This is a genomic window from Photobacterium sp. CCB-ST2H9 (assembly GCF_023151555.2).
Taxonomy (GTDB): domain Bacteria; phylum Pseudomonadota; class Gammaproteobacteria; order Enterobacterales; family Vibrionaceae; genus Photobacterium.
In genome coordinates, this window is sequence record NZ_CP100425.1 from 173,014 (window position 1) to 230,684 (window position 57,671).

The window sequence follows — 57,671 nt, forward strand, 5'->3', positions numbered from 1 at the left end:
AGGCGCTCGTGGCGACAGGACATGCGGCAACAATTGTTCTGGCGGACAGTGAGACATTGCAGGCACAGTCGGGCAGCAATCTGGACAGCGGACCGGCGCCGGAAGATCTGGCGTATGTGATTTACACTTCAGGGACCACAGGTCAACCGAAAGGGGTGATGGTGGCGCATCAGGGCGTGGTGAATCTGGCGTACTTCATGCGGGACAGTCATCAACTGAATCCTCAGGCGAAGGTCTTGTGTTTTGCCAATTATGTGTTTGATGCATCGGTGTATGAGCTGTTTCCGTCCCTGATGTTCGGGTGTGAGTTGCATTTGGCTACATCGGTGATGCAACGTGATGAGCAGGTACTGCTGGATTATCTGGCTGAGCATGAATTGACGAAGACTTTCCTGCCGACTGCGCTGTTCAATTATCTGGGCGATAAGCTTGCCGGGACGTCCCTGAAAGTCTTGCATGTGGGGGGAGAATCGCTCAATCCGCTGGCTCAGTTGCCGGTCGAGACTCTCTTTAATCAGTATGGTCCGACCGAGGCAACGGTCTGTGCGACTCAGAAAGCTGTGCTTCCGAATGACGTGAGTATCGGGAAACCCATCAGCAACACCCAGCTGTATGTGCTGGATGACAATCAGCAGTTGCTGCCGCTGGGTGCGGTGGGAGAGCTGTACATCGGCGGGGCCGGGCTGGCCCGGGGCTACCTCAATCGGCCTGAGTTGACAGCGGAGCGCTTCATTGCCAACCCGTTTGCCACGGAAGCCGACAAAGCGAAGGGCTATACCCGGCTGTACCGCACCGGGGATCTGGTGCGCTGGCTGCCGGACGGCAATCTGGCATATCTGGGCCGGAACGACCAGCAGGTGAAAATCCGGGGTTACCGGATTGAGCTGGGCGAAATCGCCTGTGTGCTCAGCGCTGAGCCAAGTGTCCAGCAGGCGGTGGTGGTCGACCTGGACCGGGAAGGCAGCAAGGTACTGGCGGCCTATGTGGTTCCGGCCGATGGCGATGTGGATACCGAGTCATTGCGCCAGAGTCTGTCTGCACAGCTGCCGGATTACATGGTGCCGGGCAGCATCACGGTTATAGAAAAACTGCCGCTTACCCTCAACGGCAAGTTGGACCGCCGGGCGCTGCCGGGACCGGTGTGGGTGAGCGAAGACAGCTACCGGGCACCGCGCAATGCACTGGAAGCCCAGCTGTGTCAGGTGTGGCAGCAGGTCCTCGGGGTTGAACGGGTTGGCATCGACGACAACTTCTTCCGGTTAGGAGGCGATTCGATTCAGGCCATCAAGCTGACGGCGGCCATGCGTACGCAGCTGAATGTGGACATTCCGCTGGCAACACTCTTCGGTCAGCCCTGTATTGCCATGCTGTCTGAAAATCAGGTTTTTGATTCGCATGATGCGTTAATCACCATGCTGACGCCAAATTCGCAGGCTGAATCCTGTTTGTTCATGATTCATCCCGGGACCGCCAGCAGTGAAGTTTATGCGGCGCTCGCACAGTCGCTCTCTGAGGATTTTCATTGTATTGGCGTGAATAATTACAATTTGGTCATGCCATCTGCTGTGGAGTCATTACCCGCTTTAGCTGATATCTATTTGTCACAGATGACGAAATACAGATTGCTGGAGAAGCCTGTTCGCATTCTTGGTTGGTCATTAGGTGGTTTGCTGGCAATGGAAATCGCGTACCAGTTAGAGCAATACGGTGTGAAGGATATCAAGCTGTACCTGCTGGATACGGTGATTCAGTCGCCGGCGTTGCAAGCATTACTACCGTCAATTTCAGAAAAAATTGCATTGATGACGGAGAAATATCAAAGCACTGCTCTGGATCCTGAATATGTGAATAAGGTCCTGCAATCGGTTCCTGCTGAGGCACGGATCAATCAAATGCCTGTGAGCGGTCAACTCCAACATACGCAGGTGACTTTGTTCAAAGCGATGCTGTCTGATCCTGATCTTCAGAGCGATAACAGTCTGGAATTTCAGCAATTGATTCTGAACACGCCGGACAACAATGTGGCTCAGTATACCAAGCAATCATTAACCACAATGAATATGCATGGTTGCCATCACAGCAACATGCTGGAGGATATCGAGATGTTGAAAACAGTCATCGTTCAATCAAGTTAAACCCGCGGGTGATTTGATGAGTTTGGCTCCCCTATTAAGGATGATGGGGGAGCCTTATTTGTCTTTATCCTTTCCGGCATCCCTTCACAGTGTTTTGAACGGGTGACTCGATGTCCGGCCGCTCAGCATCGTATAATCAAGACATTGAATTACAAAAGAGCACGACTGCATGAGAACCCCTTTGATCACCCGGGAAGGGTATAACCGTCTGAAACAAGAGCTGGATTTTCTGTGGCAGGAAGAGCGCCCGGAAGTGACCAAAAAAGTCACCTGGGCGGCGAGCCTTGGGGATCGTTCGGAAAATGCTGATTATCAGTACAACAAGAAGCGCCTGCGTGAGATCGACCGCCGGGTGCGATATCTGCGAAAGACACTGGAAAACGTCAAGATTGTTGATTATTCACCGGTGCAGGAAGGCAAGATCTTTTTCGGCGCCTGGGTTGAGGTGGAAAACGAAGCCGGTGCCAGCATGACATTCCGCATCGTCGGCTATGACGAGATTTTCGGCCGCAAGGACTACATTTCGATTGATTCGCCGATGGCCCGTGCCCTGCTGAAAAAAGAAGTCGATGACGAAGTGGTGGTGCGTACGCCGGACGGCGATAAAGTCTGGTTCGTCAATACGATAACCTACGTGAAGGACTAATCTGAAAGTGAAGCAGCCAGCACTGATCGTTCAGGCTGACATACTCAGTAACAATTTACTGGCGATCATTTGTGCACCAATTCAGTCAGAAAAGGCAAGGGTCGCGTAAAATACCGCCTCGGCGACATCCAGAGTTCGAAGCATAAGGTGTAACGATGCAAGACAATTTCAAGATTCTAGTAGTTGATGATGATATGCGCCTGCGTGCGTTGCTGGAGCGTTACCTGTCGGAGCAGGGCTTCCAGGTTCGCAGTGTGGCGAACGGTGAGCAGATGGACCGTCTGCTGGCCCGGGAAAATTTCCACCTCATGGTACTGGACCTGATGTTGCCGGGAGAAGATGGTCTGTCGATTTGCCGTCGTCTGCGCAACGCCAACAATATGTTGCCGATCCTGATGCTGACCGCCAAGGGTGACGAAGTCGACCGGATTGTCGGTCTGGAAGTGGGTGCGGATGATTACCTGCCGAAGCCGTTTAACCCGCGTGAACTGCTGGCCCGTATCCGTGCCGTGCTGCGTCGTCAGACGGTGGAAGCGCCGGGTGCGCCGAGTGTGGAAGGCAAAATCATTACCTTTGGCGAATTCAGGCTGAATCTGGGGACCCGTGAAATGTTCCGTGGTGAGGAAGCGATGCCGCTGACTTCCGGTGAGTTTGCCGTGCTGAAAGCGCTGGTGACCAATGCCCGCGAGCCGATGTCCCGCGACAAGCTGATGAATATGGCCCGTGGCCGAGAGTATTCCGCGATGGAACGTTCGATTGACGTGCAGATCTCGCGACTTCGCCGCATGGTTGAGGAAGATCCGAGTCGTCCGCGCTATATCCAGACGGTGTGGGGACTCGGTTACGTGTTTGTCCCTGACGGCAGCGAGGCATAACGATGCCGATGCGCATGTCGCCGCGCTCGACATTTACCCGCACACTGATTCTCCTGGCTGGCCTGCTGATTGCCAGCCAGGTTTTTTCTTATCTGGCAGTGCTGAACTATGCCCTGCTGCCCAGTCTGCAGCAGTTCAACCGCATAATGGCCTATGAAGTCCGGCTGATGCTCAAAGAAGATGTTGAGCTCGCTGATGGTCATACTTTCCATCTCGATACCCCCTTACGCCGCCAGCTTCTTGAACAGCTTGGGGTGACCCTGCTGGCTGATGATGGCCCGGAGTCGCAAGACTACCGCGAGGCGACCCGGATTGATTTTCTGAGTGAAGAAATGAGCCGGGAGCTGGGAACGCCGACTGAGGTCAGGCTGTCACTGGGAGCCGACAGTTACATTCTCTGGCTGAACTGTGATGCCATGCCGGGGTACCTGATGCGGGTCCCGCTGTCGGAATTACAGGAAGAAGATTTTGCCCCGCTGTTTGGTTACAGCCTGTTTATTGCCTTTATGGTGATCGCCGGAGGCTGGATGTTTATCCGGATCCAGAACCGTCCGCTGGTTGCACTGGAGCAGGCGGCTCTGGAAGTTGCCAAAGGGGGATCACCGCCGCATCTGGAAGTGCAGGGCGCTTCAGAGATCCGGGCCGTCACCAAAGCTTTTAATCAGATGGGCGAGGGGATCAAACAGCTGGAAGATGACCGGGCTTTGCTGCTGGCCGGGGTCAGCCATGATTTGCGGACGCCGCTGACCCGAATTCGTCTGGCGACGGAAATGATGTCCCCGGAAGACGCCTATCTGGCTGAGAGCATGATTAAAGACACTGAAGAGTGTAATGCCATCATCAGTCAGTTTATGGAGTACCTGAAGTCGACCCATTTGCAGGAGCAGGAACTGCATGATCTGAATCTGCTGGTGGAAGATGTGGCAGAGGCAGAAGGCGGCATTGAGCGGGGGATTGAGCAGGAACTGGGTCTCATCAATGGCAAAGTGTATGTCAATGGTGTCGCGATTAAGCGTTTGATCAGTAACCTGGTGGTTAATGCGCTGCGTTACGGCAATGGCTGGGTTCGGGTCACCAGTGGGATGACGGCGGATCGCCAGATGGCCTGGTTCTGTGTGGAAGATGACGGTCCCGGGATTGAACCGGATCAGGTGGCGAAGATGCTGCAACCCCTGACCCGCGGTGACAGTGCCCGCGGCAGCGATGCGGAAGGTACCGGACTCGGACTGGCGATTGTGAAGCGGATAGTGGATCAGCACCAGGGTGACATTCAGTTCAGTAACCGCAGCGAAGGGGGGCTGAAAGTCCAGGTGAGTCTGCCGTTGCGTCCGGTAAAACAGAACGGCAAGCGCGCCGTGAAATCCTAGCAGGCACAGCGCCCTCTCATTTGTGATGGGAGGACGCTGTCCGTCAATCAGTCTTTCTTTTCTTCCGGCAGAATCAGGTTCAGCAGAATCGCCGTCAGGCCACCGGCAGCCATGCCGGATGAAAGAATGCTTTTCACAATCTCAGGCATGAACTGGAGGATTTCCGGTTTCTGCGCAATCCCCAGTCCCATCGAGAACGACAGTGCCATGATCAGAATGGCACGACGGTCCAGCTCACAACGGGAAATAATCCGCACCCCGGATGCGGCAATGGTGCCGAACATCACGATGGTGGCACCGCCCAGTACAGGTTCCGGGATCAGTTGAACCAGATTGGCGACAACAGGAAACAGACCCAGCAACACCAGCATCCCTGCGACAAAATAACCGATGTAACGGCTGGCAACGCCGGTCAGCTGGATAATGCCGTTGTTCTGGCTGAAGGTTGAGTTTGGAAAACTGTTCAGCACCGCTGCCAGCGCTGAGTTGATCCCATCTGCCAGCACGCCGCCTTTAATCCGCTTCAGGTACACCGGGCCGCTGACCGGTTGTTCTGAGGTTTCTGAGGTTGCCGTGATATCTCCGATGGCTTCCAGTGACGTAATGGCAAAGACAATCACCAGCGGGATCAGCAGCGACCCGTCAAAACCCAGTCCGTACTGCATCGGGGCAGGAATGGCGATCAGGGTGGTTTCGGCGAGCCGCTCCGTACTGATCATGCCCATCAGCCAGGCGGCCAGCGTTCCGGCGGCCATCGCAATCACAATGGATGAAACACGCAGATACGGGTTCTTCATCCGGTTCATCAGGACAATCAGCCCCAGGACGATCCCGGCCAGCAGCAGTTTATCCAGACTGCCGAAGCTGCCGTCTTCAATGGCGGCATAGCCACCGCCAATTGACGTCAGGCCAATCTGGATCAATGTCAGACCAATCAAAGTCACCACAATGCCGGACACCAGCGGGGTAATGACCCGGCGGGTATGTTGTAAAATTCGCGAAATGGCGACTTCTGTCAGGGAAGCGGCGAGAATGGTGCCGAAAATAGCAGCCATCATGGTCGGCACATCCGCACCGCCGGCTTTCATTGCCAGCCCGGCACCGATAATCGGGCCGAGAAAGTTAAAGCTGGTGCCCTGAATCGACAGCAGGCCGGAACCCACCGGGCCGATGGTCCGGATCTGAATGAACGACGCAACACCTGAGGCCAGCAACGACATACTGACGATGGTGTTGGTGTCGCTGGCCGGCAGTCCCAGAGCCTGACAGATGATCAGCGATGGGGTGACGACGGCCACGAACATGGCCAGCAGGTGCTGCAATGCTGCAAACAGGGTTTGCGGCAGGGGCGGACGATCTTCAAGACGGTAAATCAAATCAGATGAGCGGGGACGTTCAATTTCTTGGTGCTGGCCGGTCATGGTCAATCCTTATTACGTCGACAGGTCGGCTTCTCAAGGGGATCTGAGTGGACAGGTTTGAAGCCGAAAAGGACCCTTGGGTCAAAATTGGCCCCTATTGTAATGACGAACCCAAAATTAGCAAACGTTTGCGTATGTTGTTTTTGGTGTGTGAAAGCAGAAAACAGCGGCATCAGACCGCGATTACACTGGAACGAGCAGGTTTGTCCGGATCAGGCGTTGGAATAGTTTTCCCGGTGACCGAGCCAGCGCTCAATAATGGCCTTGGCATTGGACGGATATTGATCGTGCAGGTATCGCGCCATCTTCTGGACCTGAGGGATCAGGTGCTGGTCGCGGACCAGATCGGCCACTTTGAAATCTGCAATGCCGGTCTGTTTGGTGCCGAGCAGCTCACCGGGACCGCGGATTTCCAGATCGCGCTGGGCTATCACGAAGCCGTCACTGCTTTCCCGCAGCACGCCCAGTCGCTGCTGAGCCGTTTTCGACAACGGGGCATGATAGAGCAGCACACAATGGCTGGCGACGCTGCCCCGGCCAACCCGGCCGCGCAGCTGGTGAAGCTGCGCCAGACCCAGCCGTTCGGGGTTTTCGATGATCATCAGGCTGGCATTGGGAACATCAACACCCACTTCAATCACGGTGGTGGCAACCAGCAGGTGCAGTTCACCGGCTTTGAAACGTTGCATCACGTCCTGCTTTTCAGCCGCTTTCATCCGGCCGTGAACCAGACCAATTTTCAGCTCCGGTAACTGGGCGGTCAGCTCAGTGGCGGTGTCGGATGCCGCCTGGGCTTCCAGCACTTCAGATTCATCAATCAGGGTACAGACCCAGTATGCCTGGCGTCCTTCGTTCAGACAGGCGGCACGGATCCGTTCGATGATATCTGCGCGGCGGGCATCGGAAACCGCGACGGTCTGAATGGGGGTCCGGCCCGGCGGCAGTTCGTCGATCACTGAGGTTTCCAAATCGGCATACGCGGTCATGGCCAGCGTCCGGGGAATGGGCGTGGCCGTCATGATCAGCTGGTGCGGATAACGGCCATCATTTGCGCCTTTTTCCCGCAGTTCCAGCCGCTGGTGCACCCCGAACCGGTGCTGTTCATCGATGATGACCAACGCCAGATTGCTGAAGATCACCTGTTGCTGGAACAGGGCATGGGTGCCGACCACCATCTTCGCTTCACCGCTTTCAATGCGGGCCAGCTCGGTTTCCCGCGCTTTGCCTTTGAGCTTCCCGGCCAGCCAGCCGACCTGAATGCCAAGCGGTTCCAGCCAGTGGGCGAAGTTGAGGGCGTGCTGTTCGGCCAGCAGTTCGGTCGGTGCCATCAGCGCGACCTGATAGCCATGTCCGATAGCGCGAACCGCCGCCAGTGCGGCGACCAGAGTTTTGCCGGAGCCGACATCGCCCTGAACCAGTCGCATCATGGGGACGGACTTTGCCAGATCGGATTCAATATCAGCCACCACGCGCTGCTGGGCGCCGGTCGGGCTGAATGGCAGTCCGGCCAGCAGTTGCTGTTTCAGCGGTTCGCTGGGGGGCAGCGGCCAGGCCTGATGCTGTTGTCCTTTCTGGCGTACGGCCAGCATCGACAGATTCTGTGCCAGCAGTTCCTCAAGGATGAGCCGTTTCTGCGCCGGATGCTGGCCCTTTTCCAACTGGTCCAGCGAGACATCGGGGGTTGGACGATGCATGACATGCAGTGCCTGCGCCAGCGTCATCTGACGGTCGTACAGGCCTTCCGGCAACAGCTCAGTGACCGCGGCTTTATCAAGCAGCTTCAGAGCCTGATCGGTCAGGTTGCGCAAGGTCAGCTGCCGCAGGCCGTCGGTGGTCGGATAAACCGGAGTCAGGGTTTCTTCGACCGCGAGTTGAGTGGGTTCGGAAAAGATTTTGTAATCCGGATGGATGATTTCCGGACCATGCTGGCCGCGCCGGATTTCGCCGTAGGCTTTGACCTGCTTGCCTTCTGACAACGCGTTTTTCATCGCCGCGTTGAAATTAAAGAAGCGCAGGGTTAAGGCACCGCTCTGATCACTGATTCTGACGGTCAGCATCCGGCGTTTGCAAAAGCTGATGGCATTGCTGAGCACTTCGCCCTGCACGGTCAGGTGCTGGCCGGGCCGGATTTCAGCAATGGGCCAGATCCGGGTCCGGTCTTCGTAACGGAGCGGCAGATGGAACAGCAGATCCTGCACCGTGTGAAGGCCAATCTTATGGAGTTTTTCAGCCATTTTGGCGCCCACGCCTGACAGTTCAGTCAGGGTAATGGTGTCTAGCATCTGTCCGCTCATGCGTTTGCTCTCTGTGTTCCGTCAGATGATTGGGTTATTTGTTTCTGGACTGAATGGCACGCCACCAGGCGTCGTCAGCGACGATCTGGCCTTTATCATCCAGCGGCGGGTAAGGCAGTTTTTTCTGCTTTGCCACTTTTGCCAGTACCGGGTGGCCGCGTTCAAACAAAATGCGGTGCACGGTTTCCAGGGGCAGTGGCGTGGTGTCCCGGTCGTACATGCCAGCGATCTGGCGCTGGCGTTGTGCTTCATAGAGGATCAGTGCACTGGCGACGGAGACGTTCAGCGACTGTACCATACCCACCATCGGAATAATGATGTCCTGATCAGCCAGTGCCAGTGCTTCGGGGGTGATCCCGTTTTTCTCGCCGCCCAGAATGACTGCAGTCGGCTTGGTGTAATCAATCTCGCGGAAATCAACGGCGCGATCCGACAGGTGCGTGGCCAGAACCTGCATGCCTTGGGTCCTGAGATGGCTCACCGCATCCGTCATGGTGTCATGGGTTTGCAGCTCAACCCAGTTCCGGGCACCGGCAGAGGTGTGGCTCAGAACCCGCATTTCATTCGGCCAGACGGCATGGACTTTGTGAACGCCGACGGCGTCTGCTGTCCGGATGATGGCGGAGACGTTATTGGGTTTGTGCACTTCTTCCAGGCACAGAGTGAGATCCGGCTGGCGGGTCGCCAGGACTGACTGGATTCGCTGAAAGCGTTCTGGGGTCATAGTCGTGATGTTCTTGATTTCTGGCAGGCTGAGATGTTGTGATTCAGCCGCTGGGAAAGCACAAACGCCCGGTTCGGGCGTTTGTGCGTGACATACTGTGCTGGCGCTGCGGCCATCTCAGTTTTTCTGCCGGGCAACCCGGACCACATTCGGCATCACCCGGATCCGGCGCATGATATTGGCCAGATGGACCCGACCTTTGGTGGTCAGGCGAACGGTGATGGTATACAGGCGGCCGTCCTTCTCCTCGGTCGACAGACCCTGAATGTTGGAACCGGTATTGGCAATGGTGTTGGTCAGATCGGCCAGTGCACCCTGATGGTTCTGCATGTCGACTTTGAGGTTGGTGACAAACTCCTGCTCGAAGTCGCGGCTCCATTCCACCGGCATGTATTTGTCCGGCTCTTTCTGGTAACCGCGGATGTTCGAACATTCCTCGCGGTGGATCACCAGCCCTTTGCCCGGGCTGACGTATGCCATGATCGGGTCACCGTGGATCGGATGACAGCAGTTGGCGAAGGTCAGCAGAATACCGTCGGCACCACGGATTGGCATCCGGCGTTTGTCGTCCGTCTGGTTTTCTTCGTCCAGCGTGCCCAGCAGTCTGCGGGCAATCACCACGCTCATCAGTTCACCCAGGCCAATCGCAGCGAGCAGGGATTCCTGATCTTTCAGACGCAGATCCTGAAGTACCTGATTCAGCGTGTCCGGGTCGATCTGGTCGATATTCAGTTCACCCAGCGCATGGTTCAGCAGGCGACGGCCTAGCGTAATGGATTCGGTCCGGCGCATGGTTTTGAGGACCTGCCGGATCTTGGTCCGTGCGCGGGAAGTCACCACATAGTTGAGCCAGGCCGCATTCGGGCGTGCACCCGGTGCGCTGATGATATCGACGGTCTGACCGTTTTTGAGCGGCTTGCTCAACGGATACGGCTGACGGTCAACTTTGGCACCGACACAGGTATTACCCACGTCCGTATGCACGGCATAGGCAAAGTCAACGGCAGTGGCGCCAACCGGCAGTTCGACAATCCGGCCTTTCGGTGTGAAGACGTAAATCTCATCCGGGAAGAGATCAGATTTCACGTTCTCGATAAATTCGAACGAGTTACCGGCACTCTGCTGCAGCTCCATCAGGCTCTGCATCCAGCGCTGGGCTTTTACCTGCGCGGTGGTGCCAGAGCTTTCGCCATCTTTGTAGGTCCAGTGGGCCGCAACCCCTTTATCCGCCATCTGATCCATGTCGTCGGTCCGGATCTGAACTTCGACCGGAACTCCGTGCGGGCCGACCAGAGAGGTATGCAGTGACTGATAGCCATTGGCTTTCGGGATGGCAATGTAGTCTTTCATCCGGCTCGGACGCGGTTTGTACAGGTTATGCACCTGTCCCAGCACCCGGTAGCAGGTATCCAGATCCCGGACCAAAACCCGGAAGGCATAGATATCCATGATCGAATGGAAGCGCTGTTCCTTGTTCTTCATCTTGTTATAGATGGAGTACAGGTTCTTTTCGCGGCCAACCACTTTGCCGTCGATCCCCGCATCAAACAGGCGGCCTTCAATTTCTGCGTGGATCCGGTTAATCATTTCTTTCCGGTTCCCACGGGCAGCGGCGACCACTTCTTTCAGCACCCGATAGCGGTTCGGATACAGGGCTTCGAAGCCCAGTTCTTCAAGCTCGGTCTTAATATTGTGGATACCCAGACGGTGGGCCAGGGGAGAAAAGATTTCCAGGGTTTCGCGGGCAATACGGCGGCGCTTATCCGGGCGCAGGGCACCCAGGGTCCGCATATTGTGCGTACGGTCGGCCAGCTTGATCAGGATGACCCGGATGTCATTGGCCATCGCCATGATCATCTTGCGGAAGTTCTCTGCCTGGGCTTCTTTCCGATCGCGGAATTTGAGTTTGTCCAGTTTGGACACACCATCCACCAGTTCGGCCACGGTCGATCCGAAACGACTGTCGAGGTCGTCTTTGGTGACATCGGTATCTTCTATGACATCGTGGAGCAGGGCGGCCATCAGGGTTTCGAAATCCAGGCGCATTTCGGCCAGGATCCGGGCGACGGCAATCGGGTGGATAATGTAAGGCTCACCACTGGAACGGGTCTGGCCTTCGTGGGCGTCTCTTGCGACTAAATAGGCCTGCCTGAGCGCCTCAATCTGAGTCTCAGGCAGGTATTCAATTACAACTTCTTTCAGGCTATCAAAGAGATACAAATTGCCCGCTTCCTTGAATTAGCGCTGGTTACCTGCAATGGCACTCACAGCTGCCAGTTCAGCAGCTTCCTGCTCTTGCATTTCCTGACGCTCGCGTGCGTCCAGAATATCTTTGGTGATCAGACCTTCTTCGATCTCGCGCAGGGCGATCACTGTGTACTTGTCGTTCTCTTCAGGAACCAGTGGATCCTTACCGCCAGTTTGCATTTGACGTGCACGGCGAGAAGCAATTTGGATCAGATCGAAACGGTTGCCAATTTTATCAACAGCATCTTGAACAGTTACGCGTGCCATCGAGGACTCCAGTGGTATTAGTAAAAAGATTGAAAATTGTACAAAATTACTTACTGCTGCGCCAGTAGCGCAGAAAGCATGCTGCTATATTTAGCAGCTTGCTTGTCTTGCTTCAATCGCTCCGCACGGATGATTGCTTTAAAATCCATGAGCGCCACATCAAAATCGTCATTCACGATCACGTAATCGTACTCCGTGTAATGCGAGATTTCTGAGCGCGCTTCATCCATCCGGCGGGCAATTACTGCATCGCTGTCCTGTCCGCGGGCGTTGAGACGACGCTCCAGCTCATCTTTGGACGGCGGCAGAATAAAAATGCTTTTGGCCAGCGGCATCTGGAGGCGGATTTGCTGTGCGCCCTGCCAGTCGATATCCAGAAAGACATCAATGCCTTTATCAAGCTGTTGCTCAATCCACAGGCGGGAGGTGCCGTAAAAGTTACCGAACACCTCGGCGTGTTCCAGGAACGCGCCCTGTTCTGCCAGCTCTTTGAATTCTTCCACGCTGACAAAGTTGTAATGCACACCATGTGCTTCACCCGGACGCATGCCGCGTGTGGTGTGGGAAACTGAGACCTTCATGTCATAGGTTGGATTGGTTTCCAGCAGAGCGTTGATCAGGCTGGATTTGCCTGCGCCGCTCGGGGCCGAAACGATGTATAACGTGCCTTTGCTCATGACCAGTGTTACTCAAGTGGAAGAAAGGGCGCGCAGGGTATCACGAACTGCGGTGAAATTGAATCCGGATGTGCAAGTTTCACCCGGAGATTCACAGCCCGGCTCAGGTCTGTCGTCGTCAGTTATTCGGCCGGTGCGTTTTCAGGCGCTTTCTTTAAAAAATAGCACGTTGTGGCCGGGTCATCAGGGCGGGGAAATCAGACGGCAAAAATTGTTCAGCATGGTCTGGAAGCTGTATTCCTGCCTTACCTTCAGCCGGTTGGCCTGGCCAATGGGCTGCCACTGGTCGGGTGCGGCCAGCAGTTGTGTCATCGCACGGCCATAGGAGGCGGGCTGAACGACAAACGGCTGGTTGGCGGCCGAAAGCATGGATTTGACATCACCGACATCGGTTGCCAGAACCGGCAGACCGGCGCCCATGGCTTCCAGTACTGACAGCGGCATCTGTTCCGTATCGGACGACAGGCAGAAGATATCCCCCTGAGCCAGAAAGCCCCAGACATCATCAATCCGGCCTGCCAGCCGGATCTGGTGGTTCAGATGGTGTTTTGAGACATAGCTTTCCAGCTCGGTCAGTAAGGGACCATCACCGCCAATCAGCAGGCGGCTGTCCGGCGCATGCGCTGCGACCGTATCGATCAGGCGCGGCAGGTTTTTCTCTTTGCGCAGGCTGGCGAGCGTGATCAGGGTTGGCTGCTTCACAGAAAATGCTGGGGCAAGGTGCGCCGGAGTCTCGATCCCGTTGGGGAAATAATGCAGCCGGGCCGGGGGAATGCGCCATTGCTGGCTGGCGATCTGCATCAGAATATGAGAAGGAACCACAACTTCGGTGCGCCCTCCCAGTGCCAGACGGCGAAACAGATTCCGCCGCGGATACAGCCGGGTGGCTTCATCCGGATTGAAACCGTCTTCCCAGTGTACGCCGCGGCACAGCCGGCTAAAGCGGTTACACAGGGCCCACTCAATGGCGCCCCAGTTGTAAGTCATCAGGACTTCGGGCTGGTATTCCCGGAGTGTCCGGTGGATGCGTGTCAGCCGCTCCGGCAGAGTGAAGGATTTCAGCTCAGGCAGGGTCAGGCAGGTGACGTGAACATGGGCTGCCAGCCGGGCAGCTGCATCCAGTCGGCCATCCAGCGAAATCACCACATGCTGATGATGCCCCGGCAGGGCGTTCACGAGCTGAGCAAAACGAATTTGCGGCCCGCCGAGGGTAAAGGTGGAAAAAACATGCAGGAGTACCGTCATAACGCAGTTGCCTTTTCAGACGGGCTGTCTTCCGGGTGTATCTGGTTTGGTCTGGCTGCAGAGGGCGACGGTGTCACCGGTGGCTCGCTGCGGTGTACCAGAACGGCACGCTGGTAAAAGACATGCCAGTCATTGACCGGTTGCCAGTTCAGCAGGCGTTTCTCACCGCTGGTGTCAAAACGGGCATTCATGGCCCGGGATTTCAGATCCCGTAAGGAAGGCAGGTTGATGTGACGTCCCCCCAGTCGCTTGATCGCCCACTTGGCTATTTCCTGCAGATACAGCCAGAAAGTCAGCTGGGGGACATAGCGGTAAGGACGGTTCAGCCCTTTGCTGAGCATAGTGACATATTCCCGAGAGGACGGCCTGACATCACCGACCAGATTCAGTGCCTTGCCCCGGGCAGCCGGGTTGGTCATTGCCGCGACAGTGGCCGAGGCAACATCTTCGGCCAGCACGAAGGGCAGCGGATTGTGTCCCAGATTCCAGCCGATGAAGTACTGACTGTTATTGAAGAAACCGACGCCTGTGTGGTGAATCAGGCCGCCTTCGCCGACGACGATGCCGGGGCGCAACACCACCACATCGAGCTCATGCATTTCGTGCATCAGCAGATCATCTGCCATGGCTTTGGCCCGGGCGTAATCTGCCCGCTGACGCGCGCAGGGATCTACGGGGGAGGCGCTGTGAATGACGGTGCGGGCGCTCCCCAGGTATAAGGAAGCAATGGAGCCGACGTGGACCAGCCGGGTAATGCCGTGGGCCAGACAGGCACAGGCAATCGTCCGGGCGGAGTCGACCATTGCATGGTGAATGGCCTGCCAGTCGCCATTGCCGCCGCCGTGGGCCAGATTGATCACGTAGCGGGCCCGGCTGACGGCATGCTCCACGGCTGCCGGATCACAGACATCGCCCTGAATCAGCTGAATGTCCGGCTGGTGGAACAATGCCGGCAGGGACTGAAGATGCCTTGCCATCACACCGACGGTGTATCGTTCAGCCAGTAACTGACTGACGACATGGCGTCCGATGAAGCCGGTTCCGCCAATCACCAGCACATCGAAGGGCTGTTCGGTCGGCGGACTGGCTGGTGTCCGTTCTGTGTCTGAAGGCGGGGGGAGATGCAAAGCATCAGCACCCAGGCTTTTCTCAGCAAGCTGGTGGCAAAGTTCGACCAGTTCGCGACCAAATTCTGCAGCATGGGGGAGTGGCTGCTGTGACTCCCGTGCCTGATGAAATGCACGGATGCTGGACTGCATCGACAGGAAGAATGGATCTCTGGAAGCCCGCAGTCCGGTGATTGCACCGGCGTATTCAGCCAGTTGTCGGATCCCCTGAGCGATCAGGCTGCCAGCCTGGGCACAGGCGGTCACAGCGGTATCCAGTGCGGGCAGAAAGCGGCTGCGGCCGTTGATCAGGACGCGTTGCCGAATGATATCCAGTGTCAGAGAGCCGTCCTCTCCGGTGATATGGAGCTGCCAGATTGGGAAATCATTGCCCATGGCAAACGAAAAATGAAAAGGAACGCTCAGTTCGCCCATTGCGTCCAGCCGGAGAATGCAGGGCTGTTGTCCGCTCAGGACTTTCATCTGGCTGATCCGGCTGGTCAGCGCGCCTTGGGGCGGACCGAATAAGGTCAGCAGTTGTGATAAGGGATGTACCGCCTGCTCCAGCAGCAGATTGACGGGCTGGCGGAACATCCAGTGACTGAACTGCCCGCTGTCCAGCTGACGCAACGGCATTTCGTAATTCAGGGTGACGGAGGTTACCGGACCAATCGTGTTGCTGTCGAGCAGGCGCTTGGCCGCTTCAATGACCGGGTGAAACAGAAAATTCTGGTTGACTGCCAGGGTCAGCTCCTCTTGACGGGCCAGACGGATGAGGGCGTCACACTCTTTTGTGGTTTCCGCCAGCGGCTTTTCGACCAGTACGTGTTTGCCATGGGTCAGCAGATTCCGGACCAGCTCGTAATGCAGATTCGGCGGGGTCAGTACATGAGCGGCGTCAAAGTCGGTTTCGGCCAGTGCCTGATCAAGCTGGCTGAAACAGTGCGGTACCTGATAGCGGCGGGCCAGTGACTGCGCTGCAGACAGATCGGGGTCCACGATGGCGGCAATAGTGATCCCCGGTAAGGCGTGAATGGCTCTGGCATGAACATCGGAAATAAAACCGGCCCCGACCAAGATAACTTTGCTGTCTGTTTTTGCGTTCATACCTGCTCCTTCATGGCTGTCCCTCATGAATCAATCACTAAGCAGTGTGCTTATTGGTATTTTTATGTCATGTGCGCACTGTTCTTATTAAATATAGTCAGCAGAAAGCAGGGGGTAGGTGAAGCTGCAGGTAAAGTCATACAAAAGTAATAAACGGGGAGATGCTGATGCGCTGAAAATGCGGATGTCGCCGGCTCTTCTCGGGAAGCTGAAGAACCGGCGGGTCAGGGTTAGCTTGCCTGATAACGGGAGAGACCGTTGTGGCAGAATGCCAGGCGGTGGTGCTTGGTGCGCATCAGGATTTCGTGGTTGCAGGCCACCATATTCCGCGGACTTTCATCATGGTAGAGATGAAAGGCCACAGCTGAAAAGCGCAGGCGCTTGCGGCGAATGCCGCGATTGATCATCCGAGTGGCAAATTCGTTGTCTTCTTTACCCCAGCCGACGAAGTCCTCGTTGAAGCCGTTAATGGCGACCACATCCTGTTTCCAGAAGGCCATATTGCAGCCTTTCGTGCCTGAAATTGAGGTTGGAGAACCGTAGCTGAGGGAGCGGAGCACGGGCAGTCGCAGTCCGTAGCAACGGTTTTTCAGATCCAGAATCCCTTTCATCCGGCAGTGCGGGATCACACCATGTTCAAACACATGGAAGTTCCCCTGCTCATTCAGCCGGACGCGCCAGCCCTGAATAAAATAGCCGGGCTGAGCGGTCCGGGTATGGTCACGGATAAAATGGCGATCCAGCACCATATCTCCGTCAATCATCACCAGATAGTCACCATTGGCCCGGGCGATGGCTTTGTTACGGCTTGCCGAAAGCCGGTAACCTTCATCTTCCTGCCAGCTGTGAATCACAGGAATACTCAGTTTCTGTTGCCAGTAGGCGACAACTTCCGCGGTCTCTTGACCTGAGCCGTCATCGGCAATGATGACTTCCCGCGGCAGATGGCTCTGTCTTTCAATACTTTCCAGAACTTTATTTAAAGCTTCCGGCCAGTTATAGGTGGTCACAATTAACGAAATATCCATATTGAACTGCATCTATGGTGAAAGTGATAATTTTTAACGCTCTGAATTCCGGGTGCAGCAAACCGCTGGCTGATTGGGATCAACCATGGTGCTATCGGGCTTTACCGGCCAGGCAGGGACTTTCAGAGCGAGGTTTTAACGAGCACAAATTTACCATTATGCAAATGACAAACAAATGAATGGCGGCATTAAAATGCTCATAGAGTGAACCTGGTTCACAGAAGGATTTTTTATTTTATCAGCCGATATTTTTATTTAATTTTTGTAAATGGCATGTGTTCGGGATTTCTCTCTTTTCATTCTTTTCCAGATCCATGTCTTGGCTGAAGTCTGGCGCTGTCACTCTGAATCAAGGGCAATCGGGTTGAAACTTAAAAGCAAGCAGTTGATTCAATGCATGATTTCACTTCTCTCATAATTTCTCCCCGATTTGACCTTGCTCTGAGAGCACAGACAGCTGCGGATCTGGTGAAATTTGGATCATCATGATCGCAATTTGATCTCAAATGATGGTGAAGTGTGATGAAAGTATATTTTTTGTTAATCGAAGGTTACTTATTATTCTCTTTGTGAAATTATGTGCTTAATCATGTTGCGCACTGAGTGTGGTTGCATTTATTTGCTGAGTACTACCACCTGTTTTTGGTTGATTGTACTGACCAGGTCATTGCCATACTGAAACCAGTAAAACCATAAAATCAAACGAGTTAGTTGGGCTTATGAAGGGATCAAGTCGTTGTGAGACGGAAGATGAGGCATTTCTTTATCTGAGAAATAATGTCTTTATTGAGCCATTAGTCGAACATTGGTACGCATGGCACTATTTGCTTTCTCCTGTTGCTCGTTCTTTTTTTATGAGGAAAAACAGGAAGCAATTAAGATCATTTTTAAAATATCCTGAATTTCATAGTGGTATTTCCAGTGGGAAAGTGAGCACGGTCAGATTATCCATGGATGATGTGTTCAGTGTGGAACAATACCTGGATGGCAACCAACAGCAAGAAGCGCAACAAGAACAGCTACTTTCTGCTGTCGAAAAGCTTGATGAATTAGTTTCACAATTTCAAGGTGACAGTTTAGAGCCTCTTTATCAGGAAATTCCATCCGAATTGAAAGGCAGGGCTGAGCTTTACTATGCCCGGAATCAGAGCGGCGCATACCGTCTTTTTGAAAATGCATTTGATGGGGTGTTTGACCGGTGTGAAAGTGTATTATTCACATTAAAAACGGAGCACACCAAACGTCCGCCAGTGTTTAATACACCACGTTTGTCCTGTCATGAAACTCAGTTTTTGATTGATGTTGATTTTAAAGAAAAAATACTGGATAAAATTTTTGAGGCGAGACGAACTCCGGTCGATTTCAATAAGTTTTGCCGGGAAATGAATCTGTCTGACGAAGCGAAGCAGCAGTTCAGAATATTGTTCACCTCAGAGTGTGAACACAAAGAACCGTCAGCACCCAGCCATGAAACGATTCGTTATTTTGGTCATGCGACTTTGCTGATTGAGACTTCGTCTGAATCACTGCTGATTGACCCCTGGATTCAGAGTGAATCCTTTGAAAAAGATGGGAAAACATCATATTCGTTATCTGATTTACCTGAGCATATTGACTATGTTGTGATCACTCATGGGCATGCGGATCACTTTAATGTCGAAACCTTACTGCAAATCAGACATAAAGTGGGGCAGATTATTGTTCCTAAAAGTTCTGGTGACATGATTGAAGACCCGTCACTGGCCAAGATACTCAAGCAAATCGGCTTCGGGAATGTGATCGAAGTGGATCCGTTTGAGAAAATTCAGGGAAATACTTTTCAACTGCATACCCTTCCTTTTCTGGGAGAGCATGGTGACCTTCGGGTAGATGCGAAGTCATCTTATTATATTGAAACAGATTCCGAGCAGCTGCTTATATTATCGGACTCGAAATTTATTCAGGCAGAAATTTATCAATATCTGCTCGATAATACGCTCAAAGTGAGCAAGATGTTTGTCGGGATGGAGTGTGAAGGTGCGCCATATACCTGGCTGTATGAGCCCGTATTAAATCAAGGTCATCAACCGGAGTACGCAAAAAACAGACGCTTAACTGGCTGTGACTGTGATGAAACTGAACAACTGATTCAATTGATCAACCCTGATTCTGTATTTGTATATGCGATGGGCCTTGAACCATGGCTGGAATATTTAATTGGGAAGCCAGCAACCTTTGATGACTATATTGTTAGGGAATATAAACGCTTAGAGGAGAAAATGTCTCTGGAAGACAGGCCGCTTAAGCTTTTATATTGGTCTGAAGAAATTTCAATTTGATATTAAGTTAGCGATGCGTATGGAAAAGTATAAGACATATCAGTTAACGACTGAAGACCTTGAGTTCATCTATCATGCTTGTCATCAGTTGATAGAAAAACATGATTCGGTTGAAACAGACAGTTTCGCCAGAGATTGTGCGGTCTATGCCATGGAACTCAGCCGGAATTTGAGAGAGGACGTATTAGATTTCAAAAATACGGCTCATAGCTATGCAGCATTCTTAATTCATGGCCTTCCGATCGATATTGAAAATATTCAGACACCCAATACATGGGACTGTAACTGGCATCATTCTGAGACGTTTACATATGAAGTCATCCATTCATTAGTCTCCTGCCTGTTCGGCGAAATTTTTGGGTGGTCAACGCAAGAAAATGGCCGCTTTATGCGCTATGTGGTGCCGATCAAAGCAGATGCTTATGAGCAGCTGGGGTCAAGCAGTTCAGCTGAACTGGACTGGCATACGGAAGAAGCTTTCCATCCAACGCCAGCTGATTATGTTTCGTTGATGTGTTATCGCAATACGGAGCAAGCAGCGACATCATTATGCCATGTCGATGAAATTGTCAGTCAGTTAGATGGGAAAACAATTGATATTCTGTTCAGCAAGTCTTTTTGTATTGCGCCGGATACGTCACATCACGTCAAAGAAAATAAAAGTGATCACTGGGATATCGATATTCATAAGTACCATATGAGTGCTGAAGCTAAGTATGTCGATACACCGATCTCAATTTTATACGGGAATCGGGAGCGGCCTTTTATGCGAGCAGATCTGCCTTATATGGCAGTGCTTGGTGAAAATAAAGACGCTGAAATGGCACTTGAAAAATTCAAGTCGGTTGTGAACCAATCTCTGATTGATGTCTGTCTTACTGAGGGACAGATCATGCTGATTGATAACAGAAGGGCTGTGCACGGCAGGCGTCAGTTTTCCGCGAAATATGATCATTATGGCCGATGGTTAAAAAGAATTAATATCATCAGGGATCTGCGTGCTTTAACCTCAGAATTTAACCAGCTGTGCGACAGACGCATTGTATAAGGAATTTGATTATGCATCATGAATATATCATTATTGGCGCTGGACCCGCTGGATTACAGCTCGCTTATTATCTCGAGAAATCAAATGAAGATTATTTGATTCTGGAAAAGGGTGATTGCTCCGGAAATGCATTTAAAACGTTACCGAAGCATGGCAAGCTGATTTCTATTAATAAAGTTTATACAGGCTATAATGATGATGAAATCAATCTTCGTTGGGACTGGAATTCGTTATTAAATGATGAAGGATTTCTTTTTAAACATTACTCTGAGAAATATTTTCCTGATGCAAAAGATTTAGTTCAGTATCTGAATGATTTTAAAGATAAGTTTGGACTGAAGGTGACTTACAATGCCGATATTGTATCCATTGATAAAGATGAACACTTTTCATTAAAGGATGCTGACGGTAAGGTTTACACATGTGAGAAACTCATTATCGCGACTGGATTGGCAAAAGAAAATAAGCCTTGTTTTCCTGGCAGTGAATATGTGAAAACTTACACGAAAGCCTCAATTAATCCTGATGATTATAAAAACAAATCTGTTTTGATCTTAGGAAAAGGCAACTCTGCTTTCGAAACGGCTGATAATTTGGTTGAAACCGCATCTGTCATCCATCTGTTAAGCCCGACACCAGTGAAGCTGGCCTGGAAAACACATTATGTCGGGCATTTGAGAGCAGTGAATAACAATATTTTAGATACCTATCAGTTAAAGTCGCAGAACACCATCCTTGATGCTGAAGTGACAAAAATCACCAAAGACAATGATAAGTATATTGTTGATTTTTCTTATACTCACGCGAATGGACAGCACTGGCAGATTGTTGTCGATGAGATTATTTCTTGCATCGGTTTCTCTTTTGACGACAGTATGTTTCAAGGTGCTGCAGTCCCTCAGATTACAGAGAATAAGAAATATCCGAGAATGACAGAATTCTGGGAATCTACCAATGTTGAGGGGATGTATTTCGCCGGAACGATCATGCATATGCGTGATTATAAGCAGTCGTTTTCTGGTTTCATACATGGATTCAGGTACAACGTGAAAGCATTAGCTGAAATATTAAAAATGAAGCAAGGCAAAGATGCGTTTCACCGTGAGAGATTACATTCATTTGAATCTGTCTATGAAAAAATCATGTACCGGATTCATAGTAACTCTTCGCTATATCAGCAGCCTGGATTTATTAGCGATGTGCTGCTTATCAATGATGGCAATGTTGAATATGTTGTCGATATGCCGGTTGATCTCATTGAAAAGATATATCAGAAATCAAGCCATATCCGATTCACATTTGAATACGGCAAGAAAGAGCATCCCGATCCATTTAATGTTATCCGGATGCCGGATGATGGCGACAGCAGTACATTTATCCATCCTGTGTTCCGGGTCTACCAGGATGGTGTCATCGTAGAGGAGTACCATATCCCTGAAGACTTGCAGAATGAATGGGATAAGGAAATGTATACGACTCCTTTTCAAAGTTTCTTGAAAATGGTTTTGCCATTGGAAAGGAAAAACATGTCTCAAGGTGAGAGACATGAAACGTTAGATAACTATTGTTCATAAGGAAAATATCATGAAAAAGTCAAACGTACAGAAAAAAGCGAAAATCAGCCGTAACAAGAATGGCCAGTACTTAGGCAACCTGATCGGCTAAAACCGGTATGGTCCCCACATCTGTGGGGACCATATGGAGGACTTATGATTGTAATAAGACCAGAAAAATATAAGCAGTTGGGTGAGTCTGAAAACTGTGATTTTGTCCTGCTGACGAATAGTGAATTCTCTGACAAGTTCGAAATATCAACGGAGAATGACTATCTATCAACAAAAATAATTGCTTGTGATACACCAGAAAGCTTTCATGACATTCTGGACCATCAAAAATTAGCTCATCAAACCCATTTCCTTGTCATTTCTCCTCATGTCTTATTCTCTTCGCCACCGGCAGAGAAAATTGCAGAGAAGTGTAAGATTATTTCAATGCCATGTAACTCTACAGAAATATTCTTGGACGATATAAGTTATTTCTTAGAGAAGATGGAATTGACTGATCCTGATGCTCAAAAAGCTTGGGCGGATTATTTCTTTGACCATATCGAAGAATCCGACCACATCCAGTTTGTTGATAAAAAGAATGGTTGCGAAGCCGTTTTTCTTCACGACAGTGACGAATATTGCTGGTTTGAGCAATTGGGCCGTCTCAGCTGGGGAGAGCAGCAATTTGTGCCCTCTGGTGAAATCAGCGTATTGCCGCTGTTTCACGGAAACTACAATGCTGAAAAACGGTTAAATATTCAGGGCGAAATTGCTTTTCGCGGGTATCCCATTGTGAACAGTGGCTCTGTGTCTTTTTTAAGAGAAGACCAGAATAAAATTTTCGATGCATTAGAACCACTGTATGAAGTGCCGGTTATTGCAACCGTCGAGCATGGCGTGATTACTTCACTACGTAGTGACATCGAAAATCATCCCGCGATTGTGATGTTAGAGAAGTTATTTGATATCGACTCGCGCTACAGAATCATTTGGGAGATTGGCTTCGGGACCAATCAGGATATCGATTTCCAGAAAGGAAACCGTTCACCCAATGAATGTTATGGCGGTAGCAATGGCACTGTCCACTGGGGGCTCGGCTTAACGCCGTGGACCCAATATCACATCGATATTATTTGTCCGGACACTGTCGTCTATACGTCAGACGAAGTCATGATTGCCGGTGAAGTGAAAGAGAAAAAGTCGCTGAGACGTGTGAAATCAGCGGGCTGTCCATGTATTAGTTAATACGCGGGAAAATCAGACCTTAAATTGGATTTTGAAGGTAGCACAATGGAATGTAATTCACTGTCACAGTTCGGTACTGTCCTCGAAAAGCTCAAAGACAATGCGGAAAGAACACCAGATAAGCTAGCTTTAAATGGTGATTTAGGGTCTATCTCTTATGCTCTGCTGGAAGCGCAATCTGATCAGCTGGCGTCTCTGCTGATCAGCGATAAAGGGATCCGGGCGGGAGATATTGTACCGCTCGTTGCCGGCCGGACAAATGACAGCCTGATCTGTATGCTGGCGCTGTTAAAGGCGCGGGCTGTCGTTTATCCGATTGAGGTAACCAATTTCAATGCGGATACTCAGAAAGCCTTGATGAATGATTCTGGTCTTTCTTTTTCAGAACCTTTGGTGGCATCTGATCTGGGGATCACACTTGAGAACGCTGCATTTGCTCAACCCGTTCTGGATTCAGATGCGGACGATTTACCTGAGACCGGTGTTGAATCGGGTGGATTTCTTTATTTCACCTCCGGCAGTACGGGTAAGAAAAAGCCTGTTTTTGTCAGTGCTGAAAACATCAGCCAGCGTATTGCCAATACGACCAGAGATTTGGGTTTCGACCATCACCTGAATGCACTCTGGTGTTGCAGCGTTTCATTCGATATCTCTCTTTTTGTCACGCTCTCCACCTTATATTGTGGTGGCACTCTCATCACCCCGCCGCAGGTACACCTGAATGAAATCTCCGGTTATCTGAATACCATTAAGCAATACAGCGTCAACTTTATTAATCAGGTGCCTTCGTTTATTCAGGCGCTGTGTGAGTTTTCCGATTTTGAAGAAAAGGTGAAACTGAAGTATCTGTTTCTGGGCGGCGATGTTTTAACGAAAGATGTGCTGGCGCAGACTCTGTCCTGTTTTGATGCTGATGTTGTCGCGAATATTTATGGTCCGACTGAAACAACCATGCTTGCGACTCACTATGTCATCGATCAGGAAAATTATCACAACCTGAAAAGCTTACCGATTGGCCAACCTTTCAGCGGCACTGTCATTGAAATTCTCGATGAGCATATGCAGCCCATGCCAGACGGCGAGGTCGGTGAAATTTATATTCGCGGGATAGGTATGTGCCGGTATCTGAATCATGATAACAGCAGCTTTATCGCCTGTGACTCAGGAGCTGTGGCCTATCAGTCTGGCGATTTCGGATATATTGATTCCAATGGTGACATTGTTTTCGAAGGGCGACGGGACGATCAGGTCAAGATATCCGGCGTCAGACTCAGTCTTTCGGAAATCGAAAATCAAATATTAAAGACCAATTATGTTGTGGGCAGTGTCCGTATCACCAGTCTTTCAGATGATGTAAAGGCAATTTTAAATACTGACTTACTCGTGTTTTATATTCTTGCTGATTCGGCAGAAGCAGGGCAGGTTCCCGTGTTTACAAATGCCGTGCCTTCTTCTGTCAGACATAAGGCCATTCAGCTGGAGCACTTTACTTACAATGAAAATGGAAAAGTGGCGCTCAAAGAGATGACCACGACTTACGTCCATTTTCTGACTGAGCAAAAAGCGGCTGCTCCTCTGTCTCATGATGATCCCCGTGAACAATCGGTTAAAACCATTCTGGGTATTGATCACTTTGACCATTCGAAATCGTTCAGGGAGTTAGGGGGTTCCAGTTTAGTGGCCCTGAAATTGAGATCCGAGATGAAGAAGCAATTCGGCATCGAGATCAATATCAGAGACCTCCTTACATCGAAGCAGTCGTTAAAAGATCTGATGGATGGAGCAGTATCAGATGCATAACGTTTACGGTTCGTACACACCATGGCAGCAGGCACATCCTCAGCAGGCTGTGCTGTACAAAATGTTTCTGGAGAATGCCGCGAAGTGTGATTTGTACAAAATCAGCCAGCGTTATCAGGTGCGTAATTGCGCCGTGGAACAGCTGAGCAAATCCATTCAGAAGGTCATCTCTGATTTGCCTGTGCTGGGTGCACGATTCAGATGCACAAAGGATGTTGTGGAAGTGTGTTTTGCCCATGGGTATACGCCTTCGGTTCAGCAGAACCAAGACAATGACGTGCTGTCATCACACCAGTTTACCCGCGCAGATCTAGAGCAGGGCGAGCTGGTCAAAGTATCGGTCAGTCCCGGGGAAAACTGCTGTCAGTTTATCCTGTCCATTCATCATATTGTCTGTGATGCGCACACACTGGCATGGATTGAGGCGCGGCTGGAAAAAGAGCTGGCAGGCAAACTTGAACCGTCCACAGCATCGGCTGATCTGGCGTCTTACCAGGCCTACACTGATGAAGTTATTGCCTGGCATGACAGCGAAGAGAGAGCGTCACAGCTCAGTTACTGGCGGAACCGGTTGACGGACTATCAGTCAGACGTGGCTTTGGTCAATCTCGAAAAACAGATCGATCGGGCTGACGATGCTGCTTTTTCCTATGCGTTTCAGCTTGGGGAGCCGGCACTGAATCGGTTTAACCATGTTGTTGAATCTGCTGAAGTCACGCCTTTTATTCTGATGCTGGCGCTTAGCGAGATTTTTATTGCCAGACATTTTGATCAAGAGAAATTTATTCTGAATACAAGTCTGGACCAGCGCGGTTACTGGAACGCGTCCACAGATGTCGGATTATATTCAAGTTATTTGCCCGTGTGTTGTCATGTGAAGCCTGAGCAGCATTTCGGTGATCTCCTTGCGCAGATTCAGGATGATTTCTATGAAGGGCTGATCAACGGAAAGGCCTCACTGTACGATCTGATTGTTGAGTCCGGCGTCGATGTGACACGGGCCTCTGCGCTGCTGGAATTTACGGAAAGTGCCGGGGCACACGGAGCACTGGAATATCTGAGCTCTTTCAATGAGAAAATTGATTTTCCGTTGGTGATTTCGGCCTGCCGAACGGCTTCCTCATTGAATATCAAAGTAATGGGGCGGGCTGACCACTACCAGCATGAATCAACGTTCCATGGAATGTGTCTGGCCTTACAACAGCTGATTGAAAAAACACTGTCACACCCGGATGTAAATGTCGCGATCAGTCAAATAAATGATGACGTTTATCAAAAGACGGAAGAACAGCTGTCATTTCACAGCGAGCCCAGTCATCTGATCCGTGAATTTGAAAAAGCCGTACAAGAATACAGCCAATGCCCGGCAATCCGGTTTGAGCAGGAAATCTATACGTTTGACTGGTTGAATCAAAAAGCAAATACAATTGCGAGAACACTCATCAACGCCTTTGAGATTCGGCCACAGGCAACCATCTGTATTCTGATGGAACGTAGTGCTCTGTTGCTGCCGATCATTATCGGTATCCTCAAAACCCGTGCCCAGTATGTACCGTTGTCCCCGTATGATGGGGAGGCGCGGCTGCGCAACCAGCTTGAACTCACGCAGCCGGATCTGGTGATAACGAGCCCGGTGTTTGAAGGGATGCTGGATGGACTTCGCTCTGAAGGAATTGTTACGGATCGGGCGTTGTTTGAGTCTGATGAAAGTTCTGAGAATCTGGCGCTGGCGTACTCTCCGGATGACATTGCGTATACAATTTTTACGTCGGGCTCAACGGGGTTGCCGAAAGGTGTGGTGGTTCCTCATCAGGGCATAACCCATACCGTGCTTTACCGTCAGCATTACTACGGCCTGGATACCAGTGATGTCATTCTTCAGTATCCATCCGTGTTTTATGACTCCGCAGTGAACGACTACTTTTCTACCTTACTGTCCGGCGCGTTGCTGGTGCTGTTTCGCGACAGTGACAGAAATGATGTGGCTGCATTAGCCCGGTTGATCAAAAGCCATCGGGTCACTCATTTCATGATGGTGCCTGCGATTTATTCAGTCTTGTTAGAAAGCCACTCCGACAGCCTGAAAGGGGTCAGACAGGTCGTTTTATGCGGCGATACTCTCAGCATGTCTTTAATTCATCATCACCAGACGAGTCTGCCGGAGACCGAGGTTTATAACGAATACGGTCCGGCTGAAACGTCAGTCTGGAGTACCGTTTATCAGTTTGGTCCTGAAGATGATGAGGTACTGATTGGCAAAGGCATTGCTCACCATCTGGTTGATATTATTCATCCGAAGTGGGGGCTTTGCTTTGACAATGAAGTCGGCGAAATTTGTGTCAGCGGTCCGGGCCTCGCACAAGGCTATCTGAGAAATCCGGCGGTCACGGAAGAGAAATTTGTCGCTCATCCGATTCACGGACAAAGAATGTATCGGACTGGCGATCTGGCGTCCCGGAATGCGGCAGGTGAATTGCGCTTTGTCGGACGGGTAGATAACTTCGTGAAAATAGCCGGGGCGGGCGTTGAATTAGAAGAAGTCGAGCGGGTCATTGCCGAAACACTGTCCGTGAACCGCTTTCATCTGGTTCATGTCGAAGGGGACGATAATATTGGGACGTTGCTGTGTCTGTATGAGCAGGGGACGAACACCGGATTATTGAATCGTGAGCGGTTACTGACATTTCTGCCTGCCCGAATGGTTCCTGCGCATTATCTTGATGTTGCTGAGATTCCGTTGTCGGTGAACGGAAAAGTCGACAGAAAAGCCTTAAAACGCATTGCACAGGATTATCTGAGCTCGCTGGAGCAAACGGCGGCATTCTTGCCAGCAGAGCAGCTTCAGCAAATCTGGCGTAAAACGCTGGGTAATGTGGAAATCTGCGAGACTACCAGTCTTTATGAGCTGGGGGCATCCAGTCTGGATTTCATTCAGCTGTCAAAAGATCTGAATGAGTCGCTGGCCAATCCAATTCCACTGAAAGCGTTGATGACGCGTTCAACCTTCAAGGAATGGTTGTCACTTTACGAGACGGCAACAAAGGGCCGTCAGGCGCACTCAACTGCCAGTGATGTCTGGAGCGCTTCCGCTTCGGCTTGTCGCTATCTGGTGACGAGCCTACTCCAGCAGGATAAATCAATCTTTAACATTCTGGATTACTGGAAGTTCGATAGAGAATTTCCTGTGGCTCACTTGCGTCAGGCTTGTCAGGCGGTCATCCGTCAGCATGACGTTCTGTCTTCTGCATTCCTGTTTGAAAAAGGAAGGATCACCAGCAAGCCTGTGACTGTTGATATCGACCAGGTTTATCAGGAACTGGAAATTCAGGACGGTTCGCTGGAAGAAACGCTCAACCGAATATTCAAAAGCAGTCTATCTCTGACAACCCAGCTGTTTCAGTTTTATTTATTGCACCATGGTACAGAACGATATTTCGTCATGCTGATTCATCATGCTATCGCGGATGTTTTCAGCATTGACAGGATCATGGCAGATATCGAAAGGCATTCTTTTGCTGCAGGTGCAGTGGAACGCAGTGATTCAGAGGCACACGGCGAACAACATGCAATTGATGCAACGTATCTCCGGGAGGCCGAGCAGTACTGGGCCCAGAGCCCGGCAGGGGGGGACGTTTACCAGCTGAACTTGCCTGCAGACTTTCCCAGAGAACAAAAAACCGGGGCGGGCAGTGTCTGTCATCATGTCCTGTCCGGCTTCAGACGCGAGGTTGCTTCTGCAGCCCGGCGCTACCGGACCACCGAATTTACCGTGCTGTCATCGGCTCTGGCTTTGATGTTAAGCGACATCACTCAGTCCTCCCGGGTGTCGTTTGGCTTTCCATATAACATCCGCCGCTTGCTCAGCAGCGAGGAAGTCGGCTGCTTTTTAAATCCGCTACCGGTCGCGATGGATATCGCGGCTCATACAGCGACCGATCAAGTCATTCACGCTGTTTCTCAAACTCTGGCCGACAGCATGGCCTATGGCGCGTATCCGTTCGAACGGATGATCTCGGATAAAGGAATCAAGTGGCCCAAGGGGCGCTTTCCGCTGTTTGATGTCGGTCTGACGTTAGAGTCGCTGGATATACCCGAAATACCGGGCTCAAAACATACGATTAAACAGTCGTTTACCCCGGAACGGGTGTTTTCCCAAAATGACTTTTGGTTCTATATCAATTTTGAACAGGACGATATCGTGCTGGATGTTTTGTTTGATACCTCACTGTATCGCGAAGAAAGCATCGCACATTTCATTGCGGTGTTTTCCCGGAAGCTTCATGAAATCGTCAGTTCTAATCAGGTCGCGGTGTAGTTATGTACTCAGTTAATCAAAGTCGTTTACTTCAGTCTCTGGAAAGCATTGCGGCCAGGCATTGTCAGAAAACAGCGGTCATCTACCAGGATCAGGCGGTGACTTACGCCGAATTGTATGCCCTGGCAGAAGAGTATCAACAACGGCTTCATCGTTGTTCCCCCGGCAGTGATTATGTCTATCTGTATCTGGATAAAGGCATTGAACTGATCGCTGCAATCCTGGCTGTGATTCAATCGGGCCGGGCATTTATCCCGGTGGACGCCAATACGCCGCCGCTCAGGCTGAATCAGATTCTGGATGATGTGGCGCATGCCTGTGTGCTGACGGAAAAGCGTCTGGCAGCCAATATTGATAGCCGGATACCCTTTGACTGTCTTGATGAGGCAACAGAGGGAAAAGACACATCTCTGCCGGGCAAAGCCACAACAGACCGTTCAAGCTGTTATGCCATTTACACCTCAGGCAGTACCGGCCGTCCCAAAGGCGCCATTATCTCTCATCAGGCATTACTGAATGTGATTGAGCAGTCGATTGCTGAAATGGCGATAGCGAGCGGCAGTAAAATCCTGCAGTTCTCCTCGATTGGATTTGATGTTTCGGTATGGGAGATTTTCACGTCACTGCTGAGTGGCAGCACCCTTGTGATTGCGACCAATGCGCAGCGTTATGATTTGGATGCCCTCCAAACCTTGATTCATGACCAGGCGGTGGATACAGCCTTTTTCATGTCGACCTTCTTAACCCATTTGCTGCCCGGGCAATTTCCAACCATTAAAACGGTGGTGACCGGCGGAGAAATGTTTGGCGAAAAGATTGTGGCGCAGTGGGCAGACGGTAAGGCGCTGTACTACGTGTATGGTCCCACCGAATGTGCCATTTTCCAGTCCATTGTGCCATGTGCGAAAAATGGTCCGGCGGTGCCCACGGTCGGTCATCCGATTGCCAACATGCATTTTCATCTTTACGACGTTGCCGGGAGCGAGGGGGATGTATTTGAACTGGGGATCTCGGGGATTGGGGTCGGATACGGCTATTTGAACCGGGAAACACTGACGAAAGAGAAATTTGTTCAGGATCATCAGGCTGGCGTGATTTATCTGACGGGTGATCTGGTCAAAAGACGGCCGGATGGTGAACTCGATTTCTATGGGCGCAAGGACAGGCAGATCAAGATACAGGGTTATCGGGTCGAAATCGGTGAAATTGAAAATACCGTTCTCCGGCAGCAGGGTGTGGAATCGTGCTGTGTGGTTGTCGTTGAGCTAGCGCAGTCTAAACTGCTGTACGCCTATGTTGCATCGTTGCCGGGTTCAGACGTGAATGAAACCTGTCTGCTGGCCTCATTAAAAGCAGCATTGCCCGGATATATGATCCCCGCTCATATCAAGCTGACGGACCGTTTGCCTAAAAATCAGAACGGCAAGATAGACAGGAACCTGCTCAAAGAGCAGGCGACTGAATCGCTGAAGAATCAGTCTGCCCGCAGTCCGGAAGTGCTGACAGAACACGAAGCCATATTGGCGGAATACTGGAAGAAACTGCTGAAGGTTGAAACCGTCGGTCAGGATGATGATTTCTTTCTGTTGGGCGGTACCAGTGTACTGGCCATTCGGCTGGTCGCGGAACTTGCCGGTTATGCGCTGAAGTTTTCAGACATTTTAGAACTGCGTACCTTAGCTAAGGTGGCGGAGAAAATGGTTCCCGTTGTTTCCGTTACTGAGGAAACAACGGCGGTGAATGCGCAAACCGGAAAGACAAAAGCGACCCATACGCAGGCAAGCATCTGGTTTGCCAGCTTGAGCAGCGAACGGACCGATATTTATGACCTCAGCTACGCCTATCAGATCTACGGCAATATCGATTGTGCGCTCCTGCTGAAAACCCTGACGGCTCTGTTAAACAAGCATGAATCATTGAGAACGTCCTTACGGCTTGAGGGGGAACAGATCCTCCTCGAGGTCGGAGATGCGGAGAAAATGATCCGGCAGCACGATCTGTCTGCTGAGCCTGCTGAAATTGTGCAGCAGCGAGTCGAAGAAGCTCTGAGACAACCGCTTGATGTTGAACATGGCTCCTTCTCTGCGGTTGATGTGTTTGACGCTGGCGACGAGATTTTCCTGGTGCTGAAAGTGCATCACACTGTCTACGACGGCTGGTCACACGATGTCTTCCTGAAGGAACTGGAGTCGATTTACCTTGGTTATTGTCATGGAGATGCGTCTGCAGCTGCTGAGGAAGCGTTGCCTGTTGCGGGTATCTATCAGCCGAAGGTAGTCACGGATACGGAAAGAGAGGCTGCCTGGCTCTATTGGCGTCAAATCTTAAACCATGACGCCGTGGCAACGGTGCCTGTCTGTGCCGAGCGAAATTCGGTCCCAAGCGGCCATGGCGGTCAGAGTTCTCGGAAACTTGACGCCAGGTTAGCTGCGTCACTGCGGCAGTTTGCGTTGGACAACAAACAGACCTTGTTCGTGGTGCTGGCATCTCTGGTGCAATTAGTAATCCGGAGTTACAGCGCCAGTGAGCAGGTTCGTTTAGGAACGGTCCGGGCAAATCGCGAACAGAAGGCGCGGCTTGATCAGATTGGCTTGTACGCTGAGACATTCTTGCTGAATAACGTGATCACTGAACAAAGCTCCCTGAGTCATGTGGTCAGTGCATGTGAACGGAGTCTGATTGAATCCGCAAGGCACGATTGCATTTCGTACATTGAGCTGGTTTCTGAATTTCCGTCCGCTGCCATTCAGTACTGGGTCACTGTGGTTGAAACCGAATTTGAACCGTTCCATGAAGAGACCTCAATCCAATGGAAGAAGCTGCCTCTTGAGGTCGAAACAAACCTATTTGATTTGAGTTTTATTTTTGAGCTTGATAACGACGATATTGATTTGAATTTAGTGTTTGCCAGAGATGTGTACTCAGAAGGCAAAATTTCAGAAATATCAGACCGGTTCGAACAGATCGCTGCATGCTTCCTGGAGGAACCTGAAACCAGTTTTTCAGCATTATCTGGCAATTTCATGTTCTCTGGCCGGAATGCGTCTTCGCATGAGTGATTTCACCAGACTGTTTAGGATTTGCGAATGTCTGTTTTTAAAAGTGTGCTAGAGCTCTATCGCAGCTCGCCAAGTTTTCTCAGTGAACATCCTGCAATTTATACGGATAGCGGGGTGATGTCATATCGTGAATTAGAGTACCGGGCAAATGCTGTCCGGGATCTCTTATCCCGGCAAGGGGTTTGCCAGGGAGAGGTTGTCAGTGTTTGTCTGCCCAAATCAGCAGATGCTGTGGCGGTCATGCTTGGCGTGATGAAGGCCGGAGCGGTCTACCACCCATTGAATTTTGATGCGCCGCCTGAGCGCAATCATCGGATTCTGGCTGATGTGCAGCCGAAGATCATCGTCCATACCGACAGCACATGCTGTTATGCCAGACACTATCCGGTGATCGCTCTTTCTGCAGATCTTGCGCATGCGAATCCGGGGCAGGACGCACTTATCAATCCAGAAGATGCGGCTTATGTTGTCTCGACGTCGGGCTCAACAGGGCATCCGAATTCAGTCGTGATTCGTCATGAATCGATTGAAAATTACATCACCTGGAAGCTGGCGTATTACCAGTTTCATGCCGGGAGTATGAAGTTACAGTTTGCTCCCTTGTCGTTTGACAGCGCTATCTCGGACATTTTGTCGATGTTGTGCTGTGGCGGTGCTTTGTATCTGGTTTCGGCAGACAAGCGTGCGAACTGTGACTATATCATCGATGTGATCGGCCGGTATCCCATCACGTCTTTTGCCATTGTTCCGAGCCTGTATAAGCGACTGTTGTGCTTTTCCGGTGATGTCGCGCATTCACTGGATACAATTACACTGGCAGGGGAAGAGGTCACGGCAGAGGTACTGGCGGAGCACAGGCGTCAGTTCCCGGCTGTCAGGGTGGTGAATGAATACGGTCCATGCGAGTGTACGATTGGTGTCGCCGCATCGGATGTCACGCATCATGCGGGTTCGGAACCGCCGCCTATCGGCCGTGCTATTGCCAATACTGATGTGTTCATCCGCGACGCAGCTCCGGATGCCGCCGGGCGATATACCGGAGAAATTTGTATTGTGGGTATCAGTGTCGGAAACGGTTATTTAGGCAGAGAGCCTGAAACATGTCTGAAGTTCCTGCATCATCCCGACACTAATGCGCCATATTACTGCACGGGTGATCTGGGATATGTGAATTCAGCAGGTGAGCTGGTCTTTGCCGGCCGGAAAGAGCGTACAGTCAAGGTGGCCGGAAACCGGGTCAATCTGATTGAAGTTGAAACGGCCATGAATCAGGTACAAGGTGTTTCGCAATCCGCGGTTATTTTCCATGAAGAGCGGTTAAAAGCACTTTGTGTGGCAGATCGAACTGTGGCATCAATTCGCCATGCTCTGTCTGAGAAGATTCCGGATTATATGATACCTTCGGTCATTCAATTATCGGAAACTTTGCCAATCAGCCAAAATGGCAAGAAAGATTATCATCAGATAGCAGATATATTTTCACAGCAGGCCAAACAAATGGATACGACTGATTTTCGGGTTGAAAACGTCGTGACGCAGTACTGGAAAAAAATATTAAATGTTCAATCTTGCGAGCTGACAGACAATTTTTTTGATATTGGCGGGAATTCTCTCCTGTTTATCGATTTAATAATGGAAATAACAAAAGCTTTTGATATCAGTATTGACCTGTCACAGCTGCTGGAAAAGTTAACGCTTCAGGATCAAATATCCTATATTGAGAACTTAATAAAAGATAAGTCTAAGGAAATAAATGAATAACGAAAATGGAATCAGCAAGAATAAAAACTTCCTTTTGCTGGTACAGGGAATGTTTGTCAGTGTCTTCGGTGCACAGTGTTACTTTATTGCCGAATCTCTGGTTGTAAAACATCATACGGAATCCGGCGTGATGGTCGGAATAACACTGGCACTGTCAGCCATTCCTTATCTGATCTTTGGGACGCTCGGCGGCGCCTTTGCAGATCGCTATAACAGAAAAAACATCATTGTATGGTGTGATGTCATTTCAGCGCTGGCGGTGTTGAGTCTGGCTTTTGCGCTCTTCCTCGACATAGATTTCCTGGTTGTCCCGTCTGTCATCCTGGCTGGAATCACGCTCAACATTGTGATGTGCTTTTTTAACCCGGCCAGCCGGGCAATGATGCCGATGCTGGTGGATAAAAGCCAGTTACTGAAAGCCAATTCGTTGTTCAGAACGTTAAAGAACATCAGTGAGGTCCTGGGCCAGTCTTGTGCCGGATTTCTTTATACCTTGCTGGGTCCGGCAATGCTGTTCTTTATCAACGGGATCACGTATTTGTCTTCAGCCGCTTCTGAATCAAGGATTAAAGTTGCGTCACCGGAACACGCTGCGGATGAAGCGCAAGGTAAGCAGGGCCTTGGGGCACAAATCAAAGAAGGTTTCTCGATTGCCGCCAAAGTGCCGGGTTTGTTAGCTGTGATTATCGCGCTGGGTCTGATGGATTTATTTCTGGCCCCTTTAATGACCTTTTTACCGTTCTTTGTTGAAAACTCTCTGGGTCTGAGCACTTACTGGTTCGGGATTATGTTCGCCGCGCTGTCCGTCGGGGCCGTATTGGGCAGCTCTCTGAGTGGCCTGATCAAAATCCCGGAGCGCATTGCCCCGGTATTGATTCCAGCATTTCTGGTCGGCACCGGTTTATCCCGATTATTCATGGGACTTTCCGGGAGTCCCTGGCTGGTCTTTGTCTGCATTTTAATGGAAACCGCGACAGCCGTTATTTTCTCCATTCGTGCAGAAGTGATTATTCAGAGTAACGTCGAATCAAAATACCACGGCCGGGTCTTTGGATTGCTGGGCATGGTGATGGGCGTCTTTACTCCGATCGGTATGGCGCTGGGCGGTGTACTGGTTGATTTAGCGCAGGACCGTCTGGCGGATTATATTACCGGCTCGGGTATTGCACTGACGCTGATTGCCGTTTCATTCATGCTGAGCCGTAATTACCGGCAGTTCTTCAAGGTCAAAAAGGATGACTCCGTCCAAAATGATGAAGCAATTGCCTGAGTCTATTGCGCTGTAAGTTGAGTCAAATATTCAAAACAACATTCTGTTTTTCCGGCGGGATGTTGTTTGTTACTTATTTCATTTCTGATACCGGTTTGAAAGGGGTTTTCAATTGGACCATCGTGACTTAGGACTGAAACAGTCGATATTTCAGCATATCGGGGAACACAGCATTGAAGCGCTGTTCCGGGTCTCCAAAGACTATGGAAAAAAGTACGGCGTGATCGGTGTTGTAAATGGCGAACTGACGGAGCGAGAAGTTTCCCGTCTTCAGCTTGAATCAGATGAACGTCCTGTGATTGGTGACTGGGTGATTTGCCAGGAACTGCAGGGGGAGCATGTGATCACTGAGCTTTTGCCTCGTGAAACTCAGCTTGCCCGGACCCGCTCCAGCGGAACGCAGCAGGCAATCGCGGCCAATATCTCTCATATTTTCATTACGACCTCCATGAATGCGGAGTTCAATCTGAACCGCCTGGAGCGCTATCTGGTCCTGGCTAAAGCGTCGGGTGTTCAGCCGACGATTGTGCTCACGAAGCGCGATTTGGTGGATGACCCGTCGGAGTATGTCGATCAAATTACCCGGCTTGATCCCAGCCTGCTGGTATTACCGATCAGCACCCAAACGGGCGAGGGACTCGAAGAGTTGCTGTCCTTAATTCAAAAAACTGATACCTGTGTGCTGATTGGCTCGTCAGGGGTCGGAAAAAGCTCGCTGATCAACTTCCTGCTCGGGGAAGAGGTACTGGAGACGCTGGCCGTCAGTGATGAAGGGGCCCGGGGCAGCCATACAACGTCGAACCGATTCCTGTTCATGCTGCCGACCGGCGGACTAATTATCGATTCTCCGGGGTTACGCCAGGTTGGCATCGGGGCATCGACGAAAAATGTTGAGGAAACCTTCTCCGATGTTGAGTTGCTGGCAAATGACTGCCGTTACCGTAATTGCACCCATGAGAAGGAAGAGGGCTGCGCCATTCAGGCCGCATTAGCTGACGGCAGTCTGTCACCCAGACGTTATAAGTCGTATCTGAAGCTGATGACTGAATCACGTTATGCGGATGACCCTGAAGCATTCCAGCGCGAGCGGCACAGACAGTGGCGTCAGGTGACCAAGAACCGGAAAGAAAAAGAGAAAGTTCTGGGACGGTACAAAGAGTTTTAACCATTCCCGTAACTGTCTTTCCTTATGTTTATCGGGTGGTTTCTGAGAGTCAGTGAGTACAGATGAAAGCTTCACTTGATGAAGCCCCCTTTGCCAATTGAACAGAACGATGGAATTTACTTTAAAAATTTACAGCAATGACATTGCCGTCTATCGCCTGTCTGATCTCTCGGGTCTGTCATTTCCGGAAGATTGCGGATTTTTTAATTTATCCGTAACGGGTGATGAAATCTCGTTAATGTGTGATGTGCAGCGTTTGTCGTCTGAATACCAGGGATGGCTGGACCGGAAAGCAACGTCCGTCAGCAAAGACTGGTCCTGCCTGCGGGTGGATGGGGATCTGCCTTTTGATATTGTCGGCGTGATCGCGACCTTAACCGGCCACATCGCCTCGATAGGCATCAGTCAGTTTGCTGTCTGTACGCATGATCGGGATTATGTTCTGGTGCCGAATACGCAGCGGCATCAAGTGATCACTCACTTAAAGACGGTTGGATATCACTTCGTCGATGGTGACCCTGTGTAAGCGAGGGATGGGACCATGAGCAGGCAAGGAAGCATCAGGATAACGACGGTATTCCCGGAGACGAATTTTATTGCGCGTGTTGAAGCGTCCAGTCATGAGATCGGGCTTGCAGCCTGGGTTCGCCAAAATGAAGCACTGGTAAAGAGGCAACTGAAGGAGCAGGGAGGGATCTTGTTCAGGGGCTTTGATATGCCGGATGATGCTTCATTTCTGAATATGGTGAGGGAGCTGCCATTTGAACCGGTTGATATCAGCCAGTTTGAAGAGGCCACGGAAAGAGAAAAAGTTGCGACGAATCTGTATACGACCACAGCTTTTCCGGCCAGCGAGACGATTTCATTGCACAGTGACTACTCATCGTCGCTGGATATTTGTCAGTACCTTTGTTTTTTCTGCCTGACTCCTCCGGGCACCGGTGGTCAAACCCCGGTTGCGGATAACCGCCGGATCTATCACAGGCTGAATCACACATATCGTCAACAGTTTGAAACGCTGGGCTGGCGATTGGTCCGCCATTACGGCACGGGGCTCGGACTGGACTGGCAGGATACTTTTTTAACGGATTCCCGCCAGGCCGTGGAGAAACATTGTCAGCATCATGACGTAACAGCCAATTGGGATGGTGATGAATTAAGGACGACACAAACACGAACTGCGGTGATTCTTCATCCTGAAACCGGGGAAAAGTGCTGGTTTAATCATATTGCTTTCTGGCATGCGGCGAATTTACATCCCGACATTGCTGATGCGATGATCGATGCGGTTGGTAAAGAAAAATTGCCCTTTCAGACGTTTTTTGGGGATGGTAGTGATATTCCGGATCCGGTGGCACATCATATCCGGGATATTTTACTAGAGGAAAAGCGCATGTTCGACTGGCAGCAGGGCGATGTACTTTTATTAGATAACATTTTGACCAGCCATGGCCGGGAATCTTTTTCCGGAGACAGAAGTATCCGGTTATCTGCGTTTCATCAAATGAAGCGGGAGTGATTTTTTCTTTTTGATTCAATCGATTTATCCCCGCTCACTTCTTGAAACGGTTGTGTTGATTCTGTCGTGAATTCTCGTATTCATCTTTTTCCGAGGTGCTCAGGTGAGTGCATTGAAAAGTGTTTTCAAAGAAAATTTCCTTCCTCAGCAACTGAGTCCGCAGGTTCATTTCTCCAGAACTCTGCTGATTTGTTTTTCTCTTTTGATTGTATGGTCTGCTGTCTTTCTTAAACCGGGCTGGCTTGAATTATTCGCAGAACATATCGTGATTGCGGTGATGATGGTTGTTGGCTCTTTTGTGGCAGGTTCAACTCCCCTGGGCGGTGGTGCTGTTGCCTTTCCTGTGATGACGAAACTGCTGTCGACACCCCCGGAATCATCAATGCACTTCTCATTGATGATACAAAGCATCGGCATGACGTCCGCATCCATTCTGATCTTGTTGAGCCGCCATCAGTTGCCCTGGCGAGGGATCGCACTCTATCTGGTCGGTTCATTTTCAGGGTTTTATCTTGTCACCCAGTATTTGTTCGCCACTTTAAGCAGCGCAGAAGTAAAAGTGATGTTCAGTCTGAACATCGCAATTTTCTTGCTGGTTTATTTATTTGGTTATTACGCGGATAAATTTAATGAAAGGCAGATTCAGGTTTGCCGCAGGAAGGTGATCACTCTGGTGACATTCGGGTGCCTCGGCGGCGGGATGAGTGCTTTTATCGGTTCTGGTGCGGATCTGTTTGCGTTTGCATTGTTCACCATTTACTTTCGGTTAAATATCGTGCAGGCAACGCAGGCCAGTGTGATCATTATGGCGACGACGTCCATTTTCGGACTGATCACTTTCCTTTTTCAGGGAACTCAGCCTGCTGAAGTCATTTTTGAATATTGGTATGTTGCCGCTCCCGTGGTGATTTTCGGTGCTCCGATAGGCGCCTGGGTTTGCTGCAAAGTCAGCAAGAAAGTGATTCATCACATGATCATTGCCCTTTCATCTCTGGAGTTAGCCTCAACCTTACTGCTGTTGCCATTGGGTGAACGCTCGGCATTGATTTTCTGCTTTCAGCTATTAGTGATGTTTGCACTGTTTAGCTGGAATAAGAAGCAGATGAGAACGTCAGGATAAGCACGCAAGGAAAAGCACAGAACAGCGACAGGGGGCATCCGTACTGTGGTCCCTGAAAACAAAAAGCCCTGCAATGGCAGGGCTTTTTTACAACTTGATGGTGATGCGGGTATCACTCAATATTCTGGATCTGCTCGCGCATCTGCTCGATCAGCACTTTGAGTTCAACGGCTGAGGCGGTGATCTCTGTGTTGATGGACTTGGAGGCGAGGGTGTTCGATTCGCGATTGAATTCCTGCATCATGAAGTCCAGACGCCGGCCACAGGCGCCGCCTTTTTTTAGAATTTTGCGGGTTTCTTTCACGTGAGAATCGAGGCGATCCAGCTCTTCGGCCACATCACTTTTCTGAGCCAGCATAATCAGTTCCTGCTCGACGCGGTTGGCGTCCAGCTCGACTTTGGCTTCTTCCAGACGCGTCAGAATGCGTTCGCGTTGCCATTGCATGACTTCCGGCATCAGCGCGCGTACTTTGGTGACTTCTGTCGTGATGGCATCCAGACGCTGATCAATCAGGTCTTTCATGTTCGCGCCTTCGCTGGCTCGGGCGGCGATGAAATCATCCACTGCGCCGTCAAATGCAGTCAGCAGTTCCTGATTGATGATGTCCATGTCCTGTTCCGGGGTTTCCATCACGCCCGGCCAGTTCAGCACCTGAAACGGACCAATATTGCCTTCACCGGCGGTTTCTTTTACCCAGCTGGCGGCTTTGATCACCTGCTTGGCTAAAGATTCATTGATACGCAGTTCTGTGTTGGCAGCCGGGTTGGCTTCAAAGCGCAGGCTGCATTCGACCTTGCCGCGTGCTAGACGCTGACGAAAACGCTCGCGCAGGACAGGTTCCAGACTGCGGAACTGCTCTGGCAGGCGCAGATAAGTTTCCAGATATCGTTGGTTAACCGAACGGATTTCCCAAACGGCGCTGCCCCAGTCGCCTTTAACTTCGCGACGGGCATAGGCGGTCATACTGTGAATCATTGGCGATGGCCCTTAAGAAATGATGGCTAGATTATACGCACCAGTGCAGATAATGGAAATTGATCCGTATCGTCAGGCGGGTTCAGGGCGTGCAACAGGGCGGAGATCTGGCTATAATCGCCGGTCAATGTCTGCGGGTCGCCGAGCGGCCTGTCCTCAGCACCCAATATCAGCCAAGGTGGAATCCGATGCGTCCAAGTGGAAGAAGTGCCAGCCAAGTTCGTCCGATTACTATTACCCGTCATTTCACTGCCCATGCCGAGGGTTCGGTGCTGGTTGAATTCGGCGACACCAAGGTAATTTGTACCGCCAGTGTTGAAGAAAGTGTACCGCGCTGGCTGAAGGGCAAAGGCCAGGGCTGGGTGACGGCTGAATACGGCATGCTGCCTCGCGCAACGCACTCCCGGAACCGTCGTGAAGCGGCCAATGGTAAACAAGGCGGCCGTACGCTGGAAATTCAGCGTCTGATTGCCCGCAGTCTGCGTGCAGCGGTTGATTTGGAAGTGCTGGGTGAGCAGATGATCACGGTCGACTGTGATGTGATTCAGGCCGACGGCGGAACCCGGACCGCCTCGATTACGGGTGCGATGGTTGCACTGACCGATGCTATTCATGTGATGCTGGAAAAAGGTCTGCTGAAGAAGAACCCGCTGAAAACGACCATTGCGGCGGTTTCTGTCGGGATTTATCAGGGCACACCAGTGTGCGATCTGGACTATGCCGAAGATTCCAGTGCGGAGACAGATATGAATGTCATCATGAACCGTGAAGGCAAAATTATTGAGATCCAGGGGACCGCAGAGGGCGAAGCCTTCAGTACCGAGGAACTCATGGCGATGCTGTCGCTCGCGAAAGACGGCATTGCCGAGATCATCAATATCCAGCAGGCATCGCTGGAAAGTTAACGTTTTTGGAGCGGTTCCTGTTGGAGCCGCTTTTTTTTGTCCGCAGAACACCGATCTTGCGGGATTTCGCCAGCCGCTTGTCCTTCGGCTGGAGCATGCGACCAATCGCTCGAGGAGAAACAATGAAAGCATATCAGCGTCAGTTCATCGAATTCGCTTTAGAGAAAGGCGTCCTGAAGTTTGGTGAGTTCACCCTGAAATCAGGCCGAAAGAGCCCGTACTTTTTCAATGCCGGTTTGTTTAACACCGGTCGTGATCTGGCACGTCTGGGCCGTTTTTATGCCGCAGCACTGGCCGATTCGGGCATTGCATTTGATGTGCTGTTTGGCCCGGCTTATAAAGGGATTCCTATCGCGACCACCACGGCCGTCGCCCTGGCGGATCACCACGACATCGATACCCCGTACTGCTTTAACCGTAAAGAAGCCAAAGACCACGGCGAAGGCGGCAATCTGGTCGGCAGTCCGCTGGAAGGGCGTATCATGCTGGTGGATGACGTGATCACGGCCGGGACCGCAATTCGCGAATCGATGGAAATCATCAAGGCGAATGGTGCTGATCTGGCTGGCGTGCTGGTGGCGATTGATCGTCAGGAAAAAGGCAAAGGCGAGCTGTCAGCGATTCAGGAAGTCGAGCGTGACTTTGGCTGTGCTGTGATTTCCATTGTGTCTCTGGGCGATGTAGTCAGCTATCTGGAAGAGCAGGATGGCATGGAAGCGCATCTGGAAGCGGTGAAAGCTTACCGCGCTCAGTACGGCATCTGATATCTTTCAGACCGGAACAGTAAAGGGCTGGCAGTGATGCCAGCCCTTTTTTGATGGTTTCGGGGGGATCGTGTCCTAGAGCTGAAAGGGAAAGAGAGAAAGTTAGCTCAGCTGATTGGTCAGCAGGTCCCAGTAAGCGTCGAAATTATCATTCGGCTTGTGTCGGAAGCTGGAGCGCACATAGCGGTTATAACTGCCTTCTACCTGACCCAGCAGCTGGGCAGAAAGAATGTTTTCATCGATCGGGAAACCGCGGCCTTCTCGCAGCTTACGCTCACGTAAAATCTGGCGGAGCTGGGTTTCAATCCGCTCAAACAGCTGGTTGATGCGTGACTGGAGCCGATCCTGTTCAAACATCAGGGCGTGACCGGTCATAATACGGGTCAGCCCCGGATTGCGCTCGGCAAAGACTAACAGCAGTTGCAGGACCATTCGCAGCCGGGTCATGGTGTCTTTTTCGTCATCCAGGATACGGTTGATACGAGTAGTGATGGAGTCTTCAATAAACTCAATCAGGCCTTCAAACATGCGGGCCTTGCTGGGAAAGTGGCGATACAGAGCGGCTTCGGAAACGCCAACCTGTGCGGCCAGTTTTGCGGTGGTAATGCGTTGGCTGCCCTGGCTCGATTCCAGCATTTCAGCCAATGCCTGCAAGATTTCTTCGCGGCGGTTGTTTTTTTTATTGCCAGCCATGAATAACCGTTCCTTTTCGATATAAGACTGTGTCCGGACAGAAAAACCTGAGTATCTTAGCCATGCGCTAAGGGCATGGAAAGTGTCTGGATCAGGCAGTGTTACCTGTATCGGCAGCCAGAATGTAAGCTTGAGAGCTGGCTGCCAAAAATCAGTGAGCTGTTTATCGTCAGCGGGGACGAAGTAGCGACATGGACGAGGCGGCTCAGCTTTGCTGCCGGAAGCGTTGGATGATTTCATCAATGAGCTGACGCCCCAGCGAGGTTTTGTCAGTCAGTGGAAGCGCCTTGTCACCCTTTGGCCAGTACAGGTGCAGGGCATTGGTGTCACTGTTGAATCCCTGTCCCTGCCGGGCGACGTCATTGGCGCAGATCAGGTCCAGGTTTTTACGTTGCAGTTTATCCCGGGCATAGCGTGCGACATCCTGCGTCTCAGCGGCAAAGCCGACGGTGAAAGGTCGCTGCTCCGTCATTGCTGCAACGGCGGCGATGATATCCGGATTTTTCACCAGTGTCAGTACCAGCTCATCGTGCCCCTGTTTTTTCTTCATTTTCTGCTCAGCCATTTCTGCCGGGCGGAAATCAGCTACGGCAGCACAGCCGATAAAGATATCGTGCAGAGGGGCCTGTTCCGTCGCAGCCTGATGCATTTCGACTGCACTCTCGACATCGATTCTCTGGACACCTGCCGGGGTGTTCAGGCTGACCGGGCCGCTGATCAGCGTGACGCTGGCACCGCGTTCTGCGGCAGCCTGTGCAATGGCGTAGCCCATTTTGCCGGAGCTGTGGTTGGTCAGGTAACGTACCGGGTCAAGCGCTTCCCGGGTCGGTCCGGCGGTGATGGCAATGCGTACCCCTGCCAGATCCTGTGGCCGGAAGAAGTTTTCGATTTCAGCAACCAGTGCCATCGGCTCCAGCATCCGGCCCGGGCCGACATCGCCACAGGCCTGTTCGCCACTTGCCGGTCCCCAGATCTGATGTCCCCATCTGGTCAGAACAGCCAGATTCTCCTGAGTCGAGGGTTGACGGTACATCTGCTGGTTCATTGCCGGGGCGACGGCAATCGGGGCACTGGTTGCCAAGCACAGCGTGCTCAGCAGATCGTTCCCCATCCCGGCACGCAGGCGGGCGATCAGATCTGCTGAGGCCGGTGCCAGCAGCACCAGGTCAGCCCACTTCGCGAGCTCAATGTGACCCATGGATGCTTCTGCGGCAGGATCGAGCAGGCTGTCCGCCACCGGCTTGCCGGAAACGGCCTGCATGGTCAGCGGTGTAATGAATTCCTTGGCGGCGGGGGTCATGACGACACGGACCTCTGCGCCACGCTCAATCAACCGGCGTGTCAGTTCTGCGCACTTATAGGCTGCAATCCCGCCGCTGATCCCCAAAAGTATTTTTTTTCCTGCCAGTGTTTTCATTCGATAGCCTGCTTCCTGAAAAAACTGGCAACAAGATATCACCAAAGCGGAACGGATTCATCGCTTTAGTACTGAGAAAAATGACCGTTTACTTGTGCTATATCACCATCTTGTCGGGTAATCACTCGACAGAAGTGGTGAGAGGCAGTGTAACTGTGACTCTGGCCTGCGGCGGATACCGCAGTTTCAACTTGTGGTCTTTGTACTGTTTCCGGGACTCGCTTCTGCTTGAACAAAATAAGCACAGAGGATCGGAACGGAATGGCTTTGAAGCATTTACCTCAAGAGACAAGGCCCAGAGAAAAATTACTGCAACGGGGGGCCAGTACATTGTCGGATGCTGAATTACTGGCGATTTTTCTGCGGACCGGTCTGCCCGGTACCAATGTCATCGAGTTAGCCGGGCAGTTGCTGCAGTCGTTTGGGTCCCTGCGGGCTTTACTGGCGGCTGACCTGCAAAGCTTTTGCCAGCATAAAGGACTGGGCCCGGCAAAATTTGTTCAGTTGCAGGCCGTGTTGGAAATGAGTCTGCGTTATCTGACTGAGCGGATGGAACGTGGTGAGGCGCTGACCAGCCCGGAACAAACCCGGCGCTATCTGAGCCATTTGCTGCGAGATCGACACCGAGAAGCATTTTTTGTGTTGTTTCTGGATAACCAACACCGGGTGATCCGTGGCGAAGTGATGTTTGAGGGAACAATTGATGCGGCCAGCGTGTATCCGCGTGAAGTTGTAAAAAGATCACTCGAACTTAATGCAGCGGCGCTGATTTTAGCGCATAATCACCCCTCAGGCGTAGCGGAGCCAAGTCAGGCCGATCGGCGAATTACGCGGAGGATCAGCGATGCGCTGGCCCTGGTGGACATTCGGATCCTCGATCACTTCGTTGTTGGTGATGGTGAAGTGGTTTCTTTTGCTGAACGAGGTTGGCTATAAAGTAGGCCGAAATTGATCAAAAAGACAAGAAAGGATCTGCTCGGGACTTGAGCAACTGGTTTTGACTTAGTATAATGCGCGACCTTTGATAGCTTCGGTTAGATGGAATGCTTTTTGCGTTCGGTTAATCGCGGTTGATATCGAGCTGAAACGATTTGGAGAAGACAGTAATGTCCCGAGTATGCCAAGTAACTGGTAAACGTCCTGTAACGGGTAACAACCGTTCACACGCACGTAATGCCACCAAGCGTCGTTTTCTGCCGAACCTGCAAACTCATCGTTTCTGGGTAGAAAGCGAAAAACGCTTCGTTAAACTACGCCTTTCTGCGAAAGGCATGCGTATCATTGACAAGAAAGGTATCGATACCGTTCTGTCTGAAATGCGTGCTCGCGGCGAGAACGTTTAAGAGGATTCTAAGCAATGGCTAAAGGCATTCGTGAGAAGATCCGTCTGGTATCATCTGCCGGCACAGGTCACTTCTACACTACCGACAAAAACAAGCGTAACATGCCAGGCAAATTTGAGATCAAGAAATTTGATCCAGTTGTCCGTAAGCACGTTATGTACAAAGAAGCAAAAATCAAGTAATTGGTTTCTTTTGCTTTTTGATAAAAACCCAGCCAAGGCTGGGTTTTTTTATGGCTGTCAGTTGGCAAGCAGATTATCATCGGAGTTCAATGGATGCAGATGGAGGCCGGATGAAACTGACACGCCGTGGCTGGAACAATTTAGTTATCATTGGTGTATTGCTTTTTGTCGCCATCATTCAGCTCCCTGAACTGCTCAGGCAGCGCCTGATCCCGGAACCCTCTGCCACGACGCAGGACACGGCGGGTCTGGTCCGTTTACTGCCGTCTGAAAGCCGTATCGAGAAACTGGTCTTGCCTGATGTCATTTTCAGCCAGCAGGCCGGAGTCTGGCAGTCTGAACCTGCCATTTCCGATGATCCTGCGGTGATTGTTTCCCACTGGTCCGGGATAGCCGGAACAAAAGTGGATGCCGATACTTATGCCCGTTTGAGCGACAAGCTGACCGCACCACGGAGCGTCGAAGTATGGCTGACCGATCAGGCTGAGCCCTACCGGTTGACGGTTTATCAGCTTCCTCAGTTCTGGCTGTTGCAAAACTGGGCAGGGGAGTGGCTGGCTATTACCGTAGAACCCGGTTATCTGTTTCCCGCCACCTGAACTTATGTTTCACCAGAGAATCCGGAAAGAAGATGCCAGAATTACCCGAAGTTGAAGTCAGTCGTATGGGGATCACCCCGCATGTGGTTGGTCAGACCGTCACTCAGGTGACGGTGCGCAACCCCAGTTTGCGCTGGCCGGTCCCTGCCGAGCTTCAGTTGCTGCAAGGGCAGACAATTCGCGGGGTCAGTCGCAGAGCCAAGTACCTGCTGTTGGAAACCGATGCCGGTTTCGCCATTATCCATCTGGGTATGTCTGGCAGTTTACGGATTCTTCCGGAGGATGTTCCGCCGGCGAAACATGATCACGTTGATGTGAAGCTGGCCAGTGGTGAAGTTCTGCGTTACAACGACCCCCGCCGGTTCGGTGCCTGGCTGTGGCAGGAACGCGACAGCGAGCACCCGGTGCTGAGTAAACTGGGGCCGGAACCGTTGAGTGAGGAATTCAATACACCGTATCTGATCGGCAAAGCCCAAGGGAAACGTACGGTGATTAAGCAGTTCATCATGGATAACCAGGTGGTCGTGGGGGTCGGGAATATCTATGCCAATGAGTCCTTGTTCTCGGCGGGGATTCATCCTCAGGCGCCAGCAGGCTCATTGTCACCGGAACGACTGAGTTTATTGGTTGACGAAATTAAAAGCGTGCTGAACAAAGCGATTACGCAGGGCGGCACCACCTTAAAAGATTTCAGGCAGAGTGACGGTAAGCCCGGCTACTTTGCCCAGGAGCTGCAAGTGTATGGCAAGGCAGGTCAGCCGTGCCCACGTTGTGGCCAACGACTCAACGAGGCCAAAATCGGGCAACGTGCTACAGTCTTCTGTAGCGGGTGCCAGCCCCTGTAAATTCATATGTAATCACGGCCTCACTCTGTTTTTAGGGAATGAAAAGGAGATGTGAGCATGCGTTATCTGGTAACTGGCGTGGCAGGATTTATCGGCAGTGCCGTGGCTCAGCGGCTCTGCAGCCTGGGTCATGAAGTGGTCGGGATTGACAACTTCAACAGCTACTATGATGTGAAACTGAAACAGGCCCGGGTGCAGCGGATTACCCATCCGGCATTATTAGTACTGGACTGCGATCTGGCCGACCGGGAAGCCATTGCACGGCTGTTTTTGGCGCATCAGTTCGATCGGGTGATCCATCTGGCGGCGCAGGCTGGCGTGCGCTACTCCCTGGATAATCCCATGACCTATGCTGACAGTAACCTGACGGGTCACCTGACCATTCTGGAAGGCTGTCGTCGTCATCAGATTGAGCATCTGGTCTATGCATCTTCCAGTTCGGTTTACGGCCTGAACCGCAAACTGCCGCTATCGACGGATGACAGTGTTGATCACCCCGTTTCTCTCTATGCAGCAACCAAAAAAGCCAATGAGCTGATGGCGCACACCTATTCCCACCTTTACGGAATTCCGACCACAGGTCTTCGTTTTTTCACCGTTTATGGCCCCTGGGGCAGACCCGATATGGCACTGTTTATGTTTACGGAGGCCATGCTGGCCAGTCAGCCGATTGATATTTATAACCAGGGGGACATGCTGCGCGATTTTACCTACATTGATGATATCGTCGAAGGGGTCGTGCGGATTCAGGACGTGATTCCGACCTCCCAGCCCGACTGGCTGGTTGAAACCGGATCGCCGGCTACCAGCTCAGCCCCTTACTGTGTTTACAACTTGGGGCATGGTCAACCCGTAAAGCTGATGGATTTTATTGCGGCACTGGAAAAAGCGCTGGGCCGGGAAGCCATCAAGAACTACATGCCAATGCAGCCGGGTGATGTATATGCGACGTATGCGGAAACAGAAGACTTGTTTGCTGTGACTGGTTTCCGGCCTCAGGTGAGCGTGGAAGCGGGCGTGCAACGATTTGTTGACTGGTATCTGGATTATTACGGTCAGAGTGCACAGGGAAAGATTGCGGCACACTGAGGCGGTACCGCATATTCAGGATTATTCCGCCAGTTTGTCTCTCAGGGCCTGAGCAATGGTCGGGTGTACGAACTGGTCCACCTGACCCTTGTGCAGTGCGACTTCCTTGACGATGGTTGATGAGATAAATGAGTTCTCTTCGGCCGGGGTCAGGAACACCGTTTCGAGTTCCGGCATCAGGCGGCGGTTCATATTGGCAAGTTGGAATTCATATTCAAAATCCGAGACTGCACGCAGACCGCGCACCAGAATATTGGCCTGATGCTCACGGGCGAAATCAACCAGCAGGCCTGAAAAACCCACAACTTCAACATTCTCCAGGTGGCTGGTGACGGCTTTCGCCAGATTCACCCGTTCCTGCAAATCAAACAGCGGCTTTTTACTCGGGCTGAAAGCGATGCCAACAACCACATGATCGAACATGGCAGCCGCACGCTCGATCAGATCCTGGTGGCCGTTGGTAATCGGGTCAAAGGTACCGGGATAGATTACTCGGGTTGTCATCTCAGCATTCCTTTCTGTATGTCCTGTGAAATTGATGTCGGGCGCCATTCTTTACAAGCTGTTGTAAATGGCTTCGTAGTCTTTGGCTGTCGCTGCAATATCAAACAGCTTCATTTTTTCCTGACCGGCTTCGATATATCGCTCACGGAGAGCACTGTCCCTGGCTACGCGAGCAATGGCTTCTGCCAGTTGCCGGCTGTCTCCGACTGGGATCAGCTCGCCGTTGATGCCATGATCAATAATATCCGGGATACCCCCGGCACGGGTTGCGATCACAGGTAAGCCCGCTTTCATCCCTTCAAGGATCACCGAGCCGAGTCCTTCAGTATGGGAAGGATGTACCTGAAGGTCCGCTGCTGCGAACCAGTCCCCCATGTTCGACTGTTTTCCCATGAAGCTGATATTGGTTAATCCCTGCGCCTGGGCTTCCAGCTCGGCGCGCAGTTTGCCGTCTCCCAGAATGGCAATATGAACCTGAGGTGCCTGTTGTTCAAGCAAACGGGCGGCTTCGATGGTGACATTAAAGCCTTTGTGCTTGAGCAGGTTGGCGGCATGGATGACCAGAAATTTGTCGCTGAACTGGCTGCGGATGGCGTTCACTTCAGTGTCATTGACCGGGTAAACCACGGGTGAACTGGGAATCTTATGCGGCCGTTGATTCGGCACTTTCGCCTGAATACAGTCCACGATGGCCGTGCTCAGACCAATGGTTACGCTGGCATCATGATAGCTTTTTTTCAGTAACCAGCGATCTTTGAGCGGGTTGTCGATACGCCGGGTCACAATGTACGGGCAGTCGAACAGCTTTGACTGAATCCAGGCCCAATAGATAGCCCGTCCTTCGTGGACATGAATTGCCTGACAGTGTTTGGTTATCGCAGCACGATGCCCCAGCAGGAAGTGCTTGATCAGCACCATGCGGCAGCCAAGTGCTTCTGCTTTGGCTGCAAACGGACTACGCGGGTTGGTGACGACCGTCAGTGTATAGCCCATTTTGCGCTGCTGTTTGATCAGTTGCAGCGTCTGCTGCTCGCCACCACTGAAGCCGGTGGCAAGATTCACATGGCAGATGTGCATGTTTAGAGATCCTTGTTAACAAGTGAAAACCGTCCTGAGAGCTTATATCGGAACGGGTGACCAGAACTGTTACCAGACTTTGTTGAAGTCTTCGTTTTCCAGAACTTTGGGATCACGCTGATATTCCAGCAGTTTGGCATATTTCAGGTAGCTGTTCACAGCTGCACTCAGTGCGACGGTCATACCATCCACGCCACCAAGGAAGCCTCTCTGAAACAAATACTTGCGTATGAAAGCACTCAGTCCATGGACAAAGGGCGAAAATGCATTGGCACGTTTCCCTTTTTTGTACATGATTTTGGCAGCCCGGGTACTGAAATTGCGGTTTGGTTTCGCAAATAACTGACCGAGGTTTTCAAACGAATAATGGATAATGTCGTGACTGAGGAGTTTGACATGCTCAGCTTTGACAGAAGCATGCTGTTTGACATCGGCAAAGCGTGTCTTGTTCTTGTTGTATAAACGGGTGCACTGATCCGGATACCAGCCGCAGTGTTTGATCCAGCGGCTGCCGATGTAGTTACGGCGTTTAAAGGCAAAAGCATCAAATGACGTTGAAGTCAGATCCAGTGCTTTGATTTCTTCAATCGCCTCCGGAGTCAGCCGTTCATCAGCATCGATGGATAAAATCCAGTCATTTTTTGCATGCTGCAGTACAACGTTCTTTTGAATGCCATCGCCAAGATAAGGTTGCTCGACAACGATGGCACCGTGTTGACGGGCCAGTTCTACGGTGTTATCGCTGCTGAGTGAGTCGATCACATAAATCTCATCACAGACAGATTGAAGGGATTGAATACATTCAACGATATTTTTGGACTCATTGAGTGTGATGATATTACCAGTGATCATATTGTTGCCTTATTGAGGACATCTCGTAATTAAGTTCGCGCGGTGCCACAGAGAGTAGCAATCACTGTGAGTTAAGGGAATGTTCGGTGACAATTTTATCAAACATCTCAGTTACCTCCGAGACCTGGATTTTAGCCATGGCTTCCAGATTTTTTACCCGGCTGCGCCATGGCAGTTGCTCAGGAGATTGACCGGTTTCTTCCCGGATGCATTCATCGTAAACACTGACTACATATTGCCGGGATAAATAGGGACCGGTTCGTTCAGGGTTATGATGTGCATAGAGGCCAAGAACCGGGGTGCCGACCGCAACAGCCATGTGGGCCGGACCAGTATCCGGGGCACAGACCAGTGCGGCTCTCTGTAAGAGAGCGAGCAGTTGCTTCAGGCTGCTCTGACCAATCAGGTTGTTCACCGGAAAGTCGAGTCTGGCTTCAATCGCATTCCCTAAATCGACCTCAATCTTTGCCGGACTCCCAGCCAGAATCACGGCGAAGCCCTGCTGATGAGCATGCTTTGCCAGCGCTGCATAGCCTTCTGCTGTCCAGTTTTTATAGCCCTTACTGGCCGCCGGGGCAATGACCAGCGTGTTGTCCTGATAGATATGCTGATCCGCCCAGCGCTGGTCTTCTTCCGACAGCGGGATCTCCCAGCTCGGGGTCAGATCGGTCACTCCCAGCGTGGCGGCGAATTGCATAAAACCGTCCAGGACGTGGGGAGCGTCCGGTGATTTTACTTTGACATTGGTGAAGAGCTGCTGCAGATCGCTGCTGCGGGCGGCATCAAACCCCAGCTTAAATTTCGCCTTGATCCCCAGGCTGACAATGCTGGCACGAATCGCGGTCTGCATGTGCAGCAGGGCGTCAAAGCGTTCACCTTTCAGCGCTTGCCAGACGGCTTTATAGCCCTGCCAACCCTGTTTTTTGTCAAAGACAATCACACGGATCCCCGGCAGTCCTTTCAGCAGTCGTGCTTCTACTTTGCCACATATCCAGGTCAGCCGCGTCTCGGGCCACTGTCGCTGAATCGCCTGCGCCATGGCAATACTGTTACAGACATCACCAATCGCCGACAGGCGAAGGATACACAGTGATTCGGGAGCGGAAGTGAATAAACTCATGACACCTGCTTATAAAATGATGCATTTGCGTGGTTTGGAATTATATACATTTCGATGACCGGAATCAGCGTGATTTGTGTTCACTGAGTGTGCACGAAGTGCACGCTGAGCGTTCAGAGTGTGAGTATGACGTGAACGTCCGGCAAAGAACCCGTTCCGAACATGACGAACCCCGGCAATCCCGTATAAAATAGTGTTTTTCAGCCGTTTGGGATACAGGTTCATGGAAATACGGGAGCAGGATAACTGTCGGGTGATGTTTGACCCGGTTTTGCTGGCAGAAGATCCCTGGCAGTGCTTTGAACCGGATTTCTGGCAGCGACAGCAGGCTGTGACCGGCAGTGCCCGTGGGCGGGGGACGACCTGGTTTGTCCGGGGACAGGAAGTCGACATGGCTTTGCGCCATTATTATCGCGGCGGTCTGTTCGGGAAACTGGTGAAAGATCAGTACCGCTTCTCTGACTGGGCATCCTGCCGGAGTATGGCGGAATTTGCACTATTGCAGCATCTGGTGGCGAAAGGGGTACGGGTACCGCGTCCGGTCGCTGCCAGAGTATGTAAAGCCGGTTTGTTCTATCGCGCAGATTTACTTACAGAAAAAGTGCCGGATGCCACTGATTTGGTGGATAGGCTGCAGCAAGGACCGCTGTCTGAATTGCAGTGGCAGGCTGTGGGCGCGATGATCCGCAAGATGCATGACAGTCAGGTCAATCATACTGATTTAAATGCGCATAATATTTTGCTCGATCGCGAAGAGCAAATCTGGCTGATCGACTTTGATAAATGCAGCCTGACAGATGGTGAGCACTGGAAAGCCGCAAATTTGTCCCGCCTGCATCGCTCTTTTGTGAAAGAAGTCGATAAGGCGGGCATTCAATGGCAGGCATCAGACTGGCAGCAACTGCTTGTTGGCTACGGTGGGTAATCGGATTACTCCAGCGGCCGGATTTATCTTGCAGAGATACTGGCTGTCAGTGCGGTCAGGGTACGTTCAATAGCACCCTGATTGGCGTTCACGACTGCCAGCGCAGCTTGCCCCATTTGAGACTGTGTCTCCGGGCTTTCCAGCAGTCGTGTAACGGTTTCGGCTAAACCTTTGCTATCGTCAATAACTTCAGCTCCGCCTGCATTCAACAGCTGGGTCGTAATGTCGGTAAAATTGTAATAACTGGGTCCGGTGAGGATCGGTTTCGCCAGAGCGGCCGGTTCCAGCAGGTTATGACCGCCGACTTTGTCCCCAATCAGGCTGCCGCCGACAAACGCCAGATCACAGGCTCCCAGCAGCAGCATCATTTCTCCCATGGTATCGGCCAGATAGATTTGTTGCTCTGCGAGTCGTGTTTCCGGTTGTGTTCGGCGGGCGGTGGTAAATCCGTGCTGCAGGCACAAGGCATGGACCGCATCAAAACGTTCCGGATGCCGGGGAACCAAAATCAGCAGGGTATCCGGATGAGATGCCAGAACCTGACGATGGGCTTCCAGCACTTGTTCGTCTTCACCGGCGTGGGTGCTGGCTGCAATCCAGACCGGACGCTGGCTGCCCAGCTCTTCTCTCAGTGCTGTGCTGGCTTGTATCAACCCTTCAGGGAGAGAAATGTCAAACTTGATGGAGCCAGTGATCTGTACGGCTTGCGAAGGGACACCGAGCCGGATGAAGCGGTCGGCGTCGTCACGGTGCTGGCAGAGAACCCGATCGAGATGATTGGCCAGCAGGTGAAACAGTGGCTGTACCTTCGCATAGCGCTGGCAGGAACGTTCCGACAGGCGGGCGTTCAGGACAGTCACAGGTAGACCTGCCTGCCTGGCCGCTGCAAGAGTGTTGGGCCAGAGTTCGGTTTCCATGATACACAGGGCACGCGGTTGCTGTTTTTTCAGAAAACGACGTAACGCCCAGGGAAAATCCAGTGGCATGTAACGATGTTCAACCAACTCGCCAAGTCTGGCTGCCTGTTCAGCTCCAGTGGCTGTCGTGGTGGTCAGCAAAATCGGCAATGTTGGATAACGGGCTTTTAGCACTTTGATGAGCGGGGTGACAGCCAGTGTTTCACCGACTGAAACGGCATGGATCCACAAAGGCTGGTGGCCCTGGACTCTGGGACTGAACCCAAAATGTTCTTTCCACCGTTTGCCGACAGGCGGGACACCGGGACGCTTTTTATAGAGAGAGAGCAACAGTACGGGGGCAACCAGTGTTAATAAACAGGTGTAGAGAAAACGCAGCATTAATCCTCTCATTCGTGGCGGGACTGCCACTGCCCGGACAGTTCAAAGTATTTTTTCAGAACCAGTAAACCAATCAGTTTCTCCCGTTGGGGATGACAGAACTGATGAACATGCTCATGTGCGTTGGCAATGATTGCTTCAGCCGCTTCCGGGTGCTGGCTGTAGTATTGCACTTTCTCTTCGATATCTGAGCAATCATCCTTCAGCTCGACATAATGAACGCCAGCCTTCAGAGTTCCTTCCATAAACCAGGTTTCATATTTTGGTTTTGGCATCATGCACAGTGAGTTGGAAGACATAGCCCATTTCAGGTTGGTGGCGACGTCCTTGCCTTCAATACAAAGAATGAATTTGTAGTCGAGCTGCTCGTCAATGCTCAGAAATCCTTTCAGCCAAGGTACCTGGCCTTCGTTTTCATTCACCTGTCCGATGTCACCGTGAGGCAGGTTATAGCACGACCGAACCATCTGCTTACGGTGCTCTTGGTGAGCTGCCCCTCGCCAAACCAGCATGTCCTTCTTCTCTCGGAAACTTTTGCTGTCATGAATGAAATTGAAGTGCCTGACTTTATTGAGTTTGAACAGCACTGCGTTGTCATTGTCACCGTGAACCGGTCTGGCTTTGACCAGAAAAGGGTATGGTTCAATATGGGTATCATCACCGAATCGGTAAGCTACTTTGAAATTATGGTCAAAGTAATTCAGGTACTCTTTGAGATCATAGAAATACGCACTTTGCCCCTTTTTCCGGTAATTCCGAATCGCTACAGATTTTTCGTTCGGCAGGGTGAATGCATGCGTATGTTTCAGGTAATAATCGACCCGGGATGCGATGTAATTTCTGTCATACTGATCCAGGGTATTCAGCAGGTACCTGAGCCGGCGCTGGTAAAACAATTTTGGCGTCAGGGAACGCAGGGCATTTTTGCTGTAAAAAGAAAATTTGCTGTTCTTTTGCCTGTTGTGTAATCGTATCAACGTTATTGCTCCAGCGTTATTCGGCCAAATCATTGATAGCTTGAATCACACGCTCTGCAGGCAGTTCTTTCAGGCATTTCAGATGACCGTAAGGACACTCTCGCTTAAAGCAGGGCCGGCATTCAATGTCAGTGTGGACAATGGCGACTTCTTCCGCCAACGGCGGGGTATAGTCCGGTGAGGTTGAGCCATAGATTGCCACGACTTTACAGCCGACCGCTGCGGCCACATGCATCAGACCGGAATCATTACTGACGACTGTATGGCAGAGAGCCAGCAGATCCACGGCTTCAATCAGACTGGTTTGTCCGGCCAGGTCATGGCAGTGTTGTTGTAGGTCATCAGGCAGCCCGTTTCGGATCGCTGAAGTGACCGGTTGATCTTTGGCTGAACCAAACAGCCAGACTTGTTGGCCCTGCTCAATCATGCGTTGAGCAACCTGTGTGAAATAAGCTTCCGGCCAGCGTTTCGCCGGGCCGAATTCAGCACCGGGGCACAGACCGATCACCGGACGATCCTGAGAAAGCGCGAGGCGTGAGATGGCTGCTGACTGCTTGTTTGGGTCAATGGTCAGGGCCGGTCTCGGTAATGGCGGCAGGGCTGCGCTGCTGGTCATTTCATTTTTAGGGTAAGCCAGCGCACTATAGCGCTCAATCACCAGACCAAACTCACGTTTATTGCTGCGCAGGTCTGTGAGCAGTCCGTAACGACTTTCTCCTTTCCAGCCGGTCCGGACCGGAATTTTGGCAAACAATGGAATCAGGGCTGATTTGGCTGAGTTTGGCATAATCAATGCCTGATCATAGCTGGCTTCGCGAAGGGATTTCCCAATACGATAGCGCCCTTTTAGGTTAAACGCACCGTGGCCGATGGGCATATCAATGGCACGGTTTACTTCTGGCATCCGTTCCAGAATTGGCCGGCACCAGGCAGGTGCCAGGACATCAATGTCAGCCTCTGGATGGCGTTGTTTCAGGCTAATGTACAGGCATTGTGACATCACCATATCGCCGACCCATGACGGGCCCACTACCAGAATTTTCATAGGGGTAAACCTTTGTACATCTCAGATTTTTGGTAATAAGAATCCCGTTCATCCAACGGAATTGAGTTCTTGGCTTTAGTCGGTCGCCAGTGCAATGAACTGATTCGCAATCGCTGCTGGGTCATGTCGCTGCAATACCCGCGCAATATCTGCTTCGGGACGTGACTTTTGCAATGTTGTATATATCGTTGACGCCAGCGCTTCCGGAGTCATGTCTGCCATTTGTTCCTGCAGGGCCGGAGAATCCATGACAAACTGCACACCGCCTGGACAGTGGGTGGTGACGGCATTCGTTCCTGCAGCAAAAGCTTCGATGATGACCATACCAAGCCCTTCGAATTTAGAGCTCAGAATAAACAAATCGCTATGATGCATCCAAGGATATGGCGTCAGGGTGGAACCAGGCATCAGAACTTTGTCTTCAATACCGAGTGAGGTGATGAGGTTTTTCAGTTTTTCTTTGTCGCGACCATCGCCGACCAGAACTAATTGGTGCTGGATATGATATTTTTTCACCAGTAACGCATAAGCATTGATCAGTAAAGGGAAGTCTTTCTGATCGACAAAGCGGCCCAGGCCGAGCAGATATGGCGCATCGGGTATTTCCGAGACTGGCTCCATGGCTTTGCGGGCAATTTTGTTGCTGTCCATCGGATTGGTGATAGCTGCCAGTTTTGCAACTTGAAAACCTGCGGTTTGTTGATAGGTGGTGAAATTATCCAATACAGGCTGAGAGACACAGGATACGGTTCTGTTCTGAAATAGTAGCTTGGCATACCAGGACTGCAGCCTGTTTGGGTTACCTTTGGCAAAGATGTTTTCACAGACCTGAATGACCCGTGGATCTTTGTGATTCCATACCAACTCGAAAGTGCCCTGACCACGCATAATAATCAGGTCGAATGGCTGGCCTTGCTTTTCCAGTTGTCTGAGCTTGTAGCGAAACAAGGGGCTTTGCACCAGACCTTTCCAGACAAAAAGGCTTTTGGGCAGCAGGCCGTTCATGATGCGTGCAAAAGCTTCCCATAGGATACCAATCCCGGTTTTCATCATTATCTTGTCCAGATAAAACTGATGGATCGGGATAGTTTTGTTATCCGGGGTTAGTTCGACCGGGTTGTTCTTCAGGTAGATCAAATCAACCTGATGGCCGAGGTCATGGAAAGCATCTGCCAGATTTACGGCGACGCGTTCCATGCCGCCAATCCGCAAAGAACGGACTACAATGGCGATTCGCATTCTTTCATTTTCCTTGTCACGGTCAGATAGCGGGCAAACAGGCAGGCCATTATGATGTTTTGCATAAAGACACCAGTCCAGAATGAGTTAAACGACTCGAAGTTGTTGATAACCATCCAATAGGTCACGAAAGCGACACTAAAAATAAACCAGTAGCTGCCGTGCCGGGTACAGTCTTTGATTTTATATGTACAGTACAGTATGCGACCATAAATGGACCACATCAGCAGTAGACCAATGAGTCCATAAGAGAGCAGGGTCTCAATATGGAAATTATGCAGGTGTCCGTAGTGAGTGCGGATCATTTTTGACAGTGTGGTTGATTCACTGATGACCAAATGTCGAGCATCGCTGTCCCAGCCGAGTAAAGGTTTTTCTTTAATCCATTTAGCAGCTTCTAGCCAGGTTTGCAGACGTATTCCTGTACTTGAGTCTGGAATTTTACCGTTTTCTGCAATCTCTAAGGTTTGGGTTGCTTCATGGAAGCGGCTTTGGCCGACATCGCTGAAAACCAG

47 protein-coding genes (2 of these 47 only partly in view) are annotated in these 57,671 nt (G+C 51.2%); 26 read left to right on the plus strand and 21 right to left on the minus strand.

Annotated elements, in window-relative coordinates:
• The 4 genes from L4174_RS00745 to envZ all read left to right on the plus strand — a co-directional run.
• On the plus strand, positions 1–2,135 hold the 3' portion of the coding sequence (locus tag L4174_RS00745) for a non-ribosomal peptide synthetase (RefSeq protein WP_254589109.1). The gene continues 13,855 nt to the left of window position 1, outside the view; the window shows 2,135 of its 15,990 coding nt (coding positions 13,856–15,990); its start codon lies beyond the left edge, outside the window; it ends in the stop codon at positions 2,133–2,135.
• Between the two features lie 169 nt (positions 2,136–2,304).
• A complete protein-coding gene (greB, locus tag L4174_RS00750) occupies positions 2,305–2,781 on the plus strand; it encodes a transcription elongation factor GreB (protein WP_248144504.1) in 477 nt (158 codons plus the stop codon).
• Positions 2,782–2,936: 155 nt separating this feature from the next.
• Positions 2,937–3,656 carry a two-component system response regulator OmpR gene (gene ompR, locus L4174_RS00755; RefSeq protein WP_036754793.1) on the plus strand — a complete coding sequence of 240 codons (720 nt, stop codon included), beginning with the start codon at positions 2,937–2,939 and terminating at the stop codon, positions 3,654–3,656.
• Positions 3,657–3,664: 8 nt separating this feature from the next.
• Complete coding sequence (envZ, locus tag L4174_RS00760) at positions 3,665–5,023, plus strand: two-component system sensor histidine kinase EnvZ (protein ID WP_248144507.1); 1,359 nt, start codon at positions 3,665–3,667, stop codon at positions 5,021–5,023.
• 47 nt (positions 5,024–5,070) lie between these two features.
• On the opposite strand, the gene L4174_RS00765 is transcribed toward envZ, so the two are convergent.
• The 9 genes from L4174_RS00765 to L4174_RS00805 form a co-directional block, all read right to left on the minus strand.
• Positions 5,071–6,444, minus strand: a complete 1,374-nt coding sequence (locus tag L4174_RS00765) for a uracil-xanthine permease family protein (protein ID WP_248144503.1) — start codon at positions 6,442–6,444, stop codon at positions 5,071–5,073.
• 212 nt (positions 6,445–6,656) lie between these two features.
• Entirely contained in the window at positions 6,657–8,738 is a 2,082-nt protein-coding gene (gene recG, locus L4174_RS00770) for an ATP-dependent DNA helicase RecG (protein ID WP_248144502.1), read from the minus strand.
• Positions 8,739–8,772: 34 nt separating this feature from the next.
• Entirely contained in the window at positions 8,773–9,462 is a 690-nt protein-coding gene (trmH, locus tag L4174_RS00775; protein WP_248144501.1) for a tRNA (guanosine(18)-2'-O)-methyltransferase TrmH, read from the minus strand.
• 117 nt (positions 9,463–9,579) lie between these two features.
• Positions 9,580–11,682: a bifunctional GTP diphosphokinase/guanosine-3',5'-bis pyrophosphate 3'-pyrophosphohydrolase gene (gene spoT / locus L4174_RS00780; protein WP_248144500.1), complete on the minus strand. Its 2,103-nt coding sequence runs from the start codon at positions 11,680–11,682 to the stop codon at positions 9,580–9,582.
• Between the two features lie 18 nt (positions 11,683–11,700).
• Positions 11,701–11,976: a DNA-directed RNA polymerase subunit omega gene (rpoZ, locus tag L4174_RS00785; protein WP_027250547.1), complete on the minus strand. Its 276-nt coding sequence runs from the start codon at positions 11,974–11,976 to the stop codon at positions 11,701–11,703.
• Between the two features lie 50 nt (positions 11,977–12,026).
• Positions 12,027–12,653, minus strand: a complete 627-nt coding sequence (gmk, locus tag L4174_RS00790; RefSeq protein WP_248144499.1) for a guanylate kinase — start codon at positions 12,651–12,653, stop codon at positions 12,027–12,029.
• A gap of 183 nt (positions 12,654–12,836) precedes the next feature.
• Positions 12,837–13,898, minus strand: coding sequence for a glycosyltransferase family 4 protein (locus tag L4174_RS00795; RefSeq protein ID WP_248144498.1), 1,062 nt, complete (start codon positions 13,896–13,898; stop codon positions 12,837–12,839).
• Positions 13,895–16,111 (minus strand): Gfo/Idh/MocA family oxidoreductase, encoded by a 2,217-nt coding sequence (locus L4174_RS00800; RefSeq protein WP_248144497.1) that lies wholly within the window; start codon positions 16,109–16,111, stop codon positions 13,895–13,897. The genes L4174_RS00795 and L4174_RS00800 overlap by 4 nt, the downstream gene beginning before the upstream one ends.
• Positions 16,112–16,341: 230 nt before the next feature.
• Positions 16,342–17,139 (minus strand): glycosyltransferase family 2 protein, encoded by a 798-nt coding sequence (locus tag L4174_RS00805; RefSeq protein ID WP_248144496.1) that lies wholly within the window; start codon positions 17,137–17,139, stop codon positions 16,342–16,344.
• A gap of 719 nt (positions 17,140–17,858) precedes the next feature.
• Here L4174_RS00805 and L4174_RS00810 point away from each other — a divergent pair.
• The 13 genes from L4174_RS00810 (at position 17,859) to L4174_RS00870 (ending at position 39,306) form a co-directional block, all read left to right on the plus strand.
• Positions 17,859–19,457 (plus strand): MBL fold metallo-hydrolase, encoded by a 1,599-nt coding sequence (locus L4174_RS00810; protein ID WP_248144495.1) that lies wholly within the window; start codon positions 17,859–17,861, stop codon positions 19,455–19,457.
• A gap of 19 nt (positions 19,458–19,476) precedes the next feature.
• Positions 19,477–20,505, plus strand: coding sequence for a TauD/TfdA family dioxygenase (locus L4174_RS00815; protein ID WP_248144494.1), 1,029 nt, complete (start codon positions 19,477–19,479; stop codon positions 20,503–20,505).
• Between the two features lie 11 nt (positions 20,506–20,516).
• Entirely contained in the window at positions 20,517–22,079 is a 1,563-nt protein-coding gene (locus L4174_RS00820) for an NAD(P)-binding domain-containing protein (protein ID WP_248144493.1), read from the plus strand.
• Positions 22,080–22,214: 135 nt separating this feature from the next.
• Complete coding sequence (locus L4174_RS00825) at positions 22,215–23,297, plus strand: hypothetical protein (RefSeq protein ID WP_248144492.1); 1,083 nt, start codon at positions 22,215–22,217, stop codon at positions 23,295–23,297.
• A gap of 45 nt (positions 23,298–23,342) precedes the next feature.
• On the plus strand, positions 23,343–25,097 hold the full coding sequence (locus L4174_RS00830; protein ID WP_248144491.1) for a non-ribosomal peptide synthetase: 1,755 nt from the start codon (positions 23,343–23,345) through the stop codon (positions 25,095–25,097).
• Positions 25,090–29,412 carry a non-ribosomal peptide synthetase gene (locus L4174_RS00835; RefSeq protein WP_248144490.1) on the plus strand — a complete coding sequence of 1,441 codons (4,323 nt, stop codon included), beginning with the start codon at positions 25,090–25,092 and terminating at the stop codon, positions 29,410–29,412. The genes L4174_RS00830 and L4174_RS00835 overlap by 8 nt, the downstream gene beginning before the upstream one ends.
• A gap of 2 nt (positions 29,413–29,414) precedes the next feature.
• Positions 29,415–32,471, plus strand: a complete 3,057-nt coding sequence (locus L4174_RS00840; RefSeq protein ID WP_248144489.1) for an amino acid adenylation domain-containing protein — start codon at positions 29,415–29,417, stop codon at positions 32,469–32,471.
• 27 nt (positions 32,472–32,498) lie between these two features.
• Positions 32,499–34,232: a non-ribosomal peptide synthetase gene (locus L4174_RS00845; RefSeq protein WP_248144488.1), complete on the plus strand. Its 1,734-nt coding sequence runs from the start codon at positions 32,499–32,501 to the stop codon at positions 34,230–34,232.
• A complete protein-coding gene (locus tag L4174_RS00850) occupies positions 34,225–35,502 on the plus strand; it encodes an MFS transporter (RefSeq protein ID WP_248144487.1) in 1,278 nt (425 codons plus the stop codon). Before L4174_RS00845 ends, L4174_RS00850 begins: the two co-directional genes overlap by 8 nt.
• Before the next feature lie 112 nt (positions 35,503–35,614).
• Complete coding sequence (rsgA, locus tag L4174_RS00855; RefSeq protein WP_248144486.1) at positions 35,615–36,667, plus strand: ribosome small subunit-dependent GTPase A; 1,053 nt, start codon at positions 35,615–35,617, stop codon at positions 36,665–36,667.
• Between the two features lie 109 nt (positions 36,668–36,776).
• Positions 36,777–37,193 (plus strand): ACT domain-containing protein, encoded by a 417-nt coding sequence (locus L4174_RS00860; RefSeq protein ID WP_248144485.1) that lies wholly within the window; start codon positions 36,777–36,779, stop codon positions 37,191–37,193.
• A 15-nt stretch (positions 37,194–37,208) separates the two neighbouring features.
• The gene (locus L4174_RS00865) at positions 37,209–38,186 is read left to right on the plus strand and encodes a TauD/TfdA family dioxygenase (protein ID WP_248144484.1); all 978 of its coding nucleotides are present in this window, start codon (positions 37,209–37,211) and stop codon (positions 38,184–38,186) included.
• 103 nt (positions 38,187–38,289) lie between these two features.
• Positions 38,290–39,306, plus strand: coding sequence for a sulfite exporter TauE/SafE family protein (locus L4174_RS00870; RefSeq protein ID WP_248144483.1), 1,017 nt, complete (start codon positions 38,290–38,292; stop codon positions 39,304–39,306).
• A 112-nt stretch (positions 39,307–39,418) separates the two neighbouring features.
• Here the strand turns inward: L4174_RS00870 and L4174_RS00875 are convergent, their stop codons facing one another.
• A complete protein-coding gene (locus tag L4174_RS00875; protein ID WP_248144482.1) occupies positions 39,419–40,282 on the minus strand; it encodes a YicC/YloC family endoribonuclease in 864 nt (287 codons plus the stop codon).
• Between the two features lie 188 nt (positions 40,283–40,470).
• Here L4174_RS00875 and rph point away from each other — a divergent pair, with 188 nt between their 5' ends.
• The gene (gene rph, locus L4174_RS00880; protein ID WP_248144481.1) at positions 40,471–41,187 is read left to right on the plus strand and encodes a ribonuclease PH; all 717 of its coding nucleotides are present in this window, start codon (positions 40,471–40,473) and stop codon (positions 41,185–41,187) included.
• A 122-nt stretch (positions 41,188–41,309) separates the two neighbouring features.
• Positions 41,310–41,951: an orotate phosphoribosyltransferase gene (gene pyrE / locus L4174_RS00885; RefSeq protein ID WP_248144480.1), complete on the plus strand. Its 642-nt coding sequence runs from the start codon at positions 41,310–41,312 to the stop codon at positions 41,949–41,951.
• A gap of 102 nt (positions 41,952–42,053) precedes the next feature.
• On the opposite strand, the gene slmA is transcribed toward pyrE, so the two are convergent.
• A complete protein-coding gene (gene slmA / locus L4174_RS00890; protein WP_248144479.1) occupies positions 42,054–42,644 on the minus strand; it encodes a nucleoid occlusion factor SlmA in 591 nt (196 codons plus the stop codon).
• Between the two features lie 205 nt (positions 42,645–42,849).
• Positions 42,850–44,061, minus strand: a complete 1,212-nt coding sequence (gene coaBC / locus L4174_RS00895; protein WP_248144478.1) for a bifunctional phosphopantothenoylcysteine decarboxylase/phosphopantothenate--cysteine ligase CoaBC — start codon at positions 44,059–44,061, stop codon at positions 42,850–42,852.
• A gap of 261 nt (positions 44,062–44,322) precedes the next feature.
• Between coaBC and radC the strand changes: the two genes are divergently transcribed.
• From radC to L4174_RS00925, 6 genes are all read left to right on the plus strand, one after another.
• Complete coding sequence (gene radC / locus L4174_RS00900) at positions 44,323–44,997, plus strand: DNA repair protein RadC (RefSeq protein WP_248144477.1); 675 nt, start codon at positions 44,323–44,325, stop codon at positions 44,995–44,997.
• A 170-nt stretch (positions 44,998–45,167) separates the two neighbouring features.
• A complete protein-coding gene (rpmB, locus tag L4174_RS00905; RefSeq protein ID WP_027250565.1) occupies positions 45,168–45,404 on the plus strand; it encodes a 50S ribosomal protein L28 in 237 nt (78 codons plus the stop codon).
• 14 nt (positions 45,405–45,418) lie between these two features.
• A complete protein-coding gene (gene rpmG, locus L4174_RS00910) occupies positions 45,419–45,586 on the plus strand; it encodes a 50S ribosomal protein L33 (protein WP_004405486.1) in 168 nt (55 codons plus the stop codon).
• A 110-nt stretch (positions 45,587–45,696) separates the two neighbouring features.
• Positions 45,697–46,185, plus strand: a complete 489-nt coding sequence (locus tag L4174_RS00915) for a hypothetical protein (RefSeq protein WP_248144476.1) — start codon at positions 45,697–45,699, stop codon at positions 46,183–46,185.
• A gap of 32 nt (positions 46,186–46,217) precedes the next feature.
• Entirely contained in the window at positions 46,218–47,030 is an 813-nt protein-coding gene (gene mutM / locus L4174_RS00920) for a bifunctional DNA-formamidopyrimidine glycosylase/DNA-(apurinic or apyrimidinic site) lyase (RefSeq protein WP_248144475.1), read from the plus strand.
• Positions 47,031–47,087: 57 nt separating this feature from the next.
• Entirely contained in the window at positions 47,088–48,119 is a 1,032-nt protein-coding gene (locus tag L4174_RS00925; RefSeq protein ID WP_248144474.1) for an NAD-dependent epimerase, read from the plus strand.
• Between the two features lie 21 nt (positions 48,120–48,140).
• Here the strand turns inward: L4174_RS00925 and coaD are convergent, their stop codons facing one another.
• The 4 genes from coaD to L4174_RS00945 form a co-directional block, all read right to left on the minus strand.
• Complete coding sequence (gene coaD, locus L4174_RS00930) at positions 48,141–48,623, minus strand: pantetheine-phosphate adenylyltransferase (protein WP_248144473.1); 483 nt, start codon at positions 48,621–48,623, stop codon at positions 48,141–48,143.
• Between the two features lie 51 nt (positions 48,624–48,674).
• The gene (locus L4174_RS00935) at positions 48,675–49,700 is read right to left on the minus strand and encodes a glycosyltransferase family 4 protein (protein ID WP_248144472.1); all 1,026 of its coding nucleotides are present in this window, start codon (positions 49,698–49,700) and stop codon (positions 48,675–48,677) included.
• A gap of 69 nt (positions 49,701–49,769) precedes the next feature.
• The gene (locus L4174_RS00940) at positions 49,770–50,552 is read right to left on the minus strand and encodes a glycosyltransferase family 2 protein (RefSeq protein ID WP_248144471.1); all 783 of its coding nucleotides are present in this window, start codon (positions 50,550–50,552) and stop codon (positions 49,770–49,772) included.
• Positions 50,553–50,613: 61 nt separating this feature from the next.
• Positions 50,614–51,672 (minus strand): glycosyltransferase family 9 protein, encoded by a 1,059-nt coding sequence (locus L4174_RS00945; protein ID WP_248144470.1) that lies wholly within the window; start codon positions 51,670–51,672, stop codon positions 50,614–50,616.
• A gap of 223 nt (positions 51,673–51,895) precedes the next feature.
• Between L4174_RS00945 and L4174_RS00950 the strand changes: the two genes are divergently transcribed.
• On the plus strand, positions 51,896–52,597 hold the full coding sequence (locus L4174_RS00950; protein ID WP_248144469.1) for a 3-deoxy-D-manno-octulosonic acid kinase: 702 nt from the start codon (positions 51,896–51,898) through the stop codon (positions 52,595–52,597).
• Positions 52,598–52,620: 23 nt separating this feature from the next.
• On the opposite strand, the gene waaA is transcribed toward L4174_RS00950, so the two are convergent.
• The 5 genes from waaA to L4174_RS00975 all read right to left on the minus strand — a co-directional run.
• The gene (gene waaA / locus L4174_RS00955; protein ID WP_248144468.1) at positions 52,621–53,895 is read right to left on the minus strand and encodes a lipid IV(A) 3-deoxy-D-manno-octulosonic acid transferase; all 1,275 of its coding nucleotides are present in this window, start codon (positions 53,893–53,895) and stop codon (positions 52,621–52,623) included.
• Between the two features lie 8 nt (positions 53,896–53,903).
• Entirely contained in the window at positions 53,904–54,872 is a 969-nt protein-coding gene (locus L4174_RS00960) for a glycosyl transferase family 90 (protein ID WP_248144467.1), read from the minus strand.
• Between the two features lie 16 nt (positions 54,873–54,888).
• On the minus strand, positions 54,889–55,917 hold the full coding sequence (gene waaF, locus L4174_RS00965) for a lipopolysaccharide heptosyltransferase II (RefSeq protein WP_248144466.1): 1,029 nt from the start codon (positions 55,915–55,917) through the stop codon (positions 54,889–54,891).
• Positions 55,918–55,992: 75 nt separating this feature from the next.
• Positions 55,993–57,156, minus strand: a complete 1,164-nt coding sequence (locus tag L4174_RS00970) for a glycosyltransferase (RefSeq protein ID WP_248144465.1) — start codon at positions 57,154–57,156, stop codon at positions 55,993–55,995.
• A protein-coding gene (locus tag L4174_RS00975; RefSeq protein ID WP_248144464.1) for an O-antigen ligase crosses the window boundary here: on the minus strand, positions 57,138–57,671 show its 3' portion. The gene runs 708 nt beyond the window's last position; 534 of the gene's 1,242 nt are visible here — the last part of the coding sequence; its start codon lies off the right edge, out of view — the gene reads right to left on this strand; the stop codon is at positions 57,138–57,140. Before L4174_RS00975 ends, L4174_RS00970 begins: the two co-directional genes overlap by 19 nt.

Coding starts and splice junctions, on each gene's coding strand:
- greB (WP_248144504.1), top strand. CDS start 2,305: ATGAGAACCCCTTTGATCACCCGGGAAGGGTATAACCGTCTGAAACAA.
- ompR (WP_036754793.1), top strand. CDS start 2,937: ATGCAAGACAATTTCAAGATTCTAGTAGTTGATGATGATATGCGCCTG.
- envZ (WP_248144507.1), top strand. CDS start 3,665: ATGCGCATGTCGCCGCGCTCGACATTTACCCGCACACTGATTCTCCTG.
- L4174_RS00765 (WP_248144503.1), bottom strand. CDS start 6,444: ATGACCGGCCAGCACCAAGAAATTGAACGTCCCCGCTCATCTGATTTG.
- recG (WP_248144502.1), bottom strand. CDS start 8,738: ATGAGCGGACAGATGCTAGACACCATTACCCTGACTGAACTGTCAGGC.
- trmH (WP_248144501.1), bottom strand. CDS start 9,462: ATGACCCCAGAACGCTTTCAGCGAATCCAGTCAGTCCTGGCGACCCGC.
- rpoZ (WP_027250547.1), bottom strand. CDS start 11,976: ATGGCACGCGTAACTGTTCAAGATGCTGTTGATAAAATTGGCAACCGT.
- gmk (WP_248144499.1), bottom strand. CDS start 12,653: ATGAGCAAAGGCACGTTATACATCGTTTCGGCCCCGAGCGGCGCAGGC.
- L4174_RS00795 (WP_248144498.1), bottom strand. CDS start 13,898: ATGACGGTACTCCTGCATGTTTTTTCCACCTTTACCCTCGGCGGGCCG.
- L4174_RS00800 (WP_248144497.1), bottom strand. CDS start 16,111: ATGAACGCAAAAACAGACAGCAAAGTTATCTTGGTCGGGGCCGGTTTT.
- L4174_RS00805 (WP_248144496.1), bottom strand. CDS start 17,139: ATGGATATTTCGTTAATTGTGACCACCTATAACTGGCCGGAAGCTTTA.
- L4174_RS00810 (WP_248144495.1), top strand. CDS start 17,859: ATGAAGGGATCAAGTCGTTGTGAGACGGAAGATGAGGCATTTCTTTAT.
- L4174_RS00815 (WP_248144494.1), top strand. CDS start 19,477: ATGGAAAAGTATAAGACATATCAGTTAACGACTGAAGACCTTGAGTTC.
- L4174_RS00820 (WP_248144493.1), top strand. CDS start 20,517: ATGCATCATGAATATATCATTATTGGCGCTGGACCCGCTGGATTACAG.
- L4174_RS00825 (WP_248144492.1), top strand. CDS start 22,215: ATGATTGTAATAAGACCAGAAAAATATAAGCAGTTGGGTGAGTCTGAA.
- L4174_RS00830 (WP_248144491.1), top strand. CDS start 23,343: ATGGAATGTAATTCACTGTCACAGTTCGGTACTGTCCTCGAAAAGCTC.
- L4174_RS00835 (WP_248144490.1), top strand. CDS start 25,090: ATGCATAACGTTTACGGTTCGTACACACCATGGCAGCAGGCACATCCT.
- L4174_RS00840 (WP_248144489.1), top strand. CDS start 29,415: ATGTACTCAGTTAATCAAAGTCGTTTACTTCAGTCTCTGGAAAGCATT.
- L4174_RS00845 (WP_248144488.1), top strand. CDS start 32,499: ATGTCTGTTTTTAAAAGTGTGCTAGAGCTCTATCGCAGCTCGCCAAGT.
- L4174_RS00850 (WP_248144487.1), top strand. CDS start 34,225: ATGAATAACGAAAATGGAATCAGCAAGAATAAAAACTTCCTTTTGCTG.
- L4174_RS00860 (WP_248144485.1), top strand. CDS start 36,777: ATGGAATTTACTTTAAAAATTTACAGCAATGACATTGCCGTCTATCGC.
- L4174_RS00865 (WP_248144484.1), top strand. CDS start 37,209: ATGAGCAGGCAAGGAAGCATCAGGATAACGACGGTATTCCCGGAGACG.
- L4174_RS00875 (WP_248144482.1), bottom strand. CDS start 40,282: ATGATTCACAGTATGACCGCCTATGCCCGTCGCGAAGTTAAAGGCGAC.
- rph (WP_248144481.1), top strand. CDS start 40,471: ATGCGTCCAAGTGGAAGAAGTGCCAGCCAAGTTCGTCCGATTACTATT.
- pyrE (WP_248144480.1), top strand. CDS start 41,310: ATGAAAGCATATCAGCGTCAGTTCATCGAATTCGCTTTAGAGAAAGGC.
- slmA (WP_248144479.1), bottom strand. CDS start 42,644: ATGGCTGGCAATAAAAAAAACAACCGCCGCGAAGAAATCTTGCAGGCA.
- coaBC (WP_248144478.1), bottom strand. CDS start 44,061: ATGAAAACACTGGCAGGAAAAAAAATACTTTTGGGGATCAGCGGCGGG.
- radC (WP_248144477.1), top strand. CDS start 44,323: ATGGCTTTGAAGCATTTACCTCAAGAGACAAGGCCCAGAGAAAAATTA.
- rpmB (WP_027250565.1), top strand. CDS start 45,168: ATGTCCCGAGTATGCCAAGTAACTGGTAAACGTCCTGTAACGGGTAAC.
- rpmG (WP_004405486.1), top strand. CDS start 45,419: ATGGCTAAAGGCATTCGTGAGAAGATCCGTCTGGTATCATCTGCCGGC.
- L4174_RS00915 (WP_248144476.1), top strand. CDS start 45,697: ATGAAACTGACACGCCGTGGCTGGAACAATTTAGTTATCATTGGTGTA.
- mutM (WP_248144475.1), top strand. CDS start 46,218: ATGCCAGAATTACCCGAAGTTGAAGTCAGTCGTATGGGGATCACCCCG.
- L4174_RS00925 (WP_248144474.1), top strand. CDS start 47,088: ATGCGTTATCTGGTAACTGGCGTGGCAGGATTTATCGGCAGTGCCGTG.
- coaD (WP_248144473.1), bottom strand. CDS start 48,623: ATGACAACCCGAGTAATCTATCCCGGTACCTTTGACCCGATTACCAAC.
- L4174_RS00935 (WP_248144472.1), bottom strand. CDS start 49,700: ATGCACATCTGCCATGTGAATCTTGCCACCGGCTTCAGTGGTGGCGAG.
- L4174_RS00940 (WP_248144471.1), bottom strand. CDS start 50,552: ATGATCACTGGTAATATCATCACACTCAATGAGTCCAAAAATATCGTT.
- L4174_RS00945 (WP_248144470.1), bottom strand. CDS start 51,672: ATGAGTTTATTCACTTCCGCTCCCGAATCACTGTGTATCCTTCGCCTG.
- L4174_RS00950 (WP_248144469.1), top strand. CDS start 51,896: ATGGAAATACGGGAGCAGGATAACTGTCGGGTGATGTTTGACCCGGTT.
- waaA (WP_248144468.1), bottom strand. CDS start 53,895: ATGCTGCGTTTTCTCTACACCTGTTTATTAACACTGGTTGCCCCCGTA.
- waaF (WP_248144466.1), bottom strand. CDS start 55,917: ATGAAAATTCTGGTAGTGGGCCCGTCATGGGTCGGCGATATGGTGATG.
- L4174_RS00970 (WP_248144465.1), bottom strand. CDS start 57,156: ATGCGAATCGCCATTGTAGTCCGTTCTTTGCGGATTGGCGGCATGGAA.